This window comes from Rhodanobacter sp. LX-99 (assembly GCF_018599185.1).
Lineage (GTDB): Bacteria > Pseudomonadota > Gammaproteobacteria > Xanthomonadales > Rhodanobacteraceae > Rhodanobacter.
Genome location: NZ_JAHFVL010000001.1, coordinates 54,777 through 111,137, shown reverse-complemented (window position 1 = coordinate 111,137; position 56,361 = coordinate 54,777). Strand labels below are relative to the sequence as shown.

At 66.9% G+C, this 56,361-nt stretch carries 51 protein-coding genes (2 of these 51 running past the window's edge); 20 read left to right on the top strand and 31 right to left on the bottom strand.

Translation table 11 applies throughout. The annotated features are described in order from the left end of the window. The 3 genes from KK131_RS00535 to KK131_RS00525 all read left to right on the top strand — a co-directional run. On the top strand, window positions 1-717 hold the 3' portion of the coding sequence (locus tag KK131_RS00535) for an SDR family oxidoreductase (RefSeq protein WP_214554480.1). Its footprint begins 270 nt before the window's first position; only the last 717 of its 987 coding nucleotides appear in the window; its start codon lies off the left edge, out of view; the stop codon is at window positions 715-717. A 39-nt stretch (window positions 718-756) separates the two neighbouring features. Continuing rightward, complete coding sequence (gene ligD / locus KK131_RS00530; protein ID WP_214554478.1) at window positions 757-3,303, top strand: DNA ligase D; 2,547 nt, start codon at window positions 757-759, stop codon at window positions 3,301-3,303. Window positions 3,304-3,418: 115 nt separating this feature from the next. Further along, window positions 3,419-4,567 (top strand): mechanosensitive ion channel domain-containing protein, encoded by a 1,149-nt coding sequence (locus KK131_RS00525; protein ID WP_214554476.1) that lies wholly within the window; start codon window positions 3,419-3,421, stop codon window positions 4,565-4,567. 88 nt (window positions 4,568-4,655) lie between these two features. Here the strand turns inward: KK131_RS00525 and KK131_RS00520 are convergent, their stop codons facing one another. Beyond that, window positions 4,656-4,838, bottom strand: coding sequence for a hypothetical protein (locus tag KK131_RS00520; protein ID WP_214554474.1), 183 nt, complete (start codon window positions 4,836-4,838; stop codon window positions 4,656-4,658). A 199-nt stretch (window positions 4,839-5,037) separates the two neighbouring features. On the opposite strand from KK131_RS00520, the gene KK131_RS00515 reads away from it, so the two are divergent. After that, window positions 5,038-5,610, top strand: coding sequence for a VOC family protein (locus tag KK131_RS00515; protein ID WP_250887153.1), 573 nt, complete (start codon window positions 5,038-5,040; stop codon window positions 5,608-5,610). Window positions 5,611-5,613: 3 nt separating this feature from the next. Here KK131_RS00515 and tadA read toward each other — a convergent pair whose 3' ends face one another. The 4 genes from tadA to folD all read right to left on the bottom strand — a co-directional run bounded on the left by tadA (window position 5,614) and on the right by folD (window position 10,314). Continuing rightward, a complete protein-coding gene (tadA, locus tag KK131_RS00510) occupies window positions 5,614-6,102 on the bottom strand; it encodes a tRNA adenosine(34) deaminase TadA (RefSeq protein WP_214554472.1) in 489 nt (162 codons plus the stop codon). A gap of 78 nt (window positions 6,103-6,180) precedes the next feature. Continuing rightward, window positions 6,181-7,758: a glutamine-hydrolyzing GMP synthase gene (gene guaA / locus KK131_RS00505; protein ID WP_214554470.1), complete on the bottom strand. Its 1,578-nt coding sequence runs from the start codon at window positions 7,756-7,758 to the stop codon at window positions 6,181-6,183. Between the two features lie 138 nt (window positions 7,759-7,896). Continuing rightward, window positions 7,897-9,354 (bottom strand): IMP dehydrogenase, encoded by a 1,458-nt coding sequence (gene guaB / locus KK131_RS00500; protein WP_214554468.1) that lies wholly within the window; start codon window positions 9,352-9,354, stop codon window positions 7,897-7,899. Window positions 9,355-9,444: 90 nt separating this feature from the next. Continuing rightward, window positions 9,445-10,314, bottom strand: a complete 870-nt coding sequence (folD, locus tag KK131_RS00495) for a bifunctional methylenetetrahydrofolate dehydrogenase/methenyltetrahydrofolate cyclohydrolase FolD (RefSeq protein ID WP_214554467.1) — start codon at window positions 10,312-10,314, stop codon at window positions 9,445-9,447. Window positions 10,315-10,382: 68 nt separating this feature from the next. Between folD and KK131_RS00490 the strand changes: the two genes are divergently transcribed. Then, window positions 10,383-10,952 (top strand): GNAT family protein, encoded by a 570-nt coding sequence (locus KK131_RS00490; protein WP_214554466.1) that lies wholly within the window; start codon window positions 10,383-10,385, stop codon window positions 10,950-10,952. Window positions 10,953-10,997: 45 nt separating this feature from the next. Here the strand turns inward: KK131_RS00490 and der are convergent, their stop codons facing one another. The 7 genes from der to ndk all read right to left on the bottom strand — a co-directional run bounded on the left by der (window position 10,998) and on the right by ndk (window position 17,828). Next, window positions 10,998-12,401 carry a ribosome biogenesis GTPase Der gene (der, locus tag KK131_RS00485; protein WP_214554464.1) on the bottom strand — a complete coding sequence of 468 codons (1,404 nt, stop codon included), beginning with the start codon at window positions 12,399-12,401 and terminating at the stop codon, window positions 10,998-11,000. Window positions 12,402-12,423: 22 nt separating this feature from the next. Beyond that, complete coding sequence (bamB, locus tag KK131_RS00480) at window positions 12,424-13,620, bottom strand: outer membrane protein assembly factor BamB (protein ID WP_214554462.1); 1,197 nt, start codon at window positions 13,618-13,620, stop codon at window positions 12,424-12,426. Beyond that, window positions 13,617-14,267 carry a tetratricopeptide repeat protein gene (locus KK131_RS00475; protein WP_214554460.1) on the bottom strand — a complete coding sequence of 217 codons (651 nt, stop codon included), beginning with the start codon at window positions 14,265-14,267 and terminating at the stop codon, window positions 13,617-13,619. The genes bamB and KK131_RS00475 overlap by 4 nt, the downstream gene beginning before the upstream one ends. A gap of 154 nt (window positions 14,268-14,421) precedes the next feature. Continuing rightward, on the bottom strand, window positions 14,422-15,414 hold the full coding sequence (locus tag KK131_RS00470) for a helix-turn-helix domain-containing protein (protein WP_214554458.1): 993 nt from the start codon (window positions 15,412-15,414) through the stop codon (window positions 14,422-14,424). Further along, window positions 15,411-16,199: a type IV pilus biogenesis/stability protein PilW gene (gene pilW / locus KK131_RS00465; RefSeq protein WP_214554457.1), complete on the bottom strand. Its 789-nt coding sequence runs from the start codon at window positions 16,197-16,199 to the stop codon at window positions 15,411-15,413. The genes KK131_RS00470 and pilW overlap by 4 nt, the downstream gene beginning before the upstream one ends. Further along, on the bottom strand, window positions 16,189-17,334 hold the full coding sequence (gene rlmN, locus KK131_RS00460; protein WP_214554454.1) for a 23S rRNA (adenine(2503)-C(2))-methyltransferase RlmN: 1,146 nt from the start codon (window positions 17,332-17,334) through the stop codon (window positions 16,189-16,191). The genes pilW and rlmN overlap by 11 nt, the downstream gene beginning before the upstream one ends. A 68-nt stretch (window positions 17,335-17,402) precedes the next feature. Next, window positions 17,403-17,828 (bottom strand): nucleoside-diphosphate kinase, encoded by a 426-nt coding sequence (gene ndk / locus KK131_RS00455; RefSeq protein ID WP_214554453.1) that lies wholly within the window; start codon window positions 17,826-17,828, stop codon window positions 17,403-17,405. A 228-nt stretch (window positions 17,829-18,056) separates the two neighbouring features. On the opposite strand from ndk, the gene KK131_RS00450 reads away from it, so the two are divergent. The 3 genes from KK131_RS00450 to KK131_RS00440 all read left to right on the top strand — a co-directional run bounded on the left by KK131_RS00450 (window position 18,057) and on the right by KK131_RS00440 (window position 22,454). Continuing rightward, window positions 18,057-18,683, top strand: coding sequence for a TetR/AcrR family transcriptional regulator (locus KK131_RS00450; protein WP_214554452.1), 627 nt, complete (start codon window positions 18,057-18,059; stop codon window positions 18,681-18,683). 38 nt (window positions 18,684-18,721) lie between these two features. Continuing rightward, window positions 18,722-21,109 carry a 3-hydroxyacyl-CoA dehydrogenase/enoyl-CoA hydratase family protein gene (locus KK131_RS00445; RefSeq protein ID WP_214554450.1) on the top strand — a complete coding sequence of 796 codons (2,388 nt, stop codon included), beginning with the start codon at window positions 18,722-18,724 and terminating at the stop codon, window positions 21,107-21,109. 139 nt (window positions 21,110-21,248) lie between these two features. Continuing rightward, a complete protein-coding gene (locus KK131_RS00440; protein ID WP_214554448.1) occupies window positions 21,249-22,454 on the top strand; it encodes an acetyl-CoA C-acyltransferase in 1,206 nt (401 codons plus the stop codon). A 319-nt stretch (window positions 22,455-22,773) separates the two neighbouring features. Here the strand turns inward: KK131_RS00440 and KK131_RS00435 are convergent, their stop codons facing one another. The 4 genes from KK131_RS00435 to KK131_RS00420 all read right to left on the bottom strand — a co-directional run bounded on the left by KK131_RS00435 (window position 22,774) and on the right by KK131_RS00420 (window position 26,807). Then, window positions 22,774-24,045: a M20 family metallopeptidase gene (locus KK131_RS00435; RefSeq protein ID WP_214554447.1), complete on the bottom strand. Its 1,272-nt coding sequence runs from the start codon at window positions 24,043-24,045 to the stop codon at window positions 22,774-22,776. A gap of 263 nt (window positions 24,046-24,308) precedes the next feature. Next, window positions 24,309-24,701, bottom strand: coding sequence for a carboxypeptidase-like regulatory domain-containing protein (locus tag KK131_RS00430; RefSeq protein ID WP_250887154.1), 393 nt, complete (start codon window positions 24,699-24,701; stop codon window positions 24,309-24,311). Window positions 24,702-25,008: 307 nt separating this feature from the next. Continuing rightward, a complete protein-coding gene (locus KK131_RS00425; RefSeq protein WP_214554446.1) occupies window positions 25,009-26,016 on the bottom strand; it encodes a hypothetical protein in 1,008 nt (335 codons plus the stop codon). Window positions 26,017-26,303: 287 nt separating this feature from the next. Beyond that, on the bottom strand, window positions 26,304-26,807 hold the full coding sequence (locus KK131_RS00420) for a redoxin domain-containing protein (RefSeq protein WP_214554445.1): 504 nt from the start codon (window positions 26,805-26,807) through the stop codon (window positions 26,304-26,306). 490 nt (window positions 26,808-27,297) lie between these two features. Between KK131_RS00420 and KK131_RS00415 the strand changes: the two genes are divergently transcribed. Beyond that, window positions 27,298-28,320, top strand: a complete 1,023-nt coding sequence (locus KK131_RS00415; protein WP_214554444.1) for a transporter — start codon at window positions 27,298-27,300, stop codon at window positions 28,318-28,320. A 277-nt stretch (window positions 28,321-28,597) separates the two neighbouring features. On the opposite strand, the gene KK131_RS00410 is transcribed toward KK131_RS00415, so the two are convergent. After that, complete coding sequence (locus KK131_RS00410; protein ID WP_250887155.1) at window positions 28,598-29,650, bottom strand: hypothetical protein; 1,053 nt, start codon at window positions 29,648-29,650, stop codon at window positions 28,598-28,600. A gap of 324 nt (window positions 29,651-29,974) precedes the next feature. Between KK131_RS00410 and KK131_RS00405 the strand changes: the two genes are divergently transcribed. Both KK131_RS00405 and KK131_RS00400 read left to right on the top strand, forming a co-directional pair. Further along, window positions 29,975-31,558 carry an SDR family oxidoreductase gene (locus tag KK131_RS00405; protein ID WP_214554443.1) on the top strand — a complete coding sequence of 528 codons (1,584 nt, stop codon included), beginning with the start codon at window positions 29,975-29,977 and terminating at the stop codon, window positions 31,556-31,558. Between the two features lie 122 nt (window positions 31,559-31,680). Next, window positions 31,681-32,382: a pirin family protein gene (locus KK131_RS00400; protein WP_214554442.1), complete on the top strand. Its 702-nt coding sequence runs from the start codon at window positions 31,681-31,683 to the stop codon at window positions 32,380-32,382. On the opposite strand, the gene KK131_RS00395 is transcribed toward KK131_RS00400, so the two are convergent. After that, entirely contained in the window at window positions 32,379-34,802 is a 2,424-nt protein-coding gene (locus KK131_RS00395) for a GH92 family glycosyl hydrolase (RefSeq protein WP_214554440.1), read from the bottom strand. The genes KK131_RS00400 and KK131_RS00395 overlap by 4 nt on opposite strands. Window positions 34,803-35,174: 372 nt before the next feature. On the opposite strand from KK131_RS00395, the gene ada reads away from it, so the two are divergent. The 6 genes from ada to KK131_RS00365 all read left to right on the top strand — a co-directional run bounded on the left by ada (window position 35,175) and on the right by KK131_RS00365 (window position 41,161). Then, window positions 35,175-36,251 (top strand): bifunctional DNA-binding transcriptional regulator/O6-methylguanine-DNA methyltransferase Ada, encoded by a 1,077-nt coding sequence (gene ada, locus KK131_RS00390; protein WP_214554438.1) that lies wholly within the window; start codon window positions 35,175-35,177, stop codon window positions 36,249-36,251. After that, entirely contained in the window at window positions 36,248-36,979 is a 732-nt protein-coding gene (locus KK131_RS00385; protein WP_214554436.1) for a 2OG-Fe(II) oxygenase, read from the top strand. Before ada ends, KK131_RS00385 begins: the two co-directional genes overlap by 4 nt. After that, window positions 36,976-37,632: a DNA oxidative demethylase AlkB gene (gene alkB, locus KK131_RS00380; protein WP_214554434.1), complete on the top strand. Its 657-nt coding sequence runs from the start codon at window positions 36,976-36,978 to the stop codon at window positions 37,630-37,632. The genes KK131_RS00385 and alkB overlap by 4 nt, the downstream gene beginning before the upstream one ends. A 140-nt stretch (window positions 37,633-37,772) precedes the next feature. Continuing rightward, window positions 37,773-39,158 carry an ABC transporter permease gene (locus tag KK131_RS00375; protein ID WP_250887157.1) on the top strand — a complete coding sequence of 462 codons (1,386 nt, stop codon included), beginning with the start codon at window positions 37,773-37,775 and terminating at the stop codon, window positions 39,156-39,158. A 59-nt stretch (window positions 39,159-39,217) separates the two neighbouring features. After that, window positions 39,218-40,447: an FtsX-like permease family protein gene (locus tag KK131_RS00370; protein ID WP_214554432.1), complete on the top strand. Its 1,230-nt coding sequence runs from the start codon at window positions 39,218-39,220 to the stop codon at window positions 40,445-40,447. 51 nt (window positions 40,448-40,498) lie between these two features. Then, on the top strand, window positions 40,499-41,161 hold the full coding sequence (locus tag KK131_RS00365) for a DNA-3-methyladenine glycosylase (RefSeq protein ID WP_214554430.1): 663 nt from the start codon (window positions 40,499-40,501) through the stop codon (window positions 41,159-41,161). Here KK131_RS00365 and KK131_RS00360 read toward each other — a convergent pair. Beyond that, window positions 41,139-41,567 (bottom strand): DUF2231 domain-containing protein, encoded by a 429-nt coding sequence (locus KK131_RS00360; RefSeq protein ID WP_214554427.1) that lies wholly within the window; start codon window positions 41,565-41,567, stop codon window positions 41,139-41,141. The genes KK131_RS00365 and KK131_RS00360 overlap by 23 nt on opposite strands. Window positions 41,568-41,576: 9 nt before the next feature. Continuing rightward, window positions 41,577-41,999 (bottom strand): hypothetical protein, encoded by a 423-nt coding sequence (locus KK131_RS00355; RefSeq protein WP_214554425.1) that lies wholly within the window; start codon window positions 41,997-41,999, stop codon window positions 41,577-41,579. Between the two features lie 115 nt (window positions 42,000-42,114). On the opposite strand from KK131_RS00355, the gene KK131_RS00350 reads away from it, so the two are divergent. Next, entirely contained in the window at window positions 42,115-43,038 is a 924-nt protein-coding gene (locus tag KK131_RS00350; protein ID WP_214554423.1) for an MBL fold metallo-hydrolase, read from the top strand. Window positions 43,039-43,062: 24 nt separating this feature from the next. Here KK131_RS00350 and bla read toward each other — a convergent pair whose 3' ends face one another. The 11 genes from bla to cmk form a co-directional block, all read right to left on the bottom strand. After that, entirely contained in the window at window positions 43,063-43,941 is an 879-nt protein-coding gene (gene bla, locus KK131_RS00345; RefSeq protein WP_214554420.1) for a subclass B3 metallo-beta-lactamase, read from the bottom strand. Window positions 43,942-44,039: 98 nt separating this feature from the next. After that, entirely contained in the window at window positions 44,040-44,387 is a 348-nt protein-coding gene (locus tag KK131_RS00340) for a tRNA-binding protein (protein WP_214554418.1), read from the bottom strand. After that, window positions 44,384-45,673, bottom strand: coding sequence for an FAD-binding oxidoreductase (locus tag KK131_RS00335; RefSeq protein ID WP_214554417.1), 1,290 nt, complete (start codon window positions 45,671-45,673; stop codon window positions 44,384-44,386). The genes KK131_RS00340 and KK131_RS00335 overlap by 4 nt, the downstream gene beginning before the upstream one ends. Window positions 45,674-45,753: 80 nt before the next feature. Next, window positions 45,754-46,629 carry a UTP--glucose-1-phosphate uridylyltransferase GalU gene (gene galU, locus KK131_RS00330; protein WP_214554415.1) on the bottom strand — a complete coding sequence of 292 codons (876 nt, stop codon included), beginning with the start codon at window positions 46,627-46,629 and terminating at the stop codon, window positions 45,754-45,756. Further along, window positions 46,626-48,524 carry a nucleoside-diphosphate sugar epimerase/dehydratase gene (locus tag KK131_RS00325; RefSeq protein ID WP_214554414.1) on the bottom strand — a complete coding sequence of 633 codons (1,899 nt, stop codon included), beginning with the start codon at window positions 48,522-48,524 and terminating at the stop codon, window positions 46,626-46,628. Before KK131_RS00325 ends, galU begins: the two co-directional genes overlap by 4 nt. Beyond that, the gene (locus KK131_RS00320) at window positions 48,511-49,533 is read right to left on the bottom strand and encodes a glycosyl transferase family 4 (RefSeq protein WP_214554413.1); all 1,023 of its coding nucleotides are present in this window, start codon (window positions 49,531-49,533) and stop codon (window positions 48,511-48,513) included. Before KK131_RS00320 ends, KK131_RS00325 begins: the two co-directional genes overlap by 14 nt. A gap of 7 nt (window positions 49,534-49,540) precedes the next feature. Then, window positions 49,541-50,713 (bottom strand): lipopolysaccharide assembly protein LapB, encoded by a 1,173-nt coding sequence (gene lapB / locus KK131_RS00315; protein WP_214554412.1) that lies wholly within the window; start codon window positions 50,711-50,713, stop codon window positions 49,541-49,543. Beyond that, the gene (locus KK131_RS00310) at window positions 50,710-50,958 is read right to left on the bottom strand and encodes a LapA family protein (RefSeq protein ID WP_214554411.1); all 249 of its coding nucleotides are present in this window, start codon (window positions 50,956-50,958) and stop codon (window positions 50,710-50,712) included. The genes lapB and KK131_RS00310 overlap by 4 nt, the downstream gene beginning before the upstream one ends. A 168-nt stretch (window positions 50,959-51,126) precedes the next feature. After that, window positions 51,127-51,426 (bottom strand): integration host factor subunit beta, encoded by a 300-nt coding sequence (locus KK131_RS00305; RefSeq protein ID WP_008436224.1) that lies wholly within the window; start codon window positions 51,424-51,426, stop codon window positions 51,127-51,129. 74 nt (window positions 51,427-51,500) lie between these two features. Next, window positions 51,501-53,174, bottom strand: coding sequence for a 30S ribosomal protein S1 (gene rpsA, locus KK131_RS00300; protein ID WP_214554409.1), 1,674 nt, complete (start codon window positions 53,172-53,174; stop codon window positions 51,501-51,503). Window positions 53,175-53,351: 177 nt separating this feature from the next. Beyond that, complete coding sequence (gene cmk / locus KK131_RS00295; protein ID WP_214554407.1) at window positions 53,352-54,032, bottom strand: (d)CMP kinase; 681 nt, start codon at window positions 54,030-54,032, stop codon at window positions 53,352-53,354. Window positions 54,033-54,144: 112 nt separating this feature from the next. Here cmk and KK131_RS00290 point away from each other — a divergent pair, with 112 nt between their 5' ends. Together KK131_RS00290 and KK131_RS00285 are read left to right on the top strand one after the other, a co-directional pair. Then, window positions 54,145-54,402, top strand: coding sequence for an acyl-CoA-binding protein (locus KK131_RS00290; RefSeq protein WP_214554405.1), 258 nt, complete (start codon window positions 54,145-54,147; stop codon window positions 54,400-54,402). Between the two features lie 87 nt (window positions 54,403-54,489). Then, window positions 54,490-56,361, top strand: the 5' portion of a protein-coding gene (locus KK131_RS00285) for an NADPH-dependent 2,4-dienoyl-CoA reductase (protein ID WP_214554403.1). The gene runs 147 nt beyond the window's last position; the window shows 1,872 of its 2,019 coding nt (coding positions 1-1,872); its start codon is at window positions 54,490-54,492; its stop codon lies off the right edge, out of view.

Here is a 56,361-nt window from a genome sequence, read left to right as displayed (position 1 = left end):
ACCGGAGGCGATTCCGGCATCGGCCGCGCGGTGGCGGTGCTGTTTGCCCGCGAAGGGGCCGACGTGGCCATCGTTTACCTGTGCGAGGACGCAGACGCCGAGGAAACCCGCGATTACGTCGAGGGCGAGGGCCAGCGCTGTCTGCTGATACCGGGCGACGTCAGGGACCCGGCGTTTTGTCGCGATGCCGTGGCAAGGACGGTGAAAGCGTTCGGCAAGCTGTCGATACTGGTCAACAACGCCGCCTTCCAGGAACACGCCGATTCTATCGAGGACATCACCGAAGAGCATTTCGACGAAACCGTGCGTACCAATCTCTACGGCTACTTCCACATGGTCAAGGCCGCCTCGCCGCATTTGGGCAGCGGCTGCTCGATCATCAATACCGGTTCGGAGACCGGCTTGTTCGGCAACGGCAAGCTGCTCGATTACTCGATGACCAAGGGCGGCATTCATGCCTTCACCAAGGCACTGGCCGCAAACCTGGTATCGCGCGGTATCCGCGTGAATGCGGTAGCGCCCGGCCCGGTATGGACACCGCTGAATCCGGCGGACCAGTCGGCGGAACGGGTTCGCGATTTCGGCAAATCCAGCGCCATGGGCCGCCCCGCGCAGCCCGAAGAACTCGCACCGGCCTATGTCTTCCTCGCCGCCCCGTCGTGCGCCAGCTATGTTTCCGGCGCGGTGCTGCCGGTGATGGGCGGCCCCATCAGTTGAACCTTCGGCCGTCATCGGCGCCACTTCGGATCCATGACGATGAACAGCCTGCGGGACTACCAGCGCAAGCGCGACTTCTCCAGGACACGCGAGCCTGCGACTAATGACCCCGCGGCGGCGAACCGGCGCGCCATCTTCGTGGTGCAGCTGCATCACGCCAGCCGGAGGCACTTCGATTTTCGCCTGCAGGTGGGCGATGTGCTGAAGAGCTGGGCCGTGCCGAAGGGGCCCAGCTACGATCCTGCGGTAAAGCGGCTGGCGGTAGAAGTCGAAGACCATCCGGTTTCCTACGCGAATTTCGAGGGTGACATCGAGCATGGCTATGGCAAGGGCCATGTCGATCAGTTCGACACCGGCGTGTGGACCACCGAAGGCGACGCCGAGGCCCAGCTGCAGAAAGGCCACCTGAGCTTCGAGCTGTTCGGCAAGCGGCTCAAGGGTGGCTGGCATCTCGTGCGCAGCGGCCGCAAGGAACGCCAGCCGACGTGGTTCCTGATCAAGGCGAAGGACGCGTTTGCCGGCGATGTCGAAGCCGACGACCTGCTCGATGCGAAGATGGCCCGCAGCACCCGCGCCGCCGCGAAGACGCCCGCAACCCGGGCCGCTGCGAAAAAATCCATCGCCCGCAAGAAGCCCGCCCCCAAAGCAGGGAAGGCGCCGCGGCTGCGACTGTCCAGGGCGGCTGCCGCACTGGAGGGTGCGCGGGCGGCGACCGTCGACAACGCCTTCTTCAAGCCGGAGTTGGCACGCCTGCGCGACCAGCCGCCGGAAGGAAAGCAATGGCTGCACGAGGTCAAGTGGGACGGCTACCGCATCCTCACCGCGATCGCCGGCGGCGAGGTGAGGCTATGGTCGCGCAACGCCCTGCCCTGGAACGATCGCCTGCCCGACATCGTGCAATCGCTGGAATCGCTCGGGCTACGCTCCGCCCGCCTCGACGGCGAGCTTGTCGCGCTGGACTCGCGCGGGCACAGCGACTTCAACGGCCTGCAACAGACCTTGTCGGGCGAGGCGCAACTGCCTCTGGTCTACATGCTGTTCGACCTGCCCTACTTCGAGGGCAGCGACCTGTCACGGGTCGGCCTGCTGGAACGCAAGCAGCTGCTGCAGAAGCTGCTTGCGCATGCACCGAAACACCTGGCTTTCAGCAGCCACGCGATCGGCGATGGCGCGGGCGTGTTCCGCATGGCGATCGAGCAGCAACTGGAAGGCATCGTTTCCAAGCGCATCGATTCGGCCTACCGGCCCGGGCGCGGCGGCGACTGGCTCAAGATCAAGCGTCTCCAAAGCGACGAATTCGCCGTCGTGGGCTACACGCCGCCCAAGGGCAGCCGCAGCAGTTTTGGATCGCTGCTGCTGGCCAGGCCCGATCCCGAGGTGAAGTCCGGCTGGGTCTACGTCGGACGCGTGGGCACGGGCTTCTCGAACGAACAACTGCGGTCGTTGGGGAAGTCGATCGCCGATAGGGGCAGCCCCCGGCCCACGGTGGCGTTGGCTGCGGTCGACCCTCTCCTGCGCGATGCGCGCTGGGTCAAGCCTGCCGCGGTGGCCGAGGTGTATTACCGTGGCGTCGGCAACAACCGCCTGTTGCGCCAACCAAGCCTGAAGACCATGCGCATCGACAAGAAAGCCGCGGATCTCGTCGACTCCGACCGCGCCAAAGGCAAGCCCGCCGGCCTGCCGCGCCGAAGGAAGGTTGCCGACGCAGATCCGGCAGGCATCCGGATCACCCACCCCGATCGCGTGGTATTTCCCGACGACGGCATCACCAAGCAACAGGTGGCCGACTACTACGCTGCGGTGATGAAGTGGTTCTTGCCGGGTGTGGTGAACCGCCCTACTTCGGTCATCCGCTGTCCCGAAGGCACGGCGAAAGCATGCTTCTTCCAGAAGCACATGATTACCGGACTGAAGCATGTCGGCAGCGCAAGACTGAAGGAGGAATTCGGCGCACAGGCGACCTACATCTATCCGCGGGACGCCATTTCGGTGCTCGAACTGGTGCAGTTCGGCGTGCTGGAATTCCATCCCTGGGGCTCGACCATCAAACAGCCCGATCGTGCCGACCGCGTCGTGTTCGATCTCGATCCCGGCAGCAACGTGGCCTGGGATCGCGTCGTGGCGGCGGCGCGACTGGTGCACCGGCGGCTGGCGCAGCTGGGCCTGGATTCGTTCCTGCGCACCACCGGCGGCAAGGGCCTGCATGTGGTGGTTCCCTTGAATCCCGGCTGCCCCTGGGCACAGGTGAAGAATTTCGCGCATGCGTTCGCCAGCACGCTGGCACAGGCCCATCCGCTGGAATTCATCGCTACCGCCAGCAAGGCACAGCGCCATGGCCTGATCTACGTGGATTACCTGCGCAACAGCCGCGGCGCGACCAGCGTGGCGTCGTATTCACTGCGGGCACGCCCCGGCGCGCCGGTTGCCATGCCGCTGCGCTGGAACGAACTGGGCACGCTGAAAAGCGGCCACGCCTTCGATATCCATTCCGCAGCGCGGCGGCTTGCGCGGTTGCGCACTGATCCGTGGGCGGGCATCGATGAGGTGCGCCAGGATCTCGACGGGATCGTGAAGAAACTCGGCTGACGACTCCGCGAGCCGGTTCCAGGCGGTGGCGAATGACGGGCACGCCATCGGCGTGCCGCTGCCATTGCACGGGATACCCACATGCTGTCGACATGCCGACCGGCAGACTGCCGGCATGGCGGATACATTTTTTGCCCTGTGGATGCACAACGCCTGGGTGCGGCTGGGACTGATGGTGGTCGTCGGCCTGGTGCTGGCCGTCGTGCTGCGCGCCGCGGCCTATGCCGTATTGCGACGGTCTGCAGTCGGCCATCCGGTGATCGCGGACATCATGGGCCGGGCCAGCGCGCCGATGGAGTGGCTGATCCCGTTGCTGACGCTGACGATGGCCTTGCGCCTCTGGCCGCCGGCTGCATCCGCGCCGGTAGCCTTGCTCCAGCACCTGCTGCTGGTCGCCCTGCTGGCGACAGGCACGTGGCTGGTGGTGCGCTGCATCGGCGCGTTCGAGGGCGCGGCGATCCGGCGCTATCCGATGGACGTGGCCGACAACCTGCGTGCGCGCCGCGTGGTGACCCAGGTGCGCGTACTCGGACGCACGGCCGACGTCATCGTGATCGTCATCGGTGCGTCGATCATCCTGCTGACGATTCCAGGCGTGCGTCAGCTCGGCGCCAGCCTGCTCGCCTCGGCCGGCGTGGCTGGCCTGGCGATCGGCCTGGCCGCCAAGCCGGTGCTGAGCAACCTGATCGCCGGGCTGCAGATCGCGCTGACCCAGCCGATCCGGCTGGACGACGTGGTGATCATCGAGGGCGAATGGGGCCGCGTCGAGGAAATCAACGGCAGCTACGTGGTCGTGCGCATCTGGGACGAACGGCGCCTGGTGGTGCCGCTCAACTGGTTCATCGAAAACCCGTTCCAGAACTGGACGCGCCGCAGTTCGCAGCTGATCGGCGCAGTGTCCCTGATGGTGGACTACCGCATGCCGCTGGCGCCGCTGCGCGAGGAACTGAAGCGCTTGTGCGATGAGGCGCCGGAGTGGGATCGGCGTGTCTGCGTGCTGCAGCTGACCGACGCCGACGAACATGCCATGCAGCTGCGTGTGCTGGTGAGTTCCACCGATTCCGGCCGCAACTGGGACCTGCGCTGCCGCGTGCGCGAGGGACTCGTCGCTTACATCCAGGCCCATTACCCCGAAGCATGGCCACGCTGGCGCGGTGAGTTCGACAGGAGCCACCCGGCAACGGATGAGGCCTCCATACCCGCCAGTCCCGAACCCCAGCGCGCCCCTTCCCCGGAAGACGGCGGCCCCCGCCGTGGAGCTTGACCTGCACGCATTTGTACGGGGAATCGGATGGCGCAATGGACATCACGCCATCGCGCGTCCGGCGAGTCCGCTGCCCGTGGATTTACGTTCAGCGCCTCGCTGCTGAACGGCCGGCGTGTACCTGCTTGATCTGCCGCAACCAGTCGTAGCCGTCCTCGGGCTGCAGGCCGGTGGTGCCCGGGTTGCGAGGCGTCGCGGTCCGGTGCGTGGCATGGGCGCCTTCGAACCGGTTACGCGGATATTGCAGCAAATTGTTGAGATGGCGCTTCATTCGAATAGTCCTCGGCGAGGAATGGATGGACCGGACCGGCCAGGATCTCAACGCACGCCGGTCTGTTTGCGTGGCAACAGGATCGGGGCGGCGGCGATGCAGATAAACGGCCTATGGGCGATCGCTCTGTTCCCGCGTGGAAACGGTGATTGTTCACTCAGGGAAACTCACTGGCCATCAGTCAGGGGTTTTGCCTGGAATGGCCCGTGCCCATGTAGCTGCCCATTGCATGTCTGGCTGCCGGATCATGGGCAAATCACTACTGCTGTTTCTTGCTTTCAGCCTGGCCGTGGCCGCGCCGTCGGGCGTCCGTGCGGCCACGCTGTACGGTGGCGACTACGCCAGGATCGGTGTGCCAGACCTGGAACAGGCGGTGGCATTTTTCCAGGATGTCCTGGATTGCCGCCTGATTGGCCCGGAGTCCGTAGCGACTGAGGCGACGCCGGGCGACGCACCGGCCTCCCGCCTGTTGGCCTGCGACGCCGGGTCGGTCGTCGAGCTGTTCGACGATCGCGGCGTCTCCCCTTCTCCCGCATCGGGCCGGGCCGATCGGCCGCTGCAGTTCGTTTCGGACGACGTGCAACACGCCAGCGAATGGCTGCGGCGTGCAGGTGTTGGCGTCAGCGGGGCGCCGCACCGCCTCACCTCCGGCCCGCTGGCTGGCCGCATGGTGCTGGATTTCGTGTCGCCGTGGGGGCTGCGGCTGCAACTGCTCGGCAGCGACGCCAGCGCGCCTGCCGGCGGAACTTTGGCCACGGTCGACGGCGGCTGACGTTCAGCGCCGGGCGCGGAAGAACTCGCGCAGCATGCCGGCGGACTCCTCGGCGAGCAGGCCGCCGGCCACTTCGATGCGGTGGTTGTGGCGGGCATCGACCAGGGTGTCGAACACGCTGCCGGCGGCGCCGGTCTTGGGATCGGCAGCGGCGTAGACCACGCGGCCAAGACGGGCGTGGATCATCGCCATCGCGCACATCGAGCACGGCTCCAGCGTGACGTACAGCGTGGCGCCGGACAGCCGGTGGTTGGCCAGTTTCTCGCCGGCTGCGCGCATGGCCATGATTTCGGCATGGGCGGTCGGGTCATGCAGGGTGATGTTGCGGTTCCAGCCCAGTCCGACGATCTCGCCGTCCTGCACCAGCACCGCCCCGACCGGCACCTCGTTCTCGGCGTCGCGGGCGTGCGCCGCCAGCTGCAACGCACGCCGCATGTACTGCAAATCGGCAGTTGAGAATGTACTTGAGGTTCCGGATATTTCGTCTGTCATTTCAATGAATTATGGCTTTAACGTGAGAAGGCCGGCAAGTTGCCGGCCTTCCCTGTTGCCCGCAAGTGATTGATTTTGCTATTCCCACTCGATCGTGGCCGGTGGCTTGCCGCTGATGTCATAAACAACGCGAGAAACATCACGCAACTCATTGATAATTCTATTTGAAACCTTGCCGAGAAACTCATACGGCAGGTGCGCCCAGTGCGCGGTCATGAAATCGATGGTCTCGACCGCGCGCAGCGCGATCACCCATTCATAGGCACGTGCGTCGCCGACCACGCCGACCGATTTCACCGGCAGGAACACGGCGAACGCCTGGCTGGTCCGGTCGTACAGATCGGCCTTGCGCAGTTCGTCGATGAAGATCGCGTCGGCCTGGGCCAGCAGTTCGGCGTATTCGCGCTTCACCTCGCCCAGAATGCGCACGCCCAGGCCGGGGCCGGGGAACGGGTGGCGGTAGACCATTGCCCGCGGCAGGCCGAGCTCCACGCCGATCCGGCGCACCTCGTCCTTGAACAGTTCGCGCAGCGGCTCGACCAGCTTCAGTTTCATGTGTGCCGGCAGGCCGCCGACGTTGTGGTGGCTCTTGATGACGTGGGCCTTGCCGGTCTTGCTGCCTGCCGATTCGATCACGTCGGGGTAGATCGTGCCCTGCGCCAGCCACTTCACGTTGCCGCCGGCGGCAATGAGCTTTTCCGACTCCTCGTCGAAGATCTCCACGAACAGGCCGCCGATGATCTTGCGCTTGGCTTCCGGATCGGCCATGCCTGCGAGCGCCTGGAAGTAGCGGTCGGCCGCGTTGACGCGGATCACCTTGACGCCCATGTGCTCGGCCATGGTGGCCATCACCTGGTCGCCTTCCTGCCAGCGCAGCAGGCCGGTGTCGACGAACACGCAGGTCAGCCGATCGCCGATCGCCTTGTGCAGCAACGCGGCGACCACCGAGGAATCGACGCCGCCGGACAGGCCCAGCAGCACGTGATCGTCGCCGACCTGGGCGCGCACGCGGGCGATCTGGTCGTCGATGATGTTGGCCGCGGTCCACAGCGTCTTGCAGCCGCAGATCTCGGTGATGAAACGCTTCAGCAGCGCCCCGCCCTGCTTCGTGTGCGTCACTTCCGGGTGGAACTGCACGCCGTACCAGCGCCTGGCCTCGTGCTCCATCACCGCGACCGGAATGCGGTCGGTCGTGCCGGTGACGACGAAGCCCGGCGGCGCTTTCGACACGTGGTCGCCGTGGCTCATCCACACGTCCAGCTTGTGCTCGCCCGGATGATCGCTGAGGCCGTCGAACAGGCGGCTCGGCGCCACGATGTCCACGCTGGCATGGCCGAATTCGCGGGCGTCTGCGGCTTCCGTGGCGCCGCCAAGCTGGGCGGCCAGGGTCTGCATGCCGTAGCAGATGCCGAGGATCGGCAGGCCGGCGTCGAACACCTGCTGCGGGGCCTTCGGCGCGCCTTCCAGCGTGGTGGATTCCGGGCCGCCGGAGAGGATGAAACCCTTCGCGCCAAAGGCGGCGATTTCGGCGGGATCGTGATCCCAGGCCCAGATCTCGCAGTAGACGCCAAGCTCACGCACGCGCCGCGCGATCAGCTGGGTGTATTGCGCACCGAAGTCGAGGATCAGGATCTTGTCGGAGTGGATGTTGGTCATTGCATGGCCGGGAATCGGGAATGGGGAGTCGGAAATGGAAACGCCGGTTCGCTCTGCACCCGGCGCGTACGGGAAAATCAGGAAGCGGGAAAGTCGCTTTCAACGATTCCCCATTCTCGATTCCCCACTCCCGACCTATCAGGAATTCAGCCGGTAATTCGGCGCTTCCTTGGTGATCTGGATGTCGTGCGGGTGCGCCTCGGTGACGCCGGCGGAAGTCACCTTGACGAACTGCGCCTTGTGGCGCACGTCCTCGATGGTGGCCGCGCCCAGGTAACCCATCGACGCGCGCAGGCCGCCGATCAGCTGGTGGATGATATTGCGCAGCGGACCGCGGTACGGCACGCGGCCTTCGATGCCCTCGGGCACCAGCTTGTCGGCGTCCGCCTCGTCCTGGAAGTAGCGGTCCTTGGAGCCGAGCTGCATCGCGCCGATCGAGCCCATGCCGCGGTAGCTCTTGTAGGAACGGCCCTGGAACAGCTCGACCTCGCCCGGCGATTCCTCGGTGCCGGCGAACATCGAGCCGAGCATCACGGTGGACGCGCCGGCGGCGAGCGCCTTGGGGATGTCGCCCGAATAGCGGATGCCGCCGTCGGCGATCAGCGGAATCTCGTCCTTCAGCGCGGTGGCGACCAGGTCGATCGCGGTGATCTGCGGGACGCCGACGCCGGCCACCACGCGGGTGGTGCAGATCGAGCCGGGGCCCACGCCGACCTTGACCGCGTCCACGCCCACGTCGAGCAGTGCGCGCGCCGCTTCGCCGGTGACGATGTTGCCGGCGATCACCTGCACCTGCGGGTAGTGTTTCTTGACCCAGCCGGCGCGTTCGATCACGCCCTGCGAATGGCCGTGCGCGGTATCCACCACCAGCACGTCGACGCCGGCATCGACCAGCGCGGCCACGCGCTGCTCGGTATCGCCGCCGACACCGACCGCGGCACCGACCAGCAGGGCCTCGTGGTGATCCTTCGCGGCATGCGGGTTGTCGCGCGCCTTCTGGATATCCTTCACGGTGATCAGCCCGCGCAACTGGAAGGCTTCATTGACCACCAGCACCTTTTCGATGCGGTATTTGTGCAGCAGTTGCAGCACTTCGTCCTGGCTGGCGCCTTCCTGCACCGTCACCAGCTTGTCCTGGCGGGTCATGATGTTGCGCACGGGGTCGTCGTGCTTGCGCTCGAAGCGCAGGTCGCGGCTGGTGACGATGCCGACCAGCTTGCTGCCGTCGACTACCGGCACGCCGGAGATGTTGTGCGCGTGGGTCAGCCGCAGCACTTCGCGGATCGAGGTGTCCGGGCCCACGGTGATCGGATTGCGGATCACGCCGGCCTCGAACTTCTTGACCAGGCGCACTTCGGCTGCCTGCTGCTCGGCCGTCATGTTCTTGTGGATGATGCCGATGCCGCCGTTCTGCGCCATGGTGATGGCGAGCCGGGCTTCGGTCACGGTGTCCATCGCGGCGGACACGATCGGGATGTTCAGGCGCAGGTCGCGGGTGAACCGCGTTGACGTGTTGACATCGCGCGGCAACACGATGGAATGGCCCGGAACAAGGTAGACGTCGTCGTAGGTCAGGGCCTCGGCGAGGATGCGCATGCGAAAAGTCCCGCTGCAAAGAGGAGATTATACGCGCCCCGCCGGGATGCTCGCCAGCCGTGCGGCTGAACACCGCGGCACCACGATGGGTCAGGCGACCCGCTGCGGTGCGGTGTGCGCCTCGGCCGCTTCCAGCGTGTTCTCCATCAGCGTGGCCACCGTCATCGGGCCGACGCCGCCGGGCACCGGGGTGATCCAGCTGGCGCGTTCGGCGGCCGGGGCGAATTCCACGTCGCCGACCAGGCGGCCGTCGTCGAGCCGGTTGATGCCCACGTCGATCACCACGGCGCCGGGCTTGATCCACTCGCCTTTCACCAGCCCGGCCTTGCCCACGGCGACGATCACGATGTCGGCCTGGCGCACGAAGACTTCCAGGTCGCGGGTGAAGCGGTGGCAACTGGTGGTGGTGCAGCCGGCGATCATCAGCTCCAGCACCAGCGGGCGGCCTACATGGTTGGACACGCCGACCACCACCGCGTGCTGGCCGCGCACCGGGCGATCGGTGTGCCCGAGCAGGGTCATCACGCCCTTGGGCGTGCATGGGCGCAAGCCGAAACGGCGCAAGGCCAGGCGCCCCACGTTGATCGCCTGGAAACCGTCGACGTCCTTGTTCGGGTCGATGCGGTCGACCAAGGCATCCTCGTCGATATGTGCCGGCAGCGGCGACTGCACCAGGATGCCGTGCACGTCCGGGTCGGCGTTGAGCCGGTCGATCAGGGCGAACAGTTCTTCCTGGGTGGTGTCGGGCGGCAGGTCATAACCGAACGAACGGAAACCCACCTGCTGGCAAGCCTTGCGCTTGTTGCGCACGTAGACCGTCGAGGCCGCATCGCTGCCTACCAGCACCACCGCCAGTCCCGGTGCGGGCAGGCCTTGCGCCACCCTCGCGGCGACGCGCAGGCCGACACGTTCCAGCAGTTCCTGTGCGATGCGTTTGCCGTCGAGGATGCGTGCGCTCATGGGAATGCCCGGGTGTAAAGTCGGTCATTATCCGGGCTTGGCCTGATGCGCACAAACGGAACGCACGCATGGGTGCAGACGAGACGATTCCAGCCGCGCTGGAACTGACCGACGGTCGATTGAACTTGCGCCCATGGCAGGACCGCGACGCGGCGGCGCTGTCAGAAGCCGCACGCGGGTCTGCGGAAAGCGTTGGCCGCTGGCTGCCGTGGTGTCACGCTGGTTACGACCTGCATGCTGCCATGGCCTGGGTAACGCAGTGCCAGACTGGCTGGCACTCGGGCGAGCATTTTGCCTTTGCGGTTTTCGACGCGGCCTCGGGCGACCTGCTCGGCGGCGTCGGTCTGGGCCAGCGCAACCGGGTTCATCGGAGCGCAAACCTGGGTTACTGGGTGCGCCAGTCACGTCACGGGCAAGGTATCGCGTCGGCCGCGGCTGCCATGGTCGCGCGTTTCGGTTTTGGGCGGCTGGGGCTGATCCGTATCGAGATCATCGCGCTACCCGATAACCGGCCGAGCCGACGCACGGCCGAAAAGCTGGGAGCACGGTTCGAGGCCATCGCCCGTCAGCGCCTGTGGGCACACGGGCAGGCATGCGATGCGGCGGTGTATGCCCTGATTCCGCAGGACCTGGGCTGACGGGCGTGGATCCGCGCAGCACGGTCCGGCAGGAAATCCGGCGACTCAGCGCGTGCGCTTGATCAGGTCGCTGACCCGGCGCCTGGCCTTGTGCTGCTGTTCCTTGGTCAGCACCTTTTTGCGCCCGGCATACGGGTTCTCGCCTTCGCGGAAGGCAATCCGGACCGGCGTGCCTTCCAGCTTGTAGCGCTTGCGGAAGAAATTCTCCAGATAGCGCTGGTACGCCGGTGCGATGTGCTTGGTGCGGGTGCCGTGGATCACGATGGTCGGCGGGTTGGTTCCGCCCGGATGCGCGAAGCGCAGCTTCGGCGCGTGGCCGTTCACCAGTGGCGGCTGGTAGCTCTCGTATGCCTTCTCCAGCGTCTTGGTGAGGTCGGAAGACACCAGCACCTTGGTCGCCGACGCATGCGCACGCACCACCGCGCGCATCAGCTCGCGCAGGCCGGAACCGTGCAGCGCGGAGATCTGCACCTGCTTGGCCCAATCGACGAACACCAGCCGGCGATCCAGCGCGCGGCGGCACTCGTCGCGCTGGTACTGGTCCATGTCGTCCCACTTGTTGATCGCGATGACCAGCGCCCTGCCCTCGTCCATCGCGTAGCCGATCAGGGTGAGATCCTGGTCGGCCAGGTTTTCGCGGGCATCGATCATCACCACCACGACCTGGGCGGCGGCGATCGACTGCAGCGTCTTGATGACGCTGAATTTCTCGACGGCTTCCTCGACCCGCGCCTTGCGCCGGATGCCGGCGGTGTCGATCAGCGTGTAGCGCTTGCCGTCGCGCTCCAGCGGTACCCGGATCGGGTCGCGGGTGGTGCCGGCGACATCGGAGACGATCAGCCGCTCTTCGCCCAGCAGGCGGTTGATCAGGGTCGACTTGCCGGCGTTCGGACGGCCGACGATGGCGACGCGAATGCTGCCGTCCTCGCCCGCGGCTTCGGTCGCGCTTTCCTCGTCGGCCGGCAGCAGCGGCAGCAGGGCCCGGATCAGGTCGTCGGTGCCGCGATTGTGCGCCGCGGACAACGGCAAGGTGGTGCCGATGCCGAACGCGGAGAACTCGGCCAGCACGGCCTGTTCGTCGAGGCCGTCGGTCTTGTTGACCACGACGACGATCGGCTTGCCGCTGCGGCGAAGCTCGCCCAGGATCACGTAATCCTGCGGCAGCAGGCCATCGCGGGCATCGACCACGAACACCAGTACGTTTGCTTCCGCGATCGCCAGGCGCACCTGCTTCGCGGTCAGCACGTCCATGGCTTCCTCGACCCCGGACAGGCCGCCGGTATCGACCACCACGAAGGGCCGATCGCCGCTGCGGCAGATGCCGTAGTGGCGATCGCGGGTGACGCCCGGCATGTCGGCCACCAGGGCGTCGCGGCTGCGCGTCAGCACATTGAAAAGGGTCGATTTGCCGACATTCGGACGACCAACCAGTGCGACGACGGGCAACATGATGAGTACTTCGTTCCAGCGATCAGTGCGAGGACAGACGGTAGGCGCCGATACGGCCCTCGACGTCCTCGACGTAAACGGTGTCGCCCACCACCAGCGGCTGGGCGCGGATCGCCTTCTTCGACAGCCGCTCGCGGGCGGCCAGCGCGCCGTCACCGGTCTGCAGCCAGTGCACGTAGCCTTCCAGATCGCCGACCACGACGTAGTTGCCCTGCACGGCCGGGCCGCTGAGCCAGCGGTACTTCAGCGCGTCGTTCTTCCACATGTCGGCGCCGCCATTCTTGTCGAATGCCCACACCACTGATTCGTCGTTGACGCCAAAAACCGCATTGGCGCTGACCGCCAGCGATTCGAAGCTGGAGAACGGATGCGACCACAGCGGACGGCCGCTGGGGCCGTCAACCGCTGCCAGGTTGCCGTGATAGGCGGCGCCGTAGAGCGTGCTGCCGTCCAGCAGGATCGCGCCGTCGGCGTCATTCAGGCGATCGATCTCGGTGCGGCCCTCGCCGCTGGCCAGTTTCTGTTCCCACAGCTTCGCACCGTTGTCCTGGCGCAGGGCGACGAGCTTGCCGTCGTCGCTGCCGAAGAACAGCACGCCGTTGGCCGCCAGCAGCGAGCCATTGCCGCGCAGGCTGAGCAGCGGCACGGTACCCTGGTCGTAGACCCAGCGACGCTGGCCGCTCGCCGCGTCCAGCGCGTAGACGCGGCCGTCGCCGGTACGCACCACGACCATGTCGCCGACGATTACCGGCGACGCCAGCACTTCGCTGCTCACCTCGACATCCCAGCGCGGACTGCCGTCTTTTGCGTTCACGGCGTAGACGTGGCCGTCCAGCGTGCCGACGGCGAGCAGGTCGCCGCTGACCGCGGGGCCGCCGGCGTACTGGGCGTCCTTGCGCTTCTTGTCGCCCCAGCCGAACCAGCCATGGATGCGCGAACTCTTCGACCACAGGCTCTTGCCGCTGGCGGCGTCAAACGCAACCAGCTTGCCGTCGGTGCTGGCGGCATAGAGCACGCCGTCGACCACGGTCGGGCGCAGGCGCGCGCCGCTGGTGCCGGCGCCGTCGCCCACGCTGGCGCGCCACAGGCGGGTGACCTGCAGCGTCGGCTTGAAATCCTTGGCCAGCGGAGTCGGCGGCTGGACGTTTTCCTTCTTGAACGAATGGCAACCGGCAAGGGCCACCAATGAAGCCAGCGTGATCAGCAAAAATCTTTTCATGCACCCTGCTTCCCGGCCACGGCCAAATCATCGAGTTTCATCTGCAAGGCACCGCGTTGCGGCGCTTCCTCGCCCAACGCCGACAAGGCCGTCTGATAGGCCTTGCGTGCTTCGTCGGAACGTCCAAGCTTGACCAGCACATCACCGCGGAGTTCCTGCGCCAGCCCCTGATAGCTGTCGGCCGGGATGCGATCGAGCGTGGCCAGCGCCTCCTTGCCGTTGTCGCGGGCCAGTTCCACCTGTGCGATGCGCAACAGCGTCAACGACTTCAACGCCGGAGCGGTGGCGTGGCTCTCGGCCCACTTCAGGGATGCCTCGGCCTTGTCCAGCTGCTTGGCCTGCACCTGCTGCTTGGCGCGCTCGCTGACGGCAAATACGGTGAACGGCGACTTCGCGTAATCCTTCATCAGCTGGTCGGTCAGCTGCGAAGCGGTGTCCGGCTTGCCGGACGCCTGCGCGATCTGCATCTGCTGGTAGAGCTGGGAGGCCTGGCCCTCGTTCCGGGCCTGGTGGCTGCGCCACTGCTGCCAACCGAAAATGCCGACCAGGCCAATAACGATGCCGGCGATGATCGACACGCCGTTGTCGCGCAGCCACTTCTGAACCAGCTCGCTCTGTTCGTACTTGTCGTATTCTTCAAATGCCATGCAATCACCATTCAAAAGGCCGCGCGCCCGCAGACGCGTGCACAGGCCGGTGCGGTAAACAAAGGGAAAAGCCGGTCATACCCGCTCGTTGCCGAGCGGACCGAGTGGGCAAGCATAACCGAAATGGGCCGCTCGCAGCGGCCCCGAATGGCGATCAGAAGCTGGTGGCGGAGGCCGTGCCGTCCTGCGTCTGCACGCGAAAACGCGCCACGTTGGCGCGCCGGAAATCGTCCAGGCCGATCGACTTGCCGTCGATGCTGACCTGTGCGCCGGCGGCATTGCCGATGCGCACATCCAGTGGCTGGTCGCTGTGATAGGTCTTGCTGCTGCCGGCCGCGAGCAGGCCGTATTCCAGCCGCGTACCGTCGGCCTGGGTCACTTCGACCCAACTGGCCGCCGAGAGGTTGAGGCTCAGGTTGTGGCCGCCGGTACCGATGGCGGCGACTGATGCAGCCGGCTTGGCCTGCGACAGGCTGGCGCTTTCCAGGTTCGGGAATGGCGCCATCGAGGCCAGCAGCGGCTGATCCTGTTCCGGCTGCGGCATGGCTGCAGGCGGCGCCTTCGGGATCGAGTCACCGGCCTTTCCGTCGGCAACTGCCTTGTTGGTGGCAGGCGTTTCCAGCTGGGCCACCGGGGCGGCATCCAGCGGAGCGAGATGGCTGAGGTCGCGATCCAGCGTGCCGCGCACGCCCAGCCAGATCATCGGCACCACGATCACCGCGGTCAGCACGACGTAGGTGGCGGCAGTGGCGTAACGGTCCAGCAGGAAGCGCGAGTGCGAGATGCCGCCGGTGGCTACCAGCGGCGCCTCGATCTGCCTGATGCGGTCGAGCTCGACCTGGATCGATGCCTCGTTGATGCCCAGGTGGCGGCCATACTTGTTGATGTAGCTGCCCAGGTAGATCTTGGAATCGATGCCATCGTACTGGTCGCGTTCGAGCTGGCGCAGCACCCGGGCGGGCAATTTCAGCGAATGCGCGCAGGCTTCCAGGTCCAGGCCCTGGGCTTCACGCGCCGCATGCAGGCGACTGCCGAAACTTACCGTGTGAGGGGGTGTCGACGACACGTCCATGTTGGGCAAATTGATACCGAACAGCCCGGGCTCGCTGGAACCCTGCTCGGTAGATTGAGGTTGCATGGAGGTCATGGGCTGGCAGTTGTGTCTAGGGCGTGCGCCTGCTCCGAGTCCGGGAACTGGCTGAGCAATCGCTTGCTGTAAGTGAGGGCACCTTCCGGGTTGCCCAGACGGGTTTCGATATCGTGGCCTAGCTTGAGCGACGCGGCAGTCGGCTGGCCCAGCGCATCGAACCGCTGGAGAAAAGCCCTGGCGCGAAATGCATCCTTATTCAGATAAAGCGTATTCGCAAGCTGGAAGAGTGCCTCCGCATTCTTGGGATTTCTTGCGATGGCGTCACGAAAACTCGCTTCAGCCCCGGCAACGTCATTGGCGCGCAGCTGGCAGACGCCGGCATTGGTCAGCGCCACATCGGGGGTCTGGTAGAACGGATCGGCGACGGCTTTCTGGAAATACTGGTTCGCCTCGGCGATTTTCCCGGTGTGGCACAGGAAGACGCCGAGATTGTTGTTCGGTGCGCCCTTGGCCGGCTCCAGCGCCACCGCCTTGCGGTAATGCTGCTCGGCTTCGGGCAGCTTGTTGATGCGCTCGTACAGCACCGCGATCACGGTATGCGCCGGCGCGTAGTTGGGGTCGAACTGCAGCGCCTTGGTGAGTTTTTCCAGCGCCGTCTGCAGGTCGCCGGAGGCCATGTAGCGCTGGCCCAGTTCGGTATGTATCCGGGCGGCATCCTCGGCCTGCTCCGCCTTGCTGGACTGCGGCATGCTCTTGCCCAGCGCACTGCTGTCGGTGCGCGTGGTGATGCAGCCGGCCAGCGGCAGCAGCAGGCAGAGGATCAGTACCCGGTCAAATCGCATGCAGTGTCCCCTCGTCCTGCCGCTTGCGTATGTCGGCGCTGCGCCGGGTGCGATCGGTGACCTGCCCGGCCAGCTGGCCACAGGCGGCATCGATGTCGTCGCCGCGGGTACGCCGCAACATGGTCAATACCCCGGCATTCAGCAGCTGTGTCTGGAACGCGTGGATGTCGTCGGCGTCGGAGCGCTTGAACTGGGTGCCCGGGAAAGGATTGAACGGAATCAGGTTGACCTTGCACGTCGGCAGCTTGCGCATCAGCTTGATCAGCTGGCGGGCGTGCTCGGGCTGGTCGTTGATCCCCTTCATCAAGGTGTATTCGAAGGTGATCGAGGTACGCGGCTTGCGCGCTATCCAGCGCTGGCAGGCTGCCAGCAGATCGGCGATCGGGTAGCGCTTGTTGATCGGCATCAGTTCGGTGCGCAGATCGTCGTTGGCCGCATGCAGCGACACCGCCAGCGACACGTCGATGGCGTCCGACAGCTGGTCGATCAGCGGCACCATGCCGGCAGTGGACAGGGTGACGCGCTTGGCCGCCAAGCCAAAGCCCAGGTCGTCGCGCATCAGACGCATCGCCTTCAGCACGTTGTCGAAATTCGCCAGCGGTTCGCCCATGCCCATCATCACCACGTTGGTGATGCGGCGGTTCTGGTGGGTGACGTTGCCCAGGTATTTCGCCGCCACCCACACCTGGCCGATGATCTCGGCGGTGGACAGGTTGCGGTTGAAGCCCTGTGCGCCGGTCGAGCAGAAGCTGCAGTTCAGCGCGCAACCGATCTGCGAGGACACGCACAAGGTGCCGCGGGTCGGTTCGGGGATGTACACCGTCTCGATCGCGTTGCCGCTGTCCATGCCCAGCAGCCACTTGTGCGTGCCGTCGGTGGCCATCTTGTCCAGCAGCGTCTTCGGCGCACCGATATAGCAGGCCTCGGTGAGCTTGGCGCGCAGCGCCTTGCCCACGTCGGTCATGTTCTCGAAGTTGTCTTCCAGGTCGTGGTAGATCCACTTCATCACCTGCTCGGCACGATACGGCTTCTCGCCGATCCGCGTGAAGAAATCACGCAGACCCTGGCGATCGAAGTCGAGCAGGTTGACCTTGGCGGTGGCCTGATCGGATGAAGTGATGGTTGCCTGGTTCATGATTTTCTGAAGAGTGCGGTCACGGATGGCCGCTTCTTGATCTCCGCGTTCATGGATGAACGCACAAGTTACCTCGAAAGTACGTCCGTCGCGGCGAAGAAGTAAGCGATCTCCACCTTGGCGGTATCCGCCGCATCGGAGCCATGCACGGCATTGGCGTCGATGGAGTCGGCGAAGTCGGCGCGGATCGTGCCCGGCGCGGCTTCCTTCGGATTGGTGGCGCCCATCAGGTCGCGATGGGCCAGCACGGCGTTCTCGCCTTCCAGCGCGGTGATCATCACCGGACCCGAGATCATGAACTCGACCAGTGCCTTGAAGAACGGGCGCTCGCGGTGCACGGCGTAGAAGCCTTCGGCTTCCTGGCGCGACAGCTGCTTCATGCGCGCGGCCACGATCTTCAGGCCGGCCTTCTCGAAACGGGCATAGATTTCGCCGATGACGTTCTTGGCAACGGCATCGGGCTTGATGATGGAAAGAGTGCGCTCCAGCGCCATACGGGTCTGCTCCGGAAAAACGGATGGATAGGGAAAGGGGTCATGGCCGGCCCCCAGGCCGGCGGAATCGGCTAATTCCGACAAGGATTGCGGATTTAGCTCACGAAAGTTTGACAGATTCTAACTCATACGCAAGTCGCCGGGTGTTTGCAACAAACGACTGTTTGACGGCCCCGGAGCTGTCCGCGTATGCTCAAACGATCGTTTGAACCGGCCCGTGGCCGATGGATGGTTTCGCCCGTGAACAGCTCCGGCTCAACCAAGGAACGGATACTCGGTGCCGCCGAGGTCCTGTTCGCCCAGCGCGGCTTCGACGGTGCCTCGTTGCGCCAGCTGACGACCGCCGCCGGGGTCAACCTGGCCGCGGTCAATTACCACTTCGGCTCCAAGGACAAGCTGGTCGAGGAGGTGTTCCGGCGCCGGCTGGACGCACTGAATGAACGCCGACTGGCGGCACTCGCCAGGATCGCCGGCGCCCCGGAAACCACCCTCGAGGACGTGCTGGAAGCGTTCATCCGCCCCGCCCTGGACTTGTCGCACGACGATAGCGGCGCCTTGTTCATGCGCGTGCTGGCGCGGGCATTCGCCGAGCACGACGACACCCTGCGCCAGTTCCTGTCCGCGAACTACGGTCACGTGATGCGCCAGTTCACCGCCGAATTCGCGCGCCTGCTGCCGCAGCTGAGCAAGGAAGAGCTGTACTGGCGCATCGACCTGGTCACCGGCGCACTGACCCACGCGATGTCCGGCTTCGGCATGATCCAGCGCAAGAGCGACGTCAGCGAGCACGCCCATCGCGAACAGACCGCCCAGCACCTGATCCGCTTCGCCGTCGCCGGGCTCAGCCATCCCTGACCTACCTGCCCCACCCCTTTGCATCCTCGGAGAAGCCAATGACCGCTGCATCCTCACCCACATCAGCGCTGCGCATCCGCAAGGCCGCCGTGCTGGGCGCCGGTGTCATGGGCGCGCAGATCGCCGCGCACCTGACCAACGCCGGTGTCGAAACCGTGCTGTTCGACTTGCCTGCCAAGGAAGGCCCGAAGAGCGGTATCGCGCAGAAGGCCATCGCCAACCTGGCCAAGCTGTCGCCCGCCCCGCTGGCCGACAAGAATCTGGCCGCCGCGATCGTCCCGGCCAACTACGACGACGACCTCGACCACCTGAAGGACGTCGACCTGGTGATCGAGGCGATCGCCGAGCGGATGGACTGGAAGCTGGATCTGTACAAGAAGATCGCCGGGCACCTGTCGAAGACCGCGATCATCGCCTCCAACACTTCGGGCCTGTCGATCAACGGCCTGGCCGAGGCGCTGCCGGAGGAAATGCGCCACCGCTTCTCGGGCGTGCACTTCTTCAACCCGCCGCGCTACATGCACCTGGTCGAGCTGATCCCGACCCGGCTCACCGACAAGAACGTGCTGGACGGCCTCGAAGCCTTCCTCACCACCACCGTCGGCAAGGGCGTGGTGATCGCCAAGGACACTCCGAACTTCATCGGCAACCGCATCGGCGTGTTCTCGATGCTGGCCACCATGCACCATACCGAGCAGTTCAAGCTCGGCTTCGACACCGTCGACGCATTGACCGGCCCCGCCGTTGGTCGTCCGAAGAGCGCCACCTACCGCACCGCCGACGTGGTTGGCCTGGACACCATGGCCCACGTCATCAAGACCATGGCCGACACGCTGCCCGACGATCCGTGGCACGAATACTTCAAGGCGCCGGTGTGGCTCGCCGGCCTGATCGAGAAAGGCGCGCTGGGCCAGAAGAACGGCGCCGGCTTCTACAGGAAGGCCGGCAAGGACATCGTGGTGCTGGACGTGGTGAAGCAGGACTATCGCCCGTCCGAGCAGAAAGCCTCAGACGAAGTCGCCGCGATCCTGGCGATCAAGGACCCGGCCGAGAAGTTCGGCAAGCTGCGTGCGTCGGCCGATCCGCAGGCCCAGTTCCTGTGGGCCATCTTCCGCGACCTGTTCCACTACACCGCCTACCATCTGGCCGACATCGCCGACACCGCGCGCGACGTCGACTTCGCGATCCGCTGGGGTTACGGCTGGAAGCTCGGCCCGTTCGAGACTTGGCAGGCCGCCGGCTGGCAGCAGGTCGCCGGCTGGATCAACGAAGACATCGCCGCCGGCAAGGCGATGAGCAAGGCGCCGTTGCCGGCGTGGGTGACGGATGGCCGTAAAGGCGTCCATGGCAAGGGCGGTTCGTACTCGGCCAGCGCCAACGCCGACAAGCCGCGTTCGCAGCATCCGGTCTACCAGCGCCAGCTGTTCCCCGATCCGCTGATCGGTGAGAAATTCGACCAAGGCACCACCGTGTGGGAGAACGATGGCGTGCGCCTGTGGACGATGGGCGACGACGGCATCGGCATCCTCTCGTTCAAGACCAAGATGAACACGGTCAACGACTTCGTGCTCGACGGCGTGCAGCATGCGATCAAGCTGGCCGAAGAGAAGCTGAAGGCCGTGGTGATCTGGCAGACCGGCGAGCCGTTCTCCGCCGGCGCGGATCTCAAGGGTGCGCTGGGCCTGCTGCAGGCCGGCAAGTTCGACGACTTCGAGAAGATGGTCGCCAACTTCCAGCGCACCAGCATGGCGATCAAGCACTCGCTGGTGCCGGTGGTGGCCGCGGTACGCGGCATGGCGTTCGGCGGCGGCTGCGAGTTCCAGATGCATTCCGCGCGGACGGTTGCAGCACTCGAAAGCTACATCGGCCTGGTCGAGGCCGGCGTGGGCCTGCTGCCGGCCGGTGGCGGCCTGCACGAGCTGGCCGTGCGCGCAGCCAGGGCCAACCCGACCGACCCGTTCGAGGAACTGAAGAAGGTGTTCGAAACCGTGGCGATGGCCAAGGTCTCGTCGAGCGCGATCGAGGCGAAGAACATGGGCCTGCTGCGCGACAGCGATGTGGTCGTGTTCAACGCTTACGAACTGCTCTATGTCGCCAAGCAGGTGGCGAGCGCGCTGGCCGAAAGCGGCTACCGTCCGCCGCTGCCGGCGCGTGCGATCGCGGTCGCCGGCGACGTGGGCACCGCCACCTTCCGTGCCTCGCTGGCCAACCTGCAGGCCGGCTACTTCGCCTCCGAGCACGACGTGGACATCGCCGCGCGCATCGCCGACACCCTGTGCGGCGGCGTGATCGAGCGTGGTTCGATGGTCGACGAGGAATGGCTGCTGGCACTGGAGCGCAGGCACTTCGTGGAACTGGCGAAGACCGAGAAAACCCAGGCCCGCATCGCCCACACCATGAGCACCGGCAAACCGCTGAGGAACTGAAGGGTCGTCACCCCAGCGCAAGCTGGGTCCAGCGACTTTGATCCACGACAGCGACACTGGATCCCAGCTTGCGCTGGGATGACGATCAAAAACTGAAGACGCGTCGCTGCTTCACGCGCGACGCCACGGAGCAAATCCCATGACCAAACAAGTGCAAGATGCCTACATCGTCGCCGCCACCCGCACCCCGGTCGGCAAGGCGCCGCGCGGCGTGTTCCGCAACACCCGCCCGGACGACATGCTCGCCCACGTGATCCGTACCGTGATGGCGCAGGCACCGGGCATCGACCCGCACCAGATCGGCGACGTCATCATCGGCTGCGCCATGCCCGAGGCCGAGCAAGGCATGAACGTGGCGCGCATCGGCCTGCTGCTGGCCGGCCTGCCGCACACCGTGCCCGGCGTCACCGTCAACCGCTTCTGCTCCTCCGGCCTGCAGTCGGTGGCGATGGCCGCCGACCGCATCCGCCTGGGCCTGGACGACCTGATGCTCGCCGGCGGTACCGAGAGCATGAGCATGGTGCCGATGATGGGCCACAAGGTCGCGATGAACCCGGCCATCTTCCAGGACGACAACATCGGCATCGCCTACGGCATGGGCATCACCGCCGAGAACGTGGCCAAGCAGTGGAAAGTCAGCCGCGAGCAGCAGGACGCGTTCTCGGTGGAAAGCCACCGCCGTGCGCTGGCCGCCCAGGCCGCCGGCGAGTTCAAGGACGAGATCACTCCGTTCCAGCTCGATGACCACTACCCCGACCTCGCCACCCGCGGCATCACCACCGACAGCCGCGTCATCGACCAGGACGAGGGCCCGCGCGCCGGCACCACGCCCGAGGTGCTGGCCAAGCTGAAGACCGTGTTCCGCAACGGCCAGTTCGGCGGCACCGTCACCGCCGGCAACTCCAGCCAGATGTCCGACGGCGCCGGCGCCGTGCTGCTCGCCAGCGAAAAGGCCATCAAGCAATACAACCTGCAGCCGCTGGCGCGCTTCGTCGGCTTCTCCGTCGCCGGCGTGCCGCCCGAAGTGATGGGCATCGGCCCGAAGGAAGCGATCCCCAAGGCGCTGCGCCAGACCGGCATCAGCCAGGACCAGCTGGACTGGATCGAGCTCAACGAAGCCTTCGCCGCCCAGGCGCTCGCCGTGATCGGCGACCTCGGCCTCGACCCGGGCAAGGTCAACCCGCTCGGCGGCGCCATCGCGCTGGGCCACCCGCTCGGCGCCACCGGTGCCGTGCGCATCGCCACGCTCGTGCACGGCATGCGCCGTCGCAAGCAGAAGTACGGCATGGTGACCATGTGCATCGGCACCGGCATGGGCGCGGCGGGCGTGTTCGAAGCGCTCTAATTTTTCTGCCTGTCATGCCAGCGAAAGCTGGCATCCAGTGCCCTGCGCTGGAAACCGCAACGGCACCGCAGCCATTCGGTGCCGTTGTCTTTCACGGACTCCGCGAGGGCGCACCCTGCTGGCCGTGTTTTCGCAAACGCAGTCGCGCCACCACCCCAGCCGTCATTCCTGCGAAGGCAGGAACCGCGTTTGATCGGCAAGGAAACCGTCACGTGCACTCCCCCGGTGCGATGATGCGGTATGGCGAAGTGCGATTCCTGTCTTCGCAGGGATGACGAATGAGGTAAACGGGTTTTCCGGGCAGCTCCAGTGGGCCACGCTATCCGTCGGCCGGCGCGAGCCAGGCGATCGCGGCCACCACCATCGCTTCCACGCCGATTTCCAGCGTGGGATGCAGCACTGGCAAAAAACGCGGATTGTGGTTGGTGGGAATCTCGTTGACCTTGCCGGCCGCCTTGGCCTTGGCGTAGAGCGCCGGATCGGTGCCGCCCACGAACCAGAACACTGACGGGGTGCCCCATTGCGTGCCGAACGAACCGAAGTCCTCGCTGGCCGACGCCGGGCCGGTCTGCCGCACGCTTTCCGGCGGGAAGTGCTGGCGAAACGCCTCGACCACGCGCGCGCTTGCCGCCTGGTCGTTGACCACCAGGTCATAGCTGTCCAGTGGCGTGATCTCCGGCGGTCGTGGCGCACCGGAGGCCGCGGCCTCGGCATTCACGATGCGCGTTATCGCTGCCAGCACGCGCTGGCGCACGCCTTCGTCGAAGGTGCGCACGTTGAGCTTGATGATCGCCTCGTCGGGGATCACGTTTTCCTTGGTACCGGCCTGCAGCGCGCCGACGGTGACCACTGCCGACTCTGCGGCGGCAAGCTCGCGCGACACGATGGTCTGCAAGCGCAAGACGACGGAGGCCGCCATCACCACCGGGTCGATGCTGGCCTGCGGCATTGAGCCATGCGCACCCCGCCCGAACAGGCGGATCTGCAGGCTGTCCGCCGCCGAGGTGATGACGCCGGTGCGCCCGGCGACGGCACCGGCCGGGCCGACCATCACATGCTGTCCGAGCACCACATCGGGCTTCGGGAAACGCTGGAGCAGGCCGTCGTCGATCATGGCCTGCGCGCCTTCGGCGGTTTCCTCGCCAGGCTGGAATACCGCCAGGATCGTGCCGCGCCAGGTGTCGCGTGCCTCGGCCAGCAGCGTGGCCACGCCGGCGAGCCAGGTCACGTGCATGTCGTGGCCGCAGGCATGCATCACCGGAACCGTCCGGCCTTCGAGGTCGGCGGCGGTTACCTTGCTGGCATATGGCACGCCGGTGGCTTCGGCAACCGGCAGCGCATCCATGTCCGCGCGCAACATCACGGTAGGCCCCTCGCCATGGCGAAGCAGGCCGACCACGCCCGTCTTGCCGACGCCGGTGCTTACCTCATAACCCGCCCTGCGCAACCATTCCGCCGCGAGGCCCGCGGTCCGGACCTCCTGCATCGACAGTTCGGGATGGGCATGCACGTCGGTATAAAGCGCTTCCAGGTCCGGCAGGATCCGTTGAAGATTTGCCAGCACGACGCTGGCCGGCCCAGTCGTATTCATCAGCTTTCCCGCCTCTCGAATGGATCTGTCCCCACCGCCCCATGAAGAAACCTGCAGCGGCCCGTAGTGCCTGGTGGAGCATAGATGTGCCGCCGGTTAAGTGCTGATGAACGCGCATGGAAAGCCCAGCGCCTTCCAGCGCTGGGCGATCAGTGACTGCCACGACTTCAGGCCGGGTGGGCGACGGCTGTACCGGGATCCGCGCGTTCCATGGTCGAAACGAACGCCCGGGCAGTGACCTTTACCGGCCCGGCCACGTTGCATCAGGGCTTGCTTGCAAGTTGTGCGCACTGGCCCTGGACACAATCGAAGTCGACCTTGATGCCGCGACCCACGACGACCGGCACGTTCACGTGCTTGACGACGGGACGGCCGTTCTCTTCCAGCGTCACCGTGTAAACGCCGACCGGCAGCGGGCCTATGCTGTAACGACCTTTGGCGTCTGCCTGAGCCTGGCGCTCCAGTCCGGTCGTCGTGCTGTGCGCGGTAATGGTGTCGCCCGCCGGTGCCTTTCCGAAGACATTGCCTGCGGTGGCTTGCGCGTGGACCTCGGTGGATCCCGCCACGCCGCACAGGCCGATGACAGCCGCCACGGCCAGGCTCCGGAGGGAAAGGCTAAAGCCGCGGCGGTTGTTTGAAGGAGAGTTGTTGTTCATGGGATTTTCCTGATTCCTCTTGACTGTGGGGACATGAGCCCGCCGGACCTTTGGCGGTCCGCTCATGGGGAGTTCCGGACGGTTTTGTCACCCACCAGGCCTGGGGATGGCCGCGGCGAGCAGACTGCGTTGCGCTCTCCGTCCTCGGCCACCCGGCGAATGGCTGACGCCACGAACCGGATGGTCGAGCGCAGCCTACGCCGGCCTCGGCCATCCGCCGAAGGGTCAGAGGTCATTGGAGGTCGGAAGTCACGGACCCATGCAGGTCGGCGTTTTTTTGCAGCGAGCGGGCTGTTCGCGAACAGGCTCAGCCCTTCTTCGCCGACGGCTTGACCGGCCAGGGCGCCGCGCGCCAGCAGGCGTTGTAGAAGTCCTTGATGGCGTGCCGGGCGGGATAGAGCATGAAGGTGGCGCCGTAGCGGAACGCGCTGCGCCTGCCGCCGACCCAGGCGCCGATGGAGGTCGACGAAAGCAGGTGCCCCAGATCGGCTGGCGGATAGGGCCGGGTTATCACGACCGCGCCATCGACGGCGCGGGCCGCACCGCGCGGCTCGACCAGCACTTCCTGGCGGTCGACCTCGAAATACGACCGCGTTTCGTGCGCCGCGATCTGCCTGGCGCGAGTTGCGCCCACCAGATCGTACGCGGTCAGCGTGACGCTGCCCGGCCTGCATTGCAGGACGAGCCGATGGCTGCCGTCGCGATCATCCTGCTGAAGTTCCAGGAAAGGCGCCGGTGGCAGAAGCCAGCTTTTCGTCTTGAGCGGGAGTCGGCCGTTGTTGGCCAGGCCGGCGACGGTCATCTGGTCCGCGGTCAGCCAGGTCGGCGAATCGGTCGATGACGTCGGCAGCGGCGCGAGCGCGTCGAGGTCGATGCCCATGTCTTTCAGGTATGCGTCCATCTCGCTGCTCGTCGACCGGACCTGCGCGGTGCCTGCGGCCTGGTGGCGGATCAGGCCAATGCGGTCGCTGCCGGTGGGTGCCCACCGGTAAAGGCCGCCGAAGTAGGCATAGGCACAGGCTCCGCTGCAGACGGCTGCCTTGATGCCCCGATACCCGGCACGGCCTTTGCGCCGCGGCGTTCCAAGATGCGTCGTCATGGCACCGGCGCGGAACAGTCGCCCCAGCGCCATGCCGGCAGCCAGGTCGCCCTGCGCGGAATTCAGATAGATGTCGGACCCGGGCGGAATCTTCCCCGACTTCACCAGCGTTTCGAAGCGCTGCGGCGCGTCGGCGTCGATCACGCCGTACAGGTAGATTTGCGGCGCGCCGGCCATCGTCACCGTCATGCGGTCGTCGTTGACCTGGATGGCCATCCGCTGTGGGGTTGCGCTTCCGCCGCTACGTACCGTGGTGCCGTGGGCAGGCACCGTGCCCGCCGGACCTGCGCAGGTGAGCAACAACAAACCCCAACGTGCCATGTGGGTACGCGCCCTGCTCCAGCGGGCGGTGTTTTCGGATTTGTCGTGTCGCACTACTGCTCCCGCTGTTCAAACGATGGAGTTTTAGGGCTTCAAGATGTCCTGCAGGTGAACACGAGATCGCCGCTCTGGTCATTCCCGCGAGGCGCCCAGGCAAGCATCGCCCGTACCAGGTTCCAGGTTCACGGATACGCCCCGATCGCCCCGGCTTTCGCGGCATCGACCTCCCCCAGCAACCTGCCCAGCGCCACGCCCAGTACCAGATCATCCAGCACCCCGAAATGCTGTTCGCGCAGCCGCCCCTGCGCATCGATCAGCATGAGCGTGGGCGTGCCTTGCATGGCGTAGGTGCGCATCGTCAGGGGCAAGGGGTCGCCATTGGCGTGCGCGTCCACGCCGACGGGAAACGCATAGCGGTATTCGTACAGGAACGCTTCCAGCGCCAGCGGCCCTTGCGCCTCGTGATGCTCGAACACCGTATGCAGCCCGATCACCGCCACGCGGTCGGCAGGAAAAGTCTGTCGCACGCGCTGCATCTGCGGCAGCGCGTGCACGGCGCAACCCGGGCACAGCATCTGGAAAGCGTGCGCGACGACCACGCGGCCGCGCAGATCGGCCAGGGTCAGCGGCGCACTGTTGAACCAGCGCGACACCTGCCACGGTGGCGCAAGCTGCCCTGTCGTCATGGTCTGCCTCCTGGTATGGAATGCTTCGAGTTTGTGCGTTCCGCGGGCGGTTCTCAAACGCGGGCGTCTTGCGTGGCGCAGAACGACGCGATAAGAACTCCGTCCTCCGCGCCTTGGATGCGGCTCGGGAAGACGGGAGCGGCGCCGTAGCGATACGGCGCCGCGAAGTAGCTGCGCTCCAGCTGCGAGCCGTGTTGTGACGCCGTACCGCCATTGAGATCAGCAATGAGCTGACGCAGAGATGTTGTCGACCGCGGGTTTGGCGGATGACCTGCCTGCAGGCGCAGCGCCGTCGCGGCGCAAGAAACGGAGTGCGCGGCCGGCGCGAAAAGCCGATCCTGAGGGCGCCCCCGATGTTGCTGGCACGCCTTCCGGCACAGGCGCCGGACGCCGCAATGGCGTGTGATGCGCAGCCGGCAGGCAACTCCGCGGAAGACGCGGACCGTGGCCGGTACCGAACCGTTTTTCAGACTGCTACACGAGACAATCCATGACGATGCACCCGGAAGCACCTCGAACTCCGCACCGGCGCTGCTTGCGCCGGCTGGCATGGAGCCTGTCCTGCGCTGCCCTGTTGCCGCTCGTTGCACTGGCGCAGGACGTACCGTCCCGCGCCGTCGTGCCGCTGTCCGCGGCGTCGATGCCGCGCCAGTCGCAGGACGATGCCTGGTGGACCGGGCCGATGCTGGCGAATTCCGCCGCGACGCTGCCGCGCGGCCACATTCTGATCGAGCCTTATGTCTATGACGTGTCCTCGCCGCACGCCGACGGCTACGGTTCGCTCACCTACATGCTCTACGGCCTCACCGACCGGCTGACGGTCGGCCTGGTGCCGGTGTTGGGCTACAACCGCATGGACGGCCCTGGCGACAGCAGCGGCATCGGGCTGGGCGACGTCAGCGTGCAGGCGCAGTACCGGCTGACCGATGTGCCGGCGGGCAGTTCGCGGCCCACGGTCTCGCTGCAGCTGCAGGAAACCCTGCCGACCGGCAAGTACGACCGGCTGGGCCGGCGACCCGGCAATGGCCTGGGCAGCGGCGCCACCACCACTACGCTGCAGGTCAACACGCAGACGTATTTCTGGTTGTCCAACGGCCGCATCCTGCGCATGCGCTTCAACGTGGCGAAGTCGTTCTCGACGCGGGCGCAGCTCGAGGACGCCAGCGTCTACGGCACGCCGGACGGTTTCCGCGGACACGCCCGGCCCGGCAGTTCATTCTTCGTCAATGCAGCCTGGGAATACAGCCTCAGCCAGCGCTGGGTGCTGGCGCTCGACGTCACCTACCGGCGCAGCCACGGTGCCCGCGTGCGCGGCCACGACCTGCACGATGCCGGCGGCTTGCCTGCTTTGCGTCTGGACGGCCGTTCCAGCGAGGCGTTCGGCTTCGCCCCGGCGATCGAATACAGCTGGAGTCCCACGCTCGGCGTGCTGTTCGGCACCCGCGTGATCACCGGCGGGCACAACACCGCGACCACGATCACGCCGGCGGTGGCCTTCAATTACGTGCACTGAGGGCCCATCACGGCCCGGGTTTCGAGGCCGGGGGCGACATCCCCTACCGTTCGTCCTGAGCCTGTCGAAGGATGGGCGGAAGGAGCGCGCGGATTCTGGCGGTGCCCATCGACACGAACGGAGTCTTGAGCGGAACCCGCGACTCGGAGTGAACAGCAGGTTGCGCGCCGTGTCTGTAGTCGTCGGGCGAACCAGGCCGCCGGGGATGCGAGCGCGGGACTCAGGGACGGTTACGCACCCGGCAACCGGATGGATCAGGGATGGATCGACGTCCTGTTCAGCCGAACGTGGCGTAGACCGGCACGGCCGGTACCAAGCGGGCGCCGGGACGCCGGCCGTCCACGAACGTGTGCAGGCGGCCCCCGACCACGGCGACCACCGGGCGTCCCGACAGGCGCATCGCGGTGGATGCCGCCGGCGACATGGCCAGGCCGATCTGATGTTCGGCGCGCATCCGTGCCGTCTTGGCGGCGAACCAGGCCTTGGGACCGGCCAGCAAGGTGCCCGAGGCGGATTCCGCCTGGCGTGAGCTCTCGATGGTCTGGCGCAGATGGGCCAGGTGATGTTCGTTGAAGGCTTCGCTCAAGGCTGCGGACTTGAACGGCGACGCGACGTATTCGTCCAGCAGGCTCCCGAGTACGGCGGCCACGCGCAGCGCAATGCGGCGGTTCGCGCGTTCCACGTGCGAGGCGCCGGCCGAAGACTGCCAGACGCCGTCGAGGGCATCGACCAGCACGTGGCATTCCACCTGGTTGAGCGGACGCCGTTCCAGCGGCGTGCTGCGGCGGTCGATCAGCCACGCCTGGTCGAGCGTCGGCAAGGCGTGCGAGCGCTGCGCGACGCGGGCGCGCGCTTCCTTCATCGGCAGGTCGTCGGTGGCGGCCAGCCGCAGCGAAAGCGCTTCCTGGGTCAGCGGCTGCGCGCGCGCCGTGCCGTCGGCGCGGTACCAGCGGCGATATTCCAGCGTGGCTGGATGGAACATGGCCCGCGGCGGCCGCACCGTGGCGCGGGCCTCGGCGGCGTAGTCGAGCGAGGGAGCCATCGGCCGCAGGCCGGCGGCGCGGGCGGCGAGTACGCGGCCAAGCAGGATTTCGGCGACCATCAGGTGCTGGTGATAGGCCACCCGATGGTCGTTGTCGTCGACCGTGGGAAAATAGATGAAGCGGACGCGCGTCCTGTGGCCGGCACTGCTGGAGAGAGCATCGACTTTCGTGCCATGGCAACCCTGCCCGACGATTCGGCGCCCGATCGGCAAGGCGCGATGCGCGGTAGGCAGGTCGCCCAGCAGGGCGTCGACAGGTGGAACGTTGGCAGCGACAGACTTGGCCATGGCGGCCTCTTGCACACGCACACTTGCGGTTATCGACACACTCACAAAAAACAACCTTCGTCGCTGTGGACGGTCGCGGCGCTCAACCCTGCCAGCGCCCCGCCCTGCCCGGATATTCATGCTGTCCCGCCTGGACAGCCACGGGGCCACTTTTGCATCACCCGTGCCATGAAAGTGTGCGTTGATACGCAATAATTGAACTCCGGGCCTGCTTGGGTCGGGCCGGGCGATCGGGGCTTCCGGCCTACCTTCTTCGAAGCCCGGTCAAAAAGCAGGCAAAATGGGCGGCTGGCGACGCGCCCGCCCTCTACTTCTCGACTACGGATGACTCTTTTGACGATCACGCCTGCCCCCACGCCCCTGCCCGGCGACGCGGATGCCGCGCTGCTGGAGCGCCTGCGCGCCGCGGCGGAACTGCTGGAATCGGTAGCGGCCGACCGCCAGCTGCTGGATCGGTTGCCGGCAGACGATCGCCAGCGCCTGCACCAGGCGGTGGCGCAGGTCTACCACCCCGACCCGGTGGCGCGCCGGATCAAGCTGAAGGCGGCCGAGAAGGCGCGCCACGCCAACAAGATCGAGGCCGAGGAGACCGTACTGAACCGGACCGGCATCCGCACGCTGCGCCGCAAACCGGTGTTCACCACGCCGAACGTGTTCGTGCCGGAAGGTTTCCTGCCGCACGACGTCCCGCCCGAGGCCGATGCCGCGCAGCCGCGCGAGTCGATCGAACCGAAGCACTGCTACGTGTGCAAGCGCAAGTACTCGACCATCCACTTCTTCTACGACCAGCTGTGCCCGGACTGCGCCGCGTTCAACTACGCCAAGCGCGGCGAGCTGGCCGACCTGCGCGGCCGCGTGGCGCTGCTCACCGGCGGCCGCGTGAAGATCGGCTACCAGGCCGGCCTGAAGCTGCTGCGCGCCGGTGCCGAACTGATCGTCACCACGCGTTTCCCACGCGACTCGGCGGCGCGCTACGCGGCCGAACCGGACTTTGGCGAATGGGGCCACCGCCTGCAGGTCTACGGCCTCGACCTTCGCCACACACCCAGCGTCGAGGCGTTCTGCCAGGAACTGGCGGCCACCCGGCCGCGGCTGGACTTCATCATCAACAACGCCTGCCAGACCGTGCGCCGTCCGCCGGATTTCTACGCGCACATGATGGAAGGCGAGACCGCCGCGCTGCACGACCTGCCCGAACACGTGCGCCAGCTGGTCGGTCACTACGAAGGCCTGCGCGGCGCGAACATCCTGCCCGAGGCCGCTACGACGGCGCTGGCCAGCCGCGCTTCCGACCTGCCGGGGCTGAGCCGCGCCGCCGAGTTGTCGCAGCTGCCGCTGCTGCCGGAGGAATTGCTGGCGCAGAGCCACCTGTTTCCCGAAGGCCGGCTGGACCAGGACCTGCAGCAGGTCGACCTGCGCCAGCGCAATTCATGGCGGCTGCTGATGGCCGAGGTACCGTCGGTGGAGCTGCTGGAGGTGCAACTGGTCAACGCGATCGCGCCATTCATCATCAACGCGCGGCTGAAGCCGCTGATGCTGCGCACGAGCGAGCGCGACAAGCACATCGTCAACGTGTCGGCGATGGAAGGCCAGTTCTACCGCAGCTTCAAGACCACCCGCCACCCGCACACCAACATGGCCAAGGCCGCGCTGAACATGATGACGCGCACCTCGGCCACCGATTACCACAACGACGGCATCCACATGAACAGCGTCGACACCGGCTGGGTGACCGACGAAGACCCCGCCGAGCTGGCTGCGAAAAAGGTGCTGCAGGAACGCTTCCACCCGCCGCTTGACATCGTCGACGGCGCCGCCCGCATCGTCGACCCGATCATCCATGGCATCAACACCGGCGAGCACGTGTGGGGCCAGTTCCTGAAGGATTACCGGCCTACCGACTGGTAAGCCGGCCACTGGCGCCGAAACAACGACAATCCGTTTCCTTCGCGCCCGTTTCAGACGGCGCTGCGTAGCCTTATGTTGTACCCAGGCGCCACCCTGGCGCGATGAACATGAGGAGCACCGCCGTGATTGATCGCAGACCCTTCGACAGCCTGGGCGGAGCCGACCACGGCTGGCTCAACGCCAAGCACCATTTCTCGTTCGCCGGCTACAACGATGCGAAGCGCATGGGCTGGGGCGCGCTGCGCGTGTGGAACGACGACACCATTGCGCCGCAGACCGGCTTTCCACCGCATCCGCACGCGGACATGGAGATCATCACCTACGTGCGCGAAGGTGCGATCAGCCACAAGGACAGCCTCGGCAACGCAGGCCGCACCGAGGCCGGCGACGTGCAGGTGATGAGCGCCGGCAGCGGCATCACCCACGCCGAGTACAACCTGGAGAACGAGACCACCCGCATCTTCCAGATCTGGATCATCCCCGACGAAAACGGCAAGCCGCCATCGTGGGGCGCGCGGCCGTTTCCCAAGGGAGATCGTTCGGGCCGCTTCGTGGCGCTGGCCAGCGGTTTCAAGGACGACACCGAGGCGCTGCCGCTGCGCACCGACGCGCGCGTGCTGGGCGCCACGCTCAAGGCCGGCGAAAGCACCGAGTACACGCTGGCCCCCGGCCGCTACGCCTACCTGGTGCCGGCCACCGGCAAGGTCGAACTCAACGGCGTGAAGCTGGACGCCCGCGACGGCGCCGCGATCCGCGACGAAGCGACGCTGCGCATCGCCGCGATCGAGGATGCCGAGCTGGTGCTGGTCGACACCGCGCCCTAACCGGCCGCCTTGCCGAACGACGGCGGCCGGTCCGCCGGGGCCGCGCCGAATGCCGTATTCGGCGTGCTGCCCATCTCGAACACCAGGGTGCCGCCGGCGGCCAGTTCGGCGTGGCTGATCCAGCTGCGGCTCCATGGCTGGCCGTTCCAGCTGACCGACTGGATGTACGGGCTGTCCGGCCCGTTGCCCGGCGCCAGCACCATCAGCTTGCGCCGGCCGGCCAGCTCGATCTCCGCGCGGTCGATCAAGGGGCTGCCGAACACGTAGTTCGCGCTGACCGGATCGACCGCGTACAGGCCCAGCGCGTTGAGCACGTACCAGGCGCTGATCTGGCCGCAGTCCTCGTTGCCGGCAAGGCCATCGGGCTGCGCCTCGTACATGCTTTCCAGCAGCATGCGCACGCGCGCCTGCGTCTTGTGGTGCGCGCCGGTATACGCGTACAGGTAGGCCACGTGGTGGCTGGGTTCGTTGCCGTGCGCGTACTGGCCGACCATGCCGGCGATGTCCGGCGGCGCGTCGGCCGGCAGCGCCGAACTGGTGCCGAACAGCGCGTCCAGCTTGCGCTCGAACGCCTGCTCGCCGCCGAACAGCTTCATGTATTCGTACAGGTCGTGCTGGTTGAGGAAGCTCGCCTGCCACGCGTTCGACTCGGTGAAGTCGCGCCATTTCGCGGCGTGGCCCATGCCGCGCGGATCAAACGGTTCCAGCCAGCGGCCGTCGCTGGCGCGCGGCCGCACGAAGCCCAGCCTGCGGTCGAACACGTGCCGGTAATTGCGCGAGCGGTGGCGCAGCCGGGTGGCGTCGGCATGCGCGCCGGCCGCGTCAGCCAGGTGCGCGACGGCCCAGTCGTCGTAGGCGTATTCGAGCGTCTTGCTGACCGCCTCGCCTTCCCTGTCGCTGGGAATGTAGCCGAGCTCGCGGTAGAACGGCAGGCCGCGGTAAGCGTCGTCCATCGCGCGCTTGCGGAACAGCGGCCACGCCGCCGCGTAGTCGATGCCGGTGAAGCCTTTCGCGTGCGCCTCGGCCACCACCACCGCCGAGTGGTAGCCGATCATGCAGCCGGTCTCCACGCCCTGCAGCGGGCATACCGGCGGGCCGTCGGGACTCTCGCCGGCCATCCGCACCAGGCCGTTGACGAAATCGGGCACGCGCTCGGACTGGTACAGCGTGAGCAGCGGATGCTGCGCCCGGTAGGTGTCCCACAGCGAGTAGGTGCTGTAGTTGTTGGCCCCCTGCGGCAGCTGGTGCACCGCCAGGTCCATGCCGCGATAGCGGCCGTCCACGTCGCTGAACAGGGTCGGCGCCAGCATGGTGTGGTAGAGCGAGGTGTAGAAGATGCGGCGCACGTCTTCGGACACGGTGTCGACGCGGATGCGGCCGAGCTCGCGCTCCCATGACGCAGCGGCGGCGCGGCGCACCTGTTCGAAGTCCCAGCCGGGAATCTCCGCATCGAGATTGCGCAGCGCACCGGCGACGTCGACGCCGGAAATGCCGACCTTCACCAGCAGCGGTGCGCCGGCGATGTCGTCGACGTGCAGCGCGGCTTTCAGGTGCGTGCCGTGCGCCTCGGCGGTACCCGTGGGCAGCGGGGCATCCTCGACGTACAAGGTGGCCCGGGCGATGGGGCGCGACAGCTTCATTGCGAAATAAATGTGCCGCCCGCCAGCCCACTGGTGCACGCGGCGCTCGCCGACCAGGGTGTCGTTGCCGACCAGCTTCAGCTGCGCATCGCTGACCTTGCACGGCACCGCGGCGTCATCGTGGTAGCCATGCGCGAGATCGACCAGCAGGTGGCCGCCGCCATTGCCGTGGAACGTGTAGCGGTGCAGTCCCGCGCGCAGCGTCGCGGTCAGTTCGGCAAGGATGTCGTGATCCTTCAGGCGCGCCCGGTAGTAGCCCGGCTGCGCCTGTTCGCCATCGTAACGCGAGCGGTAACCCGGCCCGGGCCGACCCACGCTGTCGGCGGAAAGCCCGGCACCGGCGGCAGCCCCATCGTGGCGCGAACGGTAGTTCTGCTCCGGCAGGCCGCGCGCGCCGGGCTGCAGCAACACCGGACCCTGCGCCGGCATCACCAGCACATCGAGCATGTCGCTGGCACCGGTGCCGCTCAGATGCGTATGCGAGAAACCCATGATCGAGCCGTCGCCCTGGTGATAGCCCGAGCAGGCATCCCAGCCCGCGTCGTTGGTATCCGGGCTCAGCTGCACCATGCCGAACGGCAGCGTGGCGCCCGGATAGACGTGGCCGTGGCCGCCGGTGCCGATGAAGACATCGACATGCCGGGCGAAGCCGTCGGGCTCGGGCGCCGGCGACATCACCTCGCCGCTGGAAGACGCCGCGAACGCCGCCAGCGGTTCGAGCCGGCTGCCGAGCAGGCCCAGCGCAGCTGCGCCCTGCAGGAAACGCCTGCGTGTCACCATGCTGCGTTCTCCGTCACGTGTTCGAAAGGGGTGGATTGTTCATCTTCATGCGTGCTGCCTGGCGTGCGACCGCTTCCGGATGCTCGAACCTTTGGCCATGAATACGTGGTGTCGTTGCGGATTCGCCGCGTGGCGACTTGGTGAAGGTATACGCGATCAGGCCCGCGGTAAATCACGACTTCCCGCACGTATCGGTGTCCCGCGCAGGTACTTGATATCTCCGGTGACGGCGCCAGTGTCTACGGCATGCCAGCACGGCGAAGCCGCTGACGCGGTGAACCGGTTCGAATTCGACCGCAAGACCCGGAGTGCCGCCGGGGCCGCCGATCCGTAGATTGCGCCTTACGCGATAATCTGACGGAAGGAACAAGCATGAAGACTTTCGACAAACAGGCTGCACTTGCCACCACCGTCGCCGACCCGCGCTGGGCCGCGGTGCAGGCGCGCGACGCGCGTGCCGACGGCAGCTTCTTCTATTCGGTGCGAACCACCGGCGTGTACTGCCGGCCGTCCTGCGCGGCGCGCCCGGCCCGGCCCGAGAACGTGGCGTTCCACGCCACCGCCGCCGAGGCGGAACGCGCCGGTTTTCGCCCGTGCAAGCGCTGCAGACCCGACCAGCCGTCGCTGGCGGAGCAACATGCGGCGATGGCCACCGCCGCCTGCCGGCTGATCGAGCAGGCCGAGACGACGCCCACCCTCGAGCAGCTGGCGAAGCCGACCGGGCTCAGCCCGTTCCACTTCCACCGCGTGTTCAAGGCCGTCACCGGCGTGACCCCGAAGCAGTACGCCACGGCGCATCGCAGCCGTCGCGTGCGCAGCGAGCTGGGGCGCAGCGCCTCGGTGACCGAGGCGATCTTCGACGCCGGCTACAACGCCAGCAGCCGTTTCTACGAAACCGCCAGCCAGGTGCTGGGCATGACGCCCTCCAGCTATCGCGCCGGCGGCGCCGACAGCGAGATCCGCTTCGCCATCGGCGAATGCTCGCTGGGCGCGATCCTGGTGGCGCAGAGCGAACGCGGCGTGTGCGCGATCCTGCTCGGCGACGATCCCGACGCGCTGGCGCGCGACCTGCAGGATCGCTTCCCCAAGGCCAGGCTGATCGGCGGCGACCACGACTACGAGCAACTGGTGGCGCGGGTCGTCGGCTTCATCGAGGCGCCGGCGATCGGCCTGGGCCTGCCGCTGGACGTGCGTGGCACCGCGTTCCAGCAGCGCGTGTGGCGGGCGCTGCGCGAGATCCCGGCCGGCAGCACCGTCAGCTACAGCGAGATCGCGCGGCGCATCGGCTCGCCCAAGGCCACGCGGGCGGTGGCGCAGGCTTGTGCCAACAACATGCTGGCGGTGGCGATTCCGTGCCATCGCGTGGTGCGCAACGACGGCGGCCTGTCCGGCTACCGCTGGGGCGTGCAGCGCAAGCGCGCGCTGCTCGAGCGCGAGGCGCAGGCATGAATGCGCAATGGCGCCCTGCCCCCGAAACCGACCCGCGGCAGCAGGTGTACGACTGGGCCGGCATCGCCGATGAGCTCGACGCGCACGGCTGCGCGATGCTGGAAGCCCTGCTGCCGCCGCAGGAGTGCGCGAAGCTGGCAAGCATGTACGCGGACGACGGACGCTTCCGCAGCCGCGTGGTGATGGGCCGCCACGGTTTCGGCCGTGGCGAATACCGCTACTTCAACTACCCGCTGCCCGAGCTGGTGGCCGAGCTGCGCGGCGCGGTCTACCCGCAGCTGGCGCCGATCGCGAACCGCTGGAACGCGTCGATGGGACTGGCTGTGCGCTACCCCGCCGCGCACGCCGAATTCATCGCGCGCTGCCATGCCGCCGGCCAGCGGCGCCCTACCCCGTTGCTGCTGCAGTACGGCGCCGGCGACTACAACTGCCTGCACCAGGACCTGTACGGCGAGCACGTGTTTCCGCTGCAGCTGGCGATCCTGCTGTCCGAGCCGCGGCGTGATTTCAGCGGCGGCGAGTTCGTGCTGACCGAGCAGCGCCCGCGCATTCAGTCGCGCGCCGAAGTGGTGCCGCTGCGTCAGGGCGATGCGGTGGTGTTCGCGGTGCACCAGCGACCGGTGCAAGGCACGCGCGGCAGCTACCGGGTGAACATGCGCCACGGCGTCAGCCGCGTGCGCAGCGGCCATCGCCACACGCTCGGCATCATCTTCCACGACGCCACATGATCACCACCGACCTGTTCGCCGCCGCACCCGCCCCTGTCCGCCAGGACGAGCCGCTGTGCGAGGGCGCGATGGTGCTGCGCGGGTTTGCCTTGGCCAGCGGGGCGGCCTTGCTGCAGGCGCTCGATGCGATCGTGGCGCAGGCACCGTTCCGCCACCTGGTCACGCCCGGCGGCTTCCGCATGTCGGTGGCCATGACCAATGCGGGGCCGCTGGGCTGGGTCAGCGATCGCCGCGGTTACCGCTACGATCCGATCGACCCGGACAGCGGCAGGCCATGGCCGCCGATGCCGCCGGTCTTCCTGCAGTTGGCCGCTACAGCCGCCGCGCACGCCGGTTTCGCCGGCTTCGTGCCGGATGCCTGCCTGGTCAACCGCTACGAAGCGGGCACCCGGCTGAGCCTGCACCAGGATCGCGACGAGCACGACCTGGGCCAGCCGATCGTGTCGGTCTCGCTGGGCATTCCGGCGGTGTTCCTGTTCGGCGGCCTGCAGCGCTCGGATCGTGCGCAGCGCGTACCGCTGGCGCATGGCGACGTGGCCGTGTGGGGCGGCCCGGCGCGGCTGCGCTACCACGGCGTGCTGCCGCTGAAGCCGAGCCACCATGAGTTGCTGGGCGACTGCCGCATCAATCTCACGTTCCGGCGGGCTGGCTAACGCCAGCCGGGTGGAACTTCGATATCTGTCCGCGTCCGCGGACGAAGTGTCCGCGGACAGTGCTTCGGTGACCGCGCAGGGCGGCGCATCAAGCATCATCCGTTGGCATGACTCGTGCTGACGTCATCCGGACATCCGGCTTGGCCACGAAGAAATCCGCTGTCGCGGACTTCGGACATCAGGCAGCACTTCGGGGGAAAGGCGATGCCATGGTGACCTATTATCTTCGGCTGGCCCTGATCAGCTTCCGTCGCAACCCCATGCTCACCGCCCTGATGGTGGTCGCCATCGGGCTGGGCGTGGCGATGACCATGACCGCGTACACCATCCTGTATGTGATGGCCCGCGACCCGATTCCGCAGAAATCGGGGCAGCTTTACGCCGTGCAGCTCGACAATGGCGGTCCGCGCAGCCGCAAAGCGGGCGATGACGAGCCGCCCACCCAGCTCACCTATCGGGACGCGATGGCGCTGTTGGCTGCGCATGAGGCACGCCATCAGGTGGCCATGTATCAGGTATCGGCGACGGTGATTCCGGCGGATCGCGGCCTGAAGCCCTTCTCCATCGCCGCGCGGGCGACGTCGCCGGACTTTTTCAGGATGTTCGACGTGCCGATGCGCTACGGGCATGCCTGGGATGCGTCCGACGATGCCAGGGGCGCTGCGCTGGTCGTCTTGAGCAAATCGCTCAACGAGCGCCTCTTCGGAGGCGTCGACAGCGTGGGGAAATCGGTGTATCTGAACGATGCCAGCTACCGGGTGGTCGGCGTCATCGGCGCGTGGGACCCGAAGCCGCGCTACTACGACGTCATCAACGGGCAGGACTTCGAGGAAGGCGAGGATGCATTTCTTCCGCTCACGCTGACCATCGGCAAGCAGATGTCCACTTCCGAGTATGAGTTCTGCGACGCCGGCCCCCGCGGCGAAACCTTTGATGACCTGATCCGCTCGGAGTGCGTGTGGCTGCAGTTCTGGGCCGAACTGCCCACGTCGGCTGAGGCTGAGGCGTATCGGCGCTTCCTGACGAATTACGCGCGCGACCAGGCACAGGCCGGCCGGTTTGCCTGGAAGCCGAACGTGCGCCTGCGCAACGTCCGCGACTGGCTGGTGGCGCAGAAAGTCGTGCCCGACGATGCCAGGCTCTCGGTACTGGTCGCCTTCAGCTTCTTCGTCGTCTGCCTGGTCGGCGCGCTGGGGCTGATGCTCGCCAAGTCGCTCGAGCGTGCGGGCGAGTTCGGCCTGCGCCGCGCGCTGGGCGCCAGCGGCCGCAACATCTTCGCGCAGGCCATCATCGAGTCCGGCGTCGTCGGGTTGCTCGGCGGCGTGTTCGGGTTGTCCCTCACCGTACTGGCGCTGTGGGCGCTGCGCACCCTGTTCCCGGCTGGCATGGGGCGGATCGCCAGCATGGATGCCCCGCTGCTGGCGGTCACGCTGGCGCTGGCGACAGGCGCGACCCTTGTCGCCGGGTTCTATCCGGCATGGCGAGCCATGCGGATCGCGCCTGCGCTGCAGTTGAAGGTCGGTTAGCACTTTCGAATCTTGAGTAGCTGCAGCACATCCCACCAACCGGACACCGAGAGACGAGCATGGAAGTAGCACCGATCCTGGCGGCACTGAGGCGAAGCAAGATCGGCGCCTTGCTGGTGGTGATACAGGTCGCCCTGACCCTGGCGATCATCAGCAACGTGATCTCCATCGTCGGTGAGCGCACGGCCTTGCTGAGGCGGCCTACCGGGACGGACGAGCACAACCTGTTCGCGATCGGTTTCCGGCTCACCAGCGGCAGCGGGAGCAAGGCAGCACTGGATGCGGACCTGAGCCGCGTGCGGGCCGTTCCCGGCGTGGTCGATGCGGTGGCGACCAACACCTACCCCTTGCGGGGCAGCGGCTGGAGCGAAGGCGTCAGCCTGCTTCCCGGCGCCAGCAACCAGCGGGACCAGAACGCCCAGAGCGCCGTTTACGCGATGGATCGGCACGGCATCGGCACGCTGGGCCTGCACCTGCTCGCGGGGCGCAATTTCACGTCCGAAGACGTGCTGCAGGGCAATTTCAATGCGGGGCCCATGCCGGCTGTCGCCATCGTCAGCCAGGCGCTGGCCCAGCAGCTGTTTCCCCGGGGAGAGGCCCTGGGCAAGTCGATCTACCTGTCATCGGATGCGGGCAGGCCGGTCGCCATCATCGGCGTGGTGGAACGTCTGCAGTCGCCGGTTGCGGCCGGCACCATCGACAAGGCGGTGAGCGAAAACTCGGTCATCGTCCCGATCGCCAGTGCCGGCCCGGGCGGCCTGCTCATGGTGCGCGTCAAGCCCGGTTCGCTCGACGCCACGATGCCGGAGGTGAAGAAGGCGCTGATCGCGTCGAATCCGCAGCGGATCTTCGGGCGACTGCGGCCGCTCGACGAGATCCGCAGCACCGCCTACGAAAAGGATCGCTCCATGGCCATCGCGCTGAGTATCGTGTGCTGCGTCCTGGTGCTGGTCACCGCCCTGGGCATCGTGGGCCTGACCAGTTTCTGGGTGGCGCGGCGAAAGCGGCAGATCGGCATTCGCCGCGCTCTCGGCGCGACACGCGCGGCCATCGTGCGCTACTTCCTGATCGAGAACGCGCTGCTCTGCCTGGCCGGCGTCCTGTTCGGCATGGTTGTCGCGCGCGGCTTGAACGTCTGGCTGTGGAGTCATTACGGGGTGGGACGGCTGCCGGCGTCGGAGTTGCTTCTGTGCGCGCTCGTCGTGATCCTGCTCGGACAGGGCGCCGCCGTGCTCCCTTCCCTGCGTGCCGCGAAGGTCGAGCCGACGCAGGCATTGCGCTCCGTGTAGTTCATGCGAACCTGTGAGGCGAGTTCGCGATCCACAGGAGCGATGCAGCCGATGAAAAACCGTGAGCCACCCCGGGCAGCGTATGCCGGAGCCTCTGCGTTCCTGGCCTCGATCGACGACGACTGGGCAGGCCTGGTTGCGCAGGTCGGCCCCTGCGGCCACGAGCCGAAACCGGCACGCGAGCCGTACGAGGCACTGGTGCGCGCGGTGGCCTACCAGCAACTGCACGTGAAAGCCGGCGACGCGATCCTAGCGCGGCTGCTGGCCTTGCATCCGCGGCGGGCGTTTCCGTCGCCGGCGCAATTGCTCGATGCCGACTTCGACAGCATGCGCGCCTGCGGTTTTTCGGCGCGCAAGATCGAGACGATCCGCGGCATCGCCGCCGCCGCGCTGGATGGTGTGGTGCCGGACCTGTCCGCGGCCCTGGCGTTGCCGGACGAAGAACTGATCGCCCGGCTCAGCGTGCTGAAAGGGATCGGTCGCTGGACGGTGGAGATGTTCCTGATCTACAGCCTGGACCGGCCCGACATCCTGCCGGCGGACGACTTCGGCGTGCGCGAGGGTTACCGTCTGCTGAAGTCGCTGGAAACGGCGCCCACACCGAAGGCGCTGGCGGTGATCGGCGCGGCCTGGAGTCCGCATCGCACCGCCGCTTCCTGGTATCTGTGGCGCGTGCCGCGGCCGTCGAAGGCTAGGCAGGCGGCAGTGGGCTGACGCCGAGCCGGTGTCCGTACACCAGCTTGCCGCCCAGCCAGCCGGCCACGCCCAGGCACAGGAAGCCCAGCACGCTCAGTCCGATAGCCAGCGGGCCCGGCTCGACGAAGTGCGTGCCGTGCAGGCGCAGGAACAGGCTGGCCACGTAGCAGCTCAGCGCGCCCATCACCATGAGCATGTGCCGGTTGACGTCCTTGATCGCCGGATTGTCTCCGTCGACCTTGGCCAGTTCGAGCAAGCCGGCCAGCATGGCGGGGATCGAAAAACCGATCCCCGCCAGCAGCAGGATGCCGGCAAAGCGCCACGCCGGTTCGCCCCAGGCCAGGCTGGCAAGATCCGCCGCGGTGGCCAGCGACCAGCAGGCGATCGGGAAATGCACCAGGGCCGGATGCAGCGGATGGCGCATGGCGGCGCCTCAGGCCAGCAGCAGGCTGAGCAAAGTCAGGAAACCCACCACCGCGACGCCGGCGTGCACGAACACCACGGCCTTCGGCGCGACCTGCTTGCGCAAGTGGAACGAGGCGAGGAAGAAGCCGCCCAGCGCAGCCAGCACCAGCAGGGCCAGCGCCGCGGTGAGCCGTGCCGGGGCCGCGCCCTGCAGCACCACGAGGATCAGCAGCACCAGGCCGCTGGCGCCGAGCAGCGCGTGCAGCACCGAAATCGCCCACGGCGCCAGCTTGCCGCGCAGTACGCTGGAGGCCAGCACCAGGCCGCCGATGGCGGCAACCGCGAAAATCAGGATCGCATAGAGCAGCATGTCGTTTCCCCCGGGTAGCACGTTGATGAGTGAGTTGCTGCCGATCGGATGCAGCAGCACCCCCAAAGGTTCCCGCGGCATGGCGGCAGCCTCTGCAGGATGCGCCTTTCGGGCAACCCGCGCTCGACCATGGTGCAAGTGCCCATCCTGCAGCGGCTTGCTACCCTCGCCGGATCGTCCGGTTCGCGAGGCAGGCATGGCAAGTACCCACGGCATCCACACCATCGATACCGGTTTCGTGCGGCCGCAGTTCGACGCGGCCTACCTGGTCGTCGAGAACGGCCGTGGCGCGTTCATCGACTGCGGCACCCACTTCGCCGTGCCGCGCATGCTGGCGGCGCTGGACGAAGCCGGGATTTCCGCTGCCGCGGTGGACTGGCTGATCCTCACCCACGTGCACCTGGATCATGCCGGCGGCGCCGGCGAGCTGATCGCGCGGCTGCCGAACGCGCAGCTGGTGGTGCATCCGCGCGGCGCACGCCACATGGTCGATCCCTCGGTGCTGTGGGCCGGCGCGAGCGCGGTGTACGGCGAGGCGGTGATGGAGCAGACCTACGGCAGGCTGCGCCCGATCCCCGCCGAGCGCGTCATCGAGGCGCCGGACGGGCACGTGGTGGAACTGGCTGGCCGGCCGCTGCTGTGCATCGACACGCCCGGCCACGCGAAACACCACCTCACCGTGTATGACGAACGCGCCAACGCGTGCTTCACCGGCGACGTGTTCGGCCTGTCGTATCGCGATTTCGACACCGCGAACGGCCCGTTCATCCTGCCTACCACCTCGCCGGTGCAGTTCGATCCGGATGCGTTGCATGCGTCGATCGAGCGGCTGGTCGCCCTGAAACCTGCCGCGATGTACCTCACCCACTACGGCCGGGTCGAGCCGGTGGAGCGGCTGGCCGCCGACCTGCATGCGCAGATCGACGCGATGGTCGCGCTGGCCCGCGCCGCGCACGGCAAGCCCGATCGGCATGCCGTGCTGATGGAGTCGCTGACCGATCTCTACGCGACCCGTGCCGTGGCCCACGGCTGGGGCCAGGGGCGCGATGCCTTGCGCCAGCTGCTGGGCATGGACATCGAGCTGAATGCGCAGGGGCTGGAGGTCTGGCTGGATCGCTGATCCGTCATGCGGGCCGGAGCCGGCTCACTTGCCTGCTCCGCGCGCCTCCTGCCGCTCCTTCGCCAGCCGCGCTTCGAAGCGCGGCTGCGCCGTCGCGGCGTAGGCGCGGCAGGCGTCGGTGTCGATCAAGGCGGCGGACGAATGCTCGCGCTCGCGCGCGGCGACCTTCTGCATGAAACCGCTGGCCTCGGGGTGCGGGGTGATCAGGATGTCGCACGGCAGGCCGGCGACGGTGGCGAAGGACTGGCGGAAGCTCGCGACCCGCGCCGGGTCGTCGCTGTAGCGGAAGCCGTCGCGGCCGAGTGCGGTGAGGCTGTCGACATAGGCCAGCCCCAGGCAGCGTTCCTTTTCACAGGAGCGCCAGGTCCACGACGTGCTGCCCGGCGTGTGGCCGGGCGTGTAGTGCGCCGTGATGGCGATCGACCCCACCCGCACGGCAGCGCCATCGGCGACCACCTCGACCGGCGTGACCGCCGGATAGCGCGGCGCCATGCCGTATTGCGGGTCGTCCGGGTCATGGCCGCCCGAACGCAGCTCCTTCGCGCCGGCCGCGCTCGCCGCCACCGTGGCGCCGCTGTCGTGCGCCAGCCTGGCGATCGCTCCGGCATGGTCGGAGTGGGCGTGCGAGTTGAGGATCAGCTTGATGTCGCGCAGGCGGAAGCCAAGCGTGCGGATGTTCGCCTCGATCTGCGCCGCATTGCCTTCCAGCGTGCCGTCGATCAGCACGTGGCCCTGCGGCGAGGTGATCAGGATCGCACTTAGCCCCTGCGTGCCCACGTACCAGCTGTTGCCGTAGATGCGAAACGGCTGCCGCGGCTGGCTCCAGGCAGCGTCGTTCGCGTGCGCCAGGCCTGCCGCGAACAGGGCGGCGCCGATCCACAGTGTGCGGGTGAAGGGATTCATGCGGAGCTCCATGACGGGGACGGGGCCGTCATGGTGGCCGGCGATGGCGAACATGCGCTGGCGCGTTGCTGGCAAATCGCGGGCAACGCGCAGCCGGCTCAGGCCAGCCGGGTGCCGTTCGGTACCGGGCGCTCGATCGCGGTGACCACCACGCCCTCGTCGGTGGGAAAGCCGGTCAGCAGGAACTGCGAGCGGAACGGGCCGATCTGTTTCTCCGGGAAGTTGATCACGCCCACGACCTGCCGGCCAAGCAGGTCCTCGGCCTGGTACAGCGCGGCGATCTGCGCGCTGGTCTTCTTCTCGCCGTAGGGACCGAAATCCACCCACACCTTCCACGCCGGCTTGCGCGCCTCGGGGAACGGTTCCACCCTGGTCACCGTGCCGGCGACGACCAGGACCTTCTCGAAATCGGCCCAGCTGATTTCGGGGTGATTCGTTGCACTCATCCTTCCAACCTCGTCTTGAGACAGTCGCGGCTTTGTTGCCACCAGTAGCTGGCCTGCGCCGCAAGATAGCCGAACGGGCGGTGGGTGCTGCCCAGGCCGTAGTCGGCGAACTGCTTCCAGCGGTCGTCGCCCTCGGCGATCGCCGCCGCCAGCAGCTCGCCGGCGGCGCAGGTCGGTGCCAATCCGTGCCCGCCGAAGGCCTGCGCCCACCACAGGCCGTTGCCGTCGCCGCCGACCTGCGGCATCTGATGCCGCGCGTAGCTCATCAGGCCCGACCAGGCATGCTCGATGCGCACGCCCTTCAGTTGCGGGAATACCCGCAGCAGGTCTCTGGTCAGCAGACGCTGCACTCCGCGCTGCGAGCGGTTGAGTACCGAGATGCGTCCGCCCCACAGCAGCCGCGTATCCGGCAGCGCGCGATAATAGTCGAACGCGAAGCGGCTGTCGTAGACCGCCGCGCGGGTGTGCAGGCACCCGTCCAGCCGGGCGCCGAGCGGTTCGGTCACCATCACGTAGGTGGCGATCGGCAGGATCGCCCGATCGATCGGCTTCTGCAGGCCGGCCAGGTAACCGCCGCAGGCCAGCACCACCTGATCGGCCAGCAGCTCGCCTTGCGCGGTGCGCAGGCGCCATCGCAGGCCCTCGCGCGCGAGGCTGCGCACGCCGCTGTTCTCGTGGATGCGCACGCCCCGCCCGGCCGCCGCCGCGGCCAGGCCGATCGCGTAGTTGAGCGGATGCAGGTGCAGCGCGTCGCGCTCGTACAGGCCGTCGTGGTAACGCTCGCTGCGGATGCGCGCACGCAGTTCGGTCTCGGGCAGCCACTGCCATTGCACGCCGTAATGCTCGGCCAGCAATTGCTGGCGCTGGCGCAGCACGGCGGGGTCACGGAACCAGTTGGCCCAGATCACGCCCTCGTCGACCGCATCGCAGGCGATCGCGTAGTCGGCGATGCGCTGGCGGATCCGCCCGACCGCTTCGGTGGTGAGCCCGAACAGTGCCTGCGCGCGTGACTCGCCCAACTGGTCGAGCAGCGCCCGCTCGCCCAGCGAGTAGCCGGCGAAGACGAAGCCGCCGTTGCGGCCGGACGCACCGAAACCGACCTGCTCGCGTTCCAGCAATACCACGTCGCGCACGCCGCGCTCGGCCAGCCCGAGCGCCGTGTTCAAGCCGGCAAAGCCACCGCCGATGACGGCAACGCGCGTGTGCGCGCTGCCCTGAAGCGGCATCCAGGCCGTGTACGGCGTGGCCGTGGCGCGGTAATAGGACGTGGACGAGGATGGATTCATGCTGCAGCGATGGCTGACGCCGATGTCCGTAACCGGGCAAGCATAGCGCCCTCAAGCCCGGGCGTTGACGCGGGCGTGGTTCAAAGCTGGCCGAGGAAGGCGCGCACGGTGGGCGCGAGCTTCGGGTCCTGCATGGCCATGTGCATGGTGGCGCGCACCAGGCCGGCCTTGTTGCCGCAGTCGAAACGGGTGCCTTCGAAACGGTAGGCCAGCACCTTGCCCTGCTCTTTCAGCAACGCCTCGATCGCATCGGTGAGCTGGATTTCGCCGCCGGCGCCCGGCGTGGTCTGTTCCAGCAGTTGGAAGATGCGGCCAGGCAGCACGTAACGCCCGACCACGGCCAGGTTCGACGGCGCGTCGGCCGGCTTGGGCTTCTCGACCATGTAGCGGATCAGGGCGCTGCGTTCGTCGACCGGCGTGGCGTCGACGATGCCGTATTTGTCGGTGTCGGCGTGGGGGACTTCCTCCACCGCGATCACGCCGGCTTGCTGCGCCTCGGCGAGTTCGGCCATCTGCCGCAGCGCGCCCTTGCCGGCACCATTCCAGATCAGGTCATCCGGCAGGATCACGCCGAACGGCTCGTCGCCGACCACGGGTCTGGCGCACAGCACGGCGTGGCCCAGGCCGAGCGCCTCGGGCTGGGTCACGAAGATCGCCCGCACGTGCCGCGGCAAGGTGCCCTGCACCAGCGCCAGCAGTTCGGCCTTGCCTTTCTCGTGCAGCTTCGATTCCAGCTCGTAGGCCTTGTCGAAATAGTCGGCGATCGCGTGCTTGTAGCGGTTGGTGACGAAGATCAGGGTGTCGGCCCCGGCGTCCACCGCCTCGTCCACGGCGTACTGGATCAGCGGCTTGTCGAGGACCGGCAGCATCTCCTTGGCGACCACCTTGGTCGCCGGCAGGAAGCGCGTGCCGAGTCCGGCCACGGGAAACACCACTTTACGCAGGGGCTTGCTCACTCATTGATCTCCGGGTTGGCGCGACGAATCGACACCACGTTGTCCGGTTGTACCGATTCGCTCCAGCGGAACGAAGGCAGCAGGCTGGATACGCAGCGTCGAAGTTCTTCCTCATCGAAAACGTCCGCTGCTTCGGCGGACTTGTGCAACAGCGCCTGCAGCAGTTCCCACGAAACTTCGCGGTGTTGCGCCAGAAAGATCTTGGCGTGCGTGGTGGCGCTGTAGTTTTCCAGCGGGTGGAACAGTTCTTCGAACAGCTTTTCGCCTGCGCGCAGGCCGGTGTACACGATCGGGATCTCGCTGCCGGGCTTCTTGCCGGCCAGGCGGATCATCTGCTCGGCCAGGTCGCGGATCTTCACCGGCTCGCCCATGTCGAGCGCGAAGATCTCGCCGCCCTTGCCGATGCTTGCGGTCTGCAGGATCAGCTGGCAGGCCTCGGGGATCGTCATGAAGTAGCGCGATATTTCCGGATGCGTCACGGTAACCGGACCGCCCGCACGGATCTGCTGGCGGAACAGCGGCACCACCGATCCGGCCGAATCCAGCACGTTGCCGAAGCGCACCGTCATGAAACGGGTCTCGGCATGCGCGTCGAGGTTCTGGCAGTAGATCTCGGCGATGCGCTTGCAGGCGCCCATCACGCTGGTGGGGTTGACCGCCTTGTCGGTGGAGATCAGCACGAAACACTCGACCCCGGTTTCGCGGGCCGCATCGGCCACCGTGCGCGTGCCCAGCACATTGTTGCGGAATGCCGCGCGCAGTTGCCCCTGCAGCATCGGCACGTGCTTGTAGGCCGCCGCATGGAACACCACTTGCGGCTGGGCATCCGCGAACGCTTTCTGCATCGCGGTCTGGTCGCAGCAGTTGGCGAGGATGCCGTCGAGGATCAGTTCGGGGAAATTCGCGCGCAGTTCCTGGCTGATCCGGTACAGGTTGAATTCGCTCTGTTCGACCACGGTGAGCGACTGCGCGCCCAGTCGGGCGACCTGCCGGCACAGCTCCGATCCGATCGAACCGCCGCCGCCCGTGATCAGCACGCGGCGCCCGCTGAGGGTTTCGCGGATCGCGGTCCAGTCCAGCTCCACCGTGTCGCGGCCGAGCAGGTCCTCGATCGCCACTTCCTTTATCTGGTTGAACTGGGCACGGCCGGCCACTACGTCCTCCAGCCTGGGCACGGTCCGGTACGGCAGGTCGGTGGCGTCGCACAGCGACACCACCCGGCGCATCTCGGTTGTCGATGCACCCGGCAGGGCAATCAGCAGCATGTCGACCGCCACTTCGCGGGCGACCTCGGGCAACTGGTCGAAGCGCCCCAGTACGGGATGGCCGTTGATGCTGGCGCCGCGCAAGCCGGGCTTGTCGTCGACGAAGCCGACCACGGCATAACGGTTGTCGCGGCGCAGGTCGCGCGCGAGCACTTCGCCGGCGCGATCAGCACCCACGATCAGAACCCGCTTCGCGGTCTGGTTCTGCAGCAGGTCGTTGCGACTGTCTTTCCAGTAACGGTAGGCCAGCCGCGGCCCACCGAGCAGTGTGGCGAGCAGCAGCGGATAGAGCACCAGTACCGTACGCGGCACGCCCTCCAACCGGTTGTACAGGAACAGCGACACGCCGATGAGCAGCGAACCGATCACCACGGCGCGCACGATGTTCCACAGGTCCGGCAAGCTGGCGAAGCGCCAGACGCTCTTGTACAGCCCGGTCCAGCGGAAGATCAACCCTTGCACCAGCAGCACGATCGGGAATTCGAGCATGCCGAAATTGACGATCTCGTCCGGTTTCAGCGCGTATCTCAGCAGTTTGGCTATCCACCAGGCGAGCGCGGCCATGCCAAGGTCGTGCAGCACGACGGCGATGCGCGGGTGGATGAAGCCGACGAGCTTACGCAGCGACATGGGATGTCCTTGGCGGATGGCGTCGCAGGCAGCGACGTTTCAGCGCCAGCCATGCGACTGCCGCTCCAAGATAAACGGTTATGGTAATCGGCAGCGCCATTCGCAGATGACTCCAGGCCAACCAGGCCAACGGCGCCGCGACCAGCAGGTTCCAGCCCATATAGGCGGCGCCCGTCCGTGCATGCGTTCCCCCGCGGCGCACCACCCACTGGTACAGGTGTTCGCGGTGCGCAGTGTACCAGCGCCGTCCACGCCACATGCGGGTCAGCAAGGTCAGGCTGGCATCGACCACGAACGCCGACGACAGGATCAGTGCGGGCCACAGCAGGGCATGCTCGACGCGCCACAGCATCGCGCTGAATGCAAAGATCAGCAGGCCGACGCTGCCGCTGCCGACATCGCCCATGAAGATCCGGGCCGGCGGCCGGTTGAACCACCAGAAGCCCAGCGCCGATGCTGCGAGAGCTGCCGCCGCCATGGCCAGCGCGGGCTGGGCCGCCGCCCATGCCAGCAAGGCCAGAGCTGCGCCGACGAAGATCGCCTGTTGCGCCAGCAAGCCGTCGATGCCGTCCATGAAATTGTGCAGGTTGATGCTCCACGCGCCGCCGATCAGCAACACCGGCAGCCACCACCATGACAAGCCGGTGGCCGACAGGCTCAGCGAAAACAGGCAAACCGCGAGCAGTTGGGCACCCAGTCGTGGCAGCACCGGCAACGAGCGGTGATCGTCCCACCAGCCGGCCAGCGCCACCAGTGCCAGTGCAGCGGACAGGCTCGCGATCACGCTTGCCGGCCATGCTGCCGGCAAGCCCGACAGCACGCCAGGCAAGCAGACCAGCATCGCCACGACCACGCCGACGCCGCCGCCGCGCGGGGTCGGCAGATGATGCGAGCGGCGCTGTCCGGGCTGGTCGAGCATGCCGCGTCGATGCGCGTAGCCGATCGCGCCGCGCACCAGCAGCAAGGTGATCGACAAGCTGGCCAGCAACCATCCCGTGGTCAGGTACATGCTCCGCTCACTCGCTGGCGACGCCGTGGATCGGTCGAATCGTACTCCAGCTCTTGCAACTGGGGCATTGCCAATGATGTGCCTTGGCGCCGAAGCCGCAGCGGCTGCAGCGATACATCGCCTGGCCTTCCAGCAGCTTGCGGGTCAGGTCGCGCAGGATCAGGAAGTTCTCGCGCGCCTCGCCCTCGATCTTGTCCATGGTGGCGTCGATCAAGGCCATCAGACCACGTACCGACGGTCGCTGGCGTAATTGCGCCGTCAGGAAATCGATCGCCGCCCGTTCGCCGTCGCGTTGCCGGTACAGCTGGGTCAGCGCCAGCACCGGCGAGACGCCGTGGTAGCGCCCCAGCATGTCGCGCAGGAAACTCTCGGCGCGCTCCATCTGCTGCGAACGGGCATAGCTGTTGAGCAGCGGCGGCAGGATATCCGGGGTGAATGCGATATCGGCCTTGATCGCCGCCTCGTAAGCCGTCGCCGCTTCGGCATGCTGGCCGTCTTCGGACTGCAGGCGACCGGTCAACATGAAGGCGCGTACGCAGTTGGGCTGGCACTCGAATGCCTGACGCAGATAGTCGCGCGCCTCGGCGCGGGCGCCATGCTGGCGCGAGCGGTCGGCCAGTTCGCAATAGAACTGGGCGATCATCGGTGCCTCGTCCTCGCCGGTCATCACCTCCAGCCGGCGCGCATGCTCGATCGCCTTGTGCCAGTCGCGCTCGTGCTGGTAGATGGCGATCAGGTGGCGCAGCGCCGACGGCGCGTGCGCGTCCATCGCCACCAGGTCGGAGAACAGCGCCTCGGCCCGATCCAGCAGCCCGGCGCGCATGTAGTCCTCGCCCAGCTCCAGCAGGGCCACCGTCTTCATCGCGTCGGTCAGGCCCGGCCGCGAGACCAGATGCTGGTGCAGCCGGATGGCCCGGTCCACCTCGCCGCGGCGGCGGAACAGGTTGCCCAGCGCCAGGTGCGTTTCGACCGTGTCGCGGTTGTATTCGGCCAGCTTGAGGAAGACCTCGATCGCCTTGTCCTGCTCCTCGTTGAGCAGGTAGTTCAGACCGCGGAAGTAGTCCGAGGACAGCTCGCTGACTTCGGCGCCGGAGCGGCGCGCACCGATCCGGCGGGAGGCCCACCAGCCCAGGACGAACGCGGCTGGCACCAGCGGAACCAGCACATACAGGAGATTCATGGTTTGGCCGACAGCTTCTTGTCCGCGCGCGGTTGACGGCGGCGCTGGCGCGTACTTACGCCCACCCAGGCGGTGAGCCCGCCCAGCAGCCAGCCGATCACCAGCGCACCCAGCAAGGCCGCGCCCTTGGGCAGTTGCACCTGGGCGAACGCGAGGTCGTAGCCGACCAGGTCGGCATTGAGCGCGCCCAGCACGACGCCGGCGGCGATGAAGATCACGAGGACGATGATGGCGAGCGGGCGCATGGCCGAGACTTTACCCGATTGCTCGTGACAGGCACAGGCAACGCGGGCAATCCATGCGGCAACGATTCATGACGGCCTCGCGGCCACCGCGAACGGCGCGCAATAAAAAAGACAGGACGACTTGCGCCGCCTGCCTTCGATCAGTTTTCCTGCATGCCGACCGATCCGTCAGGCGGTTTTCTGCTCCAGGTCCTGGTTGACGCGTTCGCGCAATTCCTTGCCTGGCTTGAAGTGCGGGACGTGCTTGCCGGGCAGCGCCACGGCTTCGCCCGTCTTGGGGTTGCGCCCCATGCGCGGCGGTCGGTAGTGCAGCGCGAAGCTGCCGAAACCGCGCACTTCGATACGTTCGCCGTGAGCCAGGGCATGGCTCATCTGCTCGATGACGCTCTTGACGGCCATCTCGACATCGGCAAACGCAAGGTGGGTCTGGCGCCTGGCGAGCGCCTCGATCAATTCGGATTTAGTCATGGGCCCCAATGTCCGTGACATGAAACGACGGGGCGGCGATGGGCCGCCGCCCCGTATCAGACCGCTGCAGGCGATCAGTCGGCCTTGTTGAACTGCTCCTTGAGCAGCGCACCAAGCTTGGTCGTACCGCTGGCAGCGGACGAGTAGTCCGCCGACGTGTCGGGCGCGTCTTCCTCGTCCTTGGCGCGAATCGAGAGCGCCAGCTGGCGACCCTTGCGATCCATGCCGGTGAACTTGGCCTCGACCTTGTCGCCCACCTTCAGGTGCAGGGTGGCATCGTCGATACGCTCCTTGGCGATGTCGTTGGCACGCAGGTAACCCTCGACGCCTTCGCCCAGATCGATCACGGCGCCCTTCGCATCGACTTCCTTGACGGTGCCGTTGACGATGCTGCCGCGCGGATTCGCCGCCATGAACTGGCCGAACGGATCCTGCTCCATCTGCTTGATGCCGAGCGAGATGCGCTCGCGCTCCGGGTCCACCGCCAGCACCACGGCCTCGATCTCGTCGCCCTTCTTGAAGTTGCGGACCAAGTCTTCGCCGGACATCTGCCAGGAGATGTCGGACAGGTGCACCAGACCGTCGATGCCGCCGTCCAGGCCGATGAACACGCCGAAGTCGGTGATCGACTTGATCTGGCCGGAGACCTTGTCGCCCTTCTTGTGCATGGCGGCGAACGCTTCCCACGGATTGGAGCGCGTCTGCTTGATGCCCAGCGAGATGCGGCGACGCTCCTCGTCTACGTCCAGCACGGTCACTTCGGTCTCGTCGCCGACCTGCACCACCTTGGCCGGGTTGACGTTCTTGTTGGTCCAGTCCATCTCGGACACGTGCACCAGGCCTTCCACGCCCGGCTCGATCTCGACGAAGCAGCCGTAATCGGTGACGTTGGAGACCTTGCCGAACAGGCGGCTGCCGACCGGGTAGCGGCGGGCGATGGCGACCCACGGGTCGTCGCCCAGCTGCTTCAGGCCCAGCGAAACGCGGTTGCGCTCCTTGTCGTACTTCAGCACGCGCACGTCCAGCTCGTCGCCGACGTTGACCACTTCGGACGGATGACGCACACGCTTCCACGCCATGTCGGTGATGTGCAGCAGGCCGTCGATGCCGCCCAGGTCCACGAACGCGCCGTAGTCGGTGAGGTTCTTGACGGTGCCCTTGACCACGGCGCCCTCGGTCAGGCGCTCAAGCAGCTTCTCGCGCTCCTCGGAGAACTCGGTCTCGACGACGGCGCGGCGGCTGACCACCACGTTGTTGCGCTTGCGGTCGAGCTTGATGATCTTGAACTCGAGTTCCTTGCCCTCGAGGTAAACCGGGTCGCGCACCGGACGCACATCGACCAGCGAGCCCGGCAGGAATGCGCGGACGTCCTTGATGTCGACGGTGAAACCGCCCTTGACCTTGCCGGAAATCATGCCGACGATGGTCTCTTCCTTGTCGAACGCCTGCTCCAGGTCGTCCCACACCATCGAGCGCTTGGCCTTCTCGCGCGACAGCTTGGTCTCGCCGAAACCGTCTTCCAAAGCTTCGAGGGCTACCTTCACCTCGTCGCCTACCTGCACCTCCAGCACGCCGTCCTCGCTCTTGAACTGCTCGATCGGGACGATGCCTTCGCTCTTCAGGCCGGCATTGATCACGACGACGTCGTTGCGGATTTCCACAACGATGCCGGTGACGATGGCGCCGGGCTTCAGCTTGGAGATAGCCTGTTGGCTCTGTTCAAACAGTTCGGCAAAACTTTCAGTCATGTTGATTCCATAGTGGGAAAAGACCGTGGTTCGTTGCGCCTTGGTTGGGTGTTGCGCACGAACTTTCCGGTCCACCGGTTGAGGGTGAGTTCGGGTGGTTCCACGGAACCGACCGTCGTCACCATTGGCCAAAACCCCCTGCCGCGGCAGGGGCACAGAAACCGCCGCGCACTCCGGTCAGGACTGCACGACGGCAAGTACTTTCGCGACGACCTCGTCGATGCCCATCCCGGTGGTATCCACCAGCACGGCATCCTCGGCAGGCTTGAGCGGCGCAACCGCCCGCGATGCATCGCGGCTGTCACGCGCCTCAATTTCTCGCTGAAGGCCCGCAAGTGTAACGCTGAGCCCCTTTTCCTTCAACTGCTTATAGCGCCTTTTCGCCCGCTCGGCGGCGCTCGCAGTGAGGAAAACCTTGTGCGCGGCATCCGGGAAGATCACCGTGCCCATGTCGCGCCCGTCGGCGACCAGGCCGGGCGCCTTGCGGAAGCCCAGCTGCAGCGCCACCAGGGCTTCGCGTACCGGCGGCATCGAGGCGATCGCCGAGGCCGCCGCACCGGCGGTTTCGGTGCGCAATTCGTCGGTGGCGTCGTGCCCGTTGACGATCACCCGGGTCTCGCCGCCGTCGCTGGCCGCGCGGAAATGGATCTTCGTGCCCTGCGCGCAGCGGGTTACCGCTTCCACGTCCGACAGGTCAAGCCCGGCCATGCCGGCGGCGTAGCCCACAGCGCGGTACAGCGCGCCGGAATCCAGCAACCGCCAACCCAGCCGTTCGGCCACCAGCGCGCTGATGGTGCCCTTGCCCGATCCCGACGGCCCGTCGATCGTGAGTACGGGGACGGAGGGAGCATGGCTCATGACAGGATCCTGGCTGAATGGCGAAAGCGAGGGAGTTTACCGCGTTGACCCCACCGGGGACGCGTGCTATCTAGCCGGTCTCCTTGTCCGCAAGCCATGTCCGATCCGCCTCATGACCGACCTTCGCCGCGAGTTCGACCAGGCTGCCAAGGACATCCAGCGATTGGCCACGCGCCCCGACAACGACACCTTGCTGAAGCTCTACGCGCTCTACAAGCAGGGCTCGGAAGGCGACCTGAAACGCGCCCAGCCCGGTTTCTTCGACTTCGTCGGCACCGCCAAACACGAGGCTTGGGCGCAGTTGAACGGCGTCCCCGAAGAGGAAGCCATGCGCCGCTACATCGCGCTGGTACATCAGTTGCTGGCCTGACCCCGCCGCCGCATCGCATGCGGCGCTTGCTTTCGGATACCGAACACCGGCACATTCATACGATCGTTTGAGTCTCGTGTGGATCGCATGGATTACCCGAACCTGTTCGCCCCGCTCGATCTGGGCCACGTCACCCTGCCCAATCGCATCCTGATGGGTTCGATGCACACCGGGCTGGAGGACAAGGCCAGCGACTACGACAAGCTGGCCGCGTATTTCGCCGAACGCGCCCGCGGCGGTGTGGGGCTGATGGTCACCGGCGGCATCTCGCCCAGCATCCAGGGCTGGCTGAAGCCGTTCGGCGGGCGCCTTACCCTGCCCTGGCACAAGCCGCGCCATCGCAAGCTGACCCGCGCCGTGCATGCCGAGGGCGGGCGCATCTGCATGCAGATCCTGCACGCCGGCCGCTACGGCTATCACCCGCTGTCGGTGGCGCCGTCGAGGATCAGGTCGCCGATCACCCCGTTCACCCCGCGGGCGCTCACTGCACGCGGCGTGGAGCGCACCATCGGCGACTTCGTGCATTGCGCGAGGCTGGCACGGGACGCCGGCTACGACGGCGTGGAGGTGATGGGTTCGGAAGGCTATCTGATCAACGAATTCATCGCCGCCCGCACCAACCAGCGCAACGATGCCTGGGGCGGCGACGCGACGCGGCGCATGCGTTTTCCGACCGAGATCGTGCGCCGCACGCGCGAGGCGGTGGGCCGCGACTTCATCATCATCTACCGGCTGTCGATGCTCGACCTGGTCGAGGGCGGCCAGGACTGGAGCGAGATCGCGGCCCTGGCCAGGGCGATCGAGGCGGCCGGCGCCAGCATCATCAACACCGGCATCGGCTGGCATGAAGCGCGCATTCCGACCATCGTCACCAGCGTGCCGCGCGCCGGCTTCGCCTGGGTCACGCAGAAGCTCAAGGGCGAAGTGGCGATTCCGCTGGTGGCCACCAACCGGATCAACATGCCGGACGTGGCCGAACGCATTCTCGCTGGCGGCGAGGCCGACATGGTCTCGATGGCGCGCCCGCTGCTGGCCGATCCCGCCTGGGCGAACAAGGCCAAGGCCGGCCGCAGCGAGCGCATCAACACCTGCATCGCCTGCAACCAGGCCTGCCTCGACCATGTGTTCCAGAACAAGCGCGCCAGTTGTCTGGTCAATCCGCGCGCCTGCCACGAGACCGAGCTGAAGATCGAACCGGCCAGTGTGCGCAAGCGCGTTGCCGTGATCGGCGCGGGGCCGGCCGGCATGGCCTGTGCCAGTACGCTGGGCGAGCGCGGCCATGCGGTGACCCTGGTCGACCAGGCCAGCGAGATCGGTGGCCAGTTCAATTACGCCAAGCGGATTCCGGGCAAGGAAGAGTTCCACGAAACGCTGCGCCATTACCGTCATCGACTGACGGACACCGGCGTCGACGTCCAACTCGGCCAGGTCGTGGATGCCGCCTTGCTGCACGCCGGCAGCTATGACGAGGTGGTGATCGCCACCGGCATCACGCCGCGCCAGGTGAGCTTTCCGGGCAGCGACGATCCGCGCGTGCTGAGTTACCTCGACGTACTGGCCCGGCACCGGCCGGTGGGCGCCAGGGTGGCGATCATCGGCGCCGGCGGCATCGGCTTCGACGTGGCCGAGTTCCTGGTCGAACCTCCGCCCTCGCCCACTACCGACGTGGCCCGCTGGACCCGCGAATGGGGCGTGGACATGCAGCTGCGGCAGCGCGGTGGTCTGCAGCTGCCGCAACCGGAAGCGCCGGCGCGGCAGGTCTGGCTGCTCCAGCGCAGCGAAGGCCGCCCCGGCGCGCGGCTCAACAAGACCACCGGCTGGGTGCATCGGGCCACGCTCAAGGCGAAACAAGTAACCATGCTGGGCAAGGTCGGCTACGAGCGTTTCGACGACCAGGGCCTGCACGTCACCGTCGATGGAAAGCCGCAGGTTCTGCCGGTCGACAACGTGGTGGTCTGT

What these genes read in the sequence shown, in the direction of transcription:
- KK131_RS00440 (WP_214554448.1), top strand. Translation starts at nt 21,249, where the DNA reads ATGACCAAACAAGTGCAAGATGCCTACATCGTCGCCGCCACCCGCACC.
- pilW (WP_214554457.1), bottom strand. Translation starts at nt 16,199, where the DNA reads ATGCGATTTGACCGGGTACTGATCCTCTGCCTGCTGCTGCCGCTGGCC.
- der (WP_214554464.1), bottom strand. Translation starts at nt 12,401, where the DNA reads ATGTTGCCCGTCGTCGCACTGGTTGGTCGTCCGAATGTCGGCAAATCG.
- KK131_RS00410 (WP_250887155.1), bottom strand. Translation starts at nt 29,650, where the DNA reads ATGGCCAAGTCTGTCGCTGCCAACGTTCCACCTGTCGACGCCCTGCTG.
- KK131_RS00355 (WP_214554425.1), bottom strand. Translation starts at nt 41,999, where the DNA reads ATGCCGCGGGAACCTTTGGGGGTGCTGCTGCATCCGATCGGCAGCAAC.
- KK131_RS00475 (WP_214554460.1), bottom strand. Translation starts at nt 14,267, where the DNA reads ATGGCATTTGAAGAATACGACAAGTACGAACAGAGCGAGCTGGTTCAG.
- KK131_RS00450 (WP_214554452.1), top strand. Translation starts at nt 18,057, where the DNA reads ATGGTTTCGCCCGTGAACAGCTCCGGCTCAACCAAGGAACGGATACTC.
- bamB (WP_214554462.1), bottom strand. Translation starts at nt 13,620, where the DNA reads ATGAAAAGATTTTTGCTGATCACGCTGGCTTCATTGGTGGCCCTTGCC.
- lapB (WP_214554412.1), bottom strand. Translation starts at nt 50,713, where the DNA reads ATGAATCTCCTGTATGTGCTGGTTCCGCTGGTGCCAGCCGCGTTCGTC.
- KK131_RS00415 (WP_214554444.1), top strand. Translation starts at nt 27,298, where the DNA reads ATGACGATGCACCCGGAAGCACCTCGAACTCCGCACCGGCGCTGCTTG.
- bla (WP_214554420.1), bottom strand. Translation starts at nt 43,941, where the DNA reads ATGAATCCCTTCACCCGCACACTGTGGATCGGCGCCGCCCTGTTCGCG.
- KK131_RS00520 (WP_214554474.1), bottom strand. Translation starts at nt 4,838, where the DNA reads ATGAAGCGCCATCTCAACAATTTGCTGCAATATCCGCGTAACCGGTTC.
- ligD (WP_214554478.1), top strand. Translation starts at nt 757, where the DNA reads ATGAACAGCCTGCGGGACTACCAGCGCAAGCGCGACTTCTCCAGGACA.
- KK131_RS00305 (WP_008436224.1), bottom strand. Translation starts at nt 51,426, where the DNA reads ATGACTAAATCCGAATTGATCGAGGCGCTCGCCAGGCGCCAGACCCAC.
- KK131_RS00325 (WP_214554414.1), bottom strand. Translation starts at nt 48,524, where the DNA reads ATGTCGCTGCGTAAGCTCGTCGGCTTCATCCACCCGCGCATCGCCGTC.
- guaB (WP_214554468.1), bottom strand. Translation starts at nt 9,354, where the DNA reads ATGCGCATCCTCGCCGAGGCCCTGACCTACGACGACGTCTACCTTGTT.
- KK131_RS00370 (WP_214554432.1), top strand. Translation starts at nt 39,218, where the DNA reads ATGGAAGTAGCACCGATCCTGGCGGCACTGAGGCGAAGCAAGATCGGC.
- alkB (WP_214554434.1), top strand. Translation starts at nt 36,976, where the DNA reads ATGATCACCACCGACCTGTTCGCCGCCGCACCCGCCCCTGTCCGCCAG.
- KK131_RS00430 (WP_250887154.1), bottom strand. Translation starts at nt 24,701, where the DNA reads ATGAACAACAACTCTCCTTCAAACAACCGCCGCGGCTTTAGCCTTTCC.
- KK131_RS00365 (WP_214554430.1), top strand. Translation starts at nt 40,499, where the DNA reads ATGAAAAACCGTGAGCCACCCCGGGCAGCGTATGCCGGAGCCTCTGCG.
- rpsA (WP_214554409.1), bottom strand. Translation starts at nt 53,174, where the DNA reads ATGACTGAAAGTTTTGCCGAACTGTTTGAACAGAGCCAACAGGCTATC.
- KK131_RS00515 (WP_250887153.1), top strand. Translation starts at nt 5,038, where the DNA reads ATGGCCCGTGCCCATGTAGCTGCCCATTGCATGTCTGGCTGCCGGATC.
- KK131_RS00335 (WP_214554417.1), bottom strand. Translation starts at nt 45,673, where the DNA reads ATGAATCCATCCTCGTCCACGTCCTATTACCGCGCCACGGCCACGCCG.
- KK131_RS00320 (WP_214554413.1), bottom strand. Translation starts at nt 49,533, where the DNA reads ATGTACCTGACCACGGGATGGTTGCTGGCCAGCTTGTCGATCACCTTG.
- KK131_RS00490 (WP_214554466.1), top strand. Translation starts at nt 10,383, where the DNA reads ATGGGTGCAGACGAGACGATTCCAGCCGCGCTGGAACTGACCGACGGT.
- ndk (WP_214554453.1), bottom strand. Translation starts at nt 17,828, where the DNA reads ATGGCGCTGGAGCGCACTCTTTCCATCATCAAGCCCGATGCCGTTGCC.
- rlmN (WP_214554454.1), bottom strand. Translation starts at nt 17,334, where the DNA reads ATGAACCAGGCAACCATCACTTCATCCGATCAGGCCACCGCCAAGGTC.
- KK131_RS00525 (WP_214554476.1), top strand. Translation starts at nt 3,419, where the DNA reads ATGGCGGATACATTTTTTGCCCTGTGGATGCACAACGCCTGGGTGCGG.
- KK131_RS00385 (WP_214554436.1), top strand. Translation starts at nt 36,248, where the DNA reads ATGAATGCGCAATGGCGCCCTGCCCCCGAAACCGACCCGCGGCAGCAG.
- KK131_RS00290 (WP_214554405.1), top strand. Translation starts at nt 54,145, where the DNA reads ATGACCGACCTTCGCCGCGAGTTCGACCAGGCTGCCAAGGACATCCAG.
- KK131_RS00340 (WP_214554418.1), bottom strand. Translation starts at nt 44,387, where the DNA reads ATGAGTGCAACGAATCACCCCGAAATCAGCTGGGCCGATTTCGAGAAG.
- folD (WP_214554467.1), bottom strand. Translation starts at nt 10,314, where the DNA reads ATGAGCGCACGCATCCTCGACGGCAAACGCATCGCACAGGAACTGCTG.
- KK131_RS00425 (WP_214554446.1), bottom strand. Translation starts at nt 26,016, where the DNA reads ATGGCCATCCAGGTCAACGACGACCGCATGACGGTGACGATGGCCGGC.
- KK131_RS00350 (WP_214554423.1), top strand. Translation starts at nt 42,115, where the DNA reads ATGGCAAGTACCCACGGCATCCACACCATCGATACCGGTTTCGTGCGG.
- KK131_RS00445 (WP_214554450.1), top strand. Translation starts at nt 18,722, where the DNA reads ATGACCGCTGCATCCTCACCCACATCAGCGCTGCGCATCCGCAAGGCC.
- tadA (WP_214554472.1), bottom strand. Translation starts at nt 6,102, where the DNA reads ATGACAGACGAAATATCCGGAACCTCAAGTACATTCTCAACTGCCGAT.
- KK131_RS00310 (WP_214554411.1), bottom strand. Translation starts at nt 50,958, where the DNA reads ATGCGCCCGCTCGCCATCATCGTCCTCGTGATCTTCATCGCCGCCGGC.
- KK131_RS00420 (WP_214554445.1), bottom strand. Translation starts at nt 26,807, where the DNA reads ATGACGACAGGGCAGCTTGCGCCACCGTGGCAGGTGTCGCGCTGGTTC.
- KK131_RS00470 (WP_214554458.1), bottom strand. Translation starts at nt 15,414, where the DNA reads ATGACCTCCATGCAACCTCAATCTACCGAGCAGGGTTCCAGCGAGCCC.
- cmk (WP_214554407.1), bottom strand. Translation starts at nt 54,032, where the DNA reads ATGAGCCATGCTCCCTCCGTCCCCGTACTCACGATCGACGGGCCGTCG.
- KK131_RS00405 (WP_214554443.1), top strand. Translation starts at nt 29,975, where the DNA reads ATGACTCTTTTGACGATCACGCCTGCCCCCACGCCCCTGCCCGGCGAC.
- ada (WP_214554438.1), top strand. Translation starts at nt 35,175, where the DNA reads ATGAAGACTTTCGACAAACAGGCTGCACTTGCCACCACCGTCGCCGAC.
- KK131_RS00395 (WP_214554440.1), bottom strand. Translation starts at nt 34,802, where the DNA reads ATGGTGACACGCAGGCGTTTCCTGCAGGGCGCAGCTGCGCTGGGCCTG.
- guaA (WP_214554470.1), bottom strand. Translation starts at nt 7,758, where the DNA reads ATGACCAACATCCACTCCGACAAGATCCTGATCCTCGACTTCGGTGCG.
- KK131_RS00360 (WP_214554427.1), bottom strand. Translation starts at nt 41,567, where the DNA reads ATGCGCCATCCGCTGCATCCGGCCCTGGTGCATTTCCCGATCGCCTGC.
- KK131_RS00435 (WP_214554447.1), bottom strand. Translation starts at nt 24,045, where the DNA reads ATGAATACGACTGGGCCGGCCAGCGTCGTGCTGGCAAATCTTCAACGG.